Raw genomic sequence first — 57,671 nt, 5'->3', positions numbered from 1 at the left:
ACGATCCGGTTGCTTATTTTATGGAGAGCAAAGCGGTTAAAGGTAATCCTGATTTCAGTTATCCGTATAAAGAAACCACTTGGCTGTTTGCCAGTGCCGCTAACCGCGATGCCTTCAAAGCTAATCCTGACAAGTACATGCCTCAATACGGTGGCTATTGCGCTTACGGCATGTCGCAGGGGCACAAAGCGCCTACCGATCCGGAAGCCTGGACCATCGTCGATAACAAGTTATACCTCAATTATAACCCAAAAGTGAAGACGAAATGGGTGGAGAGCCAGACCGAAAATATTCAGGCTGCCGACCAGAAATGGCCAACCTTAAAAGATAAAAAAGAGTAACTAAACGCTCAGAAATCATGTCATATCAACTCACGAGTGCCCTGTTTATACTGGCCTTTGTCGGTATGAGCTTTGTCAAAACGCCTGCTCCAACCTCGCTCAATAGCAAACGGGAGCCGGTAGCGGTGGTCGAATTATTTACCTCGCAGGGCTGTTCGAGCTGTCCATCCGCCGATCACCTGCTGACCGAAACGCTCGCCGATGCCGCTAAAACGAACCGGAATATTATCGGACTATCGTTTCACGTCGATTACTGGGATCGCTTAGGCTGGAAAGACCCGTTCAGCAATCATGCCTTCACCAAACGGCAGTATGCATACGGAGAGCATTTCAAACTAAAAGGTGTCTACACTCCCCAGGAAATTGTGAATGGGCAACAGGAATTCGTCGGATCGAACCGGGCCAGGCAATCCAGTTTGCTGGAAACCGCACTGAGTCAACCCGCCAGCGCCGGCGTGCAGTTGACAGTAGCCTCTCCCTCAGCCAATACCCGCTCTGTTAGTTATAAACTTGATGGCGATCTGGCCAATGCCGTACTTCATGTAGCCTTAGTCAGCAAGGAAGCGATTACGAACGTGCAGCGGGGCGAAAATGCAGGTCGTAAGTTGGTGCACAACAACGTAGTCAGAAGCTTCCAGACGGTGTCGGCTTCACCGGAAGGCTCCGTTACGTTGACCTTCCCTGATGGATTCGAACCCGCCAATGGTGCCATTGTGGCCTACATACAGGGTCAGCAACGGCTGGATATTCGGGGCGCTTCGCAAATCACATTAAACTAGTTCTACCTTTTTCTCCAACACGATCATGGTTAAATCTGGAATGCCCCGATACGTTCGGGGGTGGGGGATTTTATTGCCCATACTGTTTGTCGTTTGCCTATCAGCCTGCGTCAAAAACGTTGACCTGATACCCGTTGGCACAACAACGACGCCCGGCACAACGACACCCGTCAGTACATCAACTACGTCAAGTACCTCTGCCGCTGATAAAGATCAGAAACTGATTGCCCAGGGTACCTTCGTCAACCGGGTTCACACCGTAAAAGGGACGGTGAGCGTCTACGAAAAAGGGAGTTCGCGAATCTTGACATTCACGAACTTCTCGACCGATAGTGGTCCAGATTTACGGATTTACGTCGCTGAAGATGCTGCGCTAACCAATTTTATCGAGGTGTCGAAGCTATCGAACACAGGCACTTTCTCGGTCGATCTGCCCTACAATTATAGCCCGACCCAACATAAAACCGTGATAATCTGGTGCAAAGCATTCAGCGTGCTGTTTGGCACAGCAGCACTCACACTCAATTAACTCATTTCCCTGTTTTTTCGATTCTTTATGAAAAAATTCTGTTTGCTATTCCTGCTTTTGCCTGCTCTGGGATTTGCCCAGTTGAATTCGGCTACTGCTCAATCCGAGTTTAAGAAAGTTACGGAGGTGCTCGATTTAAGTCTGGCCTCGAATGGCGATTTTGGCACGGTGGCATTGTCGTTCAACCGATTGCATGGGCTGGGAAAATCGCACCGTTTCCGAATTGGGTATGGCCTTCGGTTTACGTCGGCGTTCGGCAGCAACACTGATTACCGGACCGCTCCCGCTCGTCTGACCTCCGGTAGTCAGAGTTTTGCTGCTCTGGTCAGCGAAGATATTATTGCCAATATCGATACGGTTCGGTTTCCAAAAACGCAGATTAACTCATTCAACATCAGTATTAATCTGGAATACGCCCTATCCCGCAAATTTGAGATTGGTATTAATATCGATGCCATTGGTTTTAGTTTCGGCGCTACGCAGACCGGAACATTTATCGCCAATAGCCCGGTTCGGTCGTCGCTGAGTGGATCTGCACAGGAAGCCAAACCAACTGCGTTCAACCTGCTACTTGTCAGTGATAGTGATCTTGGCAGTCTGAACTCTGAAGCCTATGTTCGGTATCGACTCAATCAACGGGTAAGTCTACGGGGAGGACTTGGCTTCCAGTTCAACGAATATACCACCACCCGCAAACTGACTTTTGAGAATGACCGCTTCCGAAGCAAAAATGCCATGCCTATGCTGGCCATTTCTTATCATTTTTAACATGAAAAAGCACAGCATCCTACTCGTTATTGGGCTTCTGATAAGCCTCTCCGTTGTTGCGCAGCCCAACTGGAAAACCACGAAGGCAGCCGTTACCTTTAAAATCAAAAATGCCGGACTGAACGTCGATGGCTCATTCAGCGGCTTCAACGGAACACTAGTGTTCGATCCGGCCATGCCCGACAAAGCCCAGCTTTCGGCCAGTGTCGATGCAGCTACGATTGAAACTGGCGTGAACATGCGGAATAACCACCTGAAAAAAGAGGAATATTTCGACGTAGCGAAATACCCGCGCATTAGCCTAAAATCGACACGGATCGAGAAAAAAGGGGCGAATTCCTATATCGGTACGTTTGCGTTGACGATCAAAGAAACGACCCGCACGGTTATGATTCCCTTCACGGTTACCCAGACCGGTATGATGGCGCAGTTTGCCGGTGAATTAGTGATTAATCGACGCGATTATGACGTAGGTGGACGGAGCCTGTTAATGGGCAGCGAGGTAACGATCAATCTTTCTATTCAGGCGCAATCGACAGGAACCGTAGTCGCCACTAATTAACTGGGCCGCTGATGCGGTCGCTTTTCAACGCTATGCCTTTATCCGGAAGTTTTATCAATGCCTTAGGCGTAGCGGTACCAGACTACGCACATTCGCAACATCAACTGGCTCATTTTATGGTCAACGCGCTCCAGCTCGACGAACCAGCCCGTCGGCGGATGATGGCCCTGTACCGACAAACCAAAATCAGTCGTCGGTATTCGGTATTAGCTGATTATGGTCAGCCAGTTGGTCAGTTCACGTTCTATCCGAACAGCCCCAATCTGGAACCCTTACCATCGGTTGAGCAGCGGATGTCGGTCTACCAACGGGAGGCACTACCGCTTGCGTTACGAGCTGTGCGGGCTTGTCTGGCCGATTATCCATCGTTCTCGGTTCACTCCATTACGCATCTGATCGTGGTGAGTTGCACCGGATTTTACGCGCCGGGGCCTGATATTGAGTTGCTTGAAGCCTTAGGACTACCGGGAACTACGCAGCGATTACTGATTGGGTTCATGGGGTGTTACGGCGCCTTTAACGGGCTCAAAGCCGCCGATGCCATCGTCCGGGCCGATCCGCAAGCGAACGTACTGGTCGTTTGCGTTGAGTTGTGTACGATTCATTTTCAGAAGCCCGAAAATCCATCGAATTGGCTTGCCAACGCGCTGTTCAGCGACGGGGCCGCAGCCGTACTGGTACAAGGAACGGCCCGCCGGGAGCAGTCATTTCAACTTCAGTCATTTCATTGCGATCTACTGCCCGAAGGCCGCGATCAGATGGCCTGGACAATTGGGAATCACGGGTTCGACATGGTACTGACATCGACCATTCCGGACCTGATTCAACATCATATCAGCCTGATGCTTCAGCGGATATTGGAAAAGAAAGACCTGACAGTTGGCGATGTAGACTATTTCGCCCTGCATCCAGGCGGTCGGCGCATTCTGGACCTGATCGAACTGGAACTGGGTATTGACCGCAGCCAAACACAGCACGCCTATACAGTCCTGAATCAGTATGGTAATATGTCGTCGGCAACAGTACTGTTCGTGTTGAAAGCTATTTGGGACGAACTGGCCGAATCCGTATCCAGCGCACCTGAATCCATCCTGTCTGGCTATTCGAAACGTATTGCCGGAGTTGCCTTTGGACCAGGTCTTACGTTGGAGTCGATGCTGCTACTGGTACACGTTAATTCAGTGCAAATGACTGATAATCTGAACGATGGCGTTTCAGCAGAAACGTTAGAATTAATTGAATTGTAAACCATTTCACAAATAACATAATGAACCGAACCACTTTTTTTAAATGCCTGGGAGTACTGGTGATTGCCGGACCGCTCGCTGCTGCAAGCTCTTCTTTTCGTCCAGCTAATGGACTCGTTGACGATACTAAACCACCCCGCCGTGTCGTGAAATCAGAAGCCGAGTGGAAGAAAATCCTGACGCCGGATGAATTCGCCGTTGCCCGGCAACATGGCACTGAACGTGCGTTTACAAGCCCGCTGGCCAAAAATCACGACCGGGGTGAATACCGCTGCGTTTGCTGCCACGAGCCCTTATTTCGGTCGGAAACCAAATTTGAGTCGGGGACGGGTTGGCCTAGTTTTTACGCCCCTATCAGCAAGAACGTTGTAAAAGATTTAAAGGATACCAGCTATGCAATGGTACGTACCGAAGTACAATGTGCCGTTTGTGATGCTCATCTGGGTCACGTTTTCGAAGATGGCCCCGAGCCAACGGGTCTGCGCTACTGTATGAATGGTGTATCGCTTGAGTTTGTCAAAAAGTAAAGTTTAAACAACTAATCAGTATGAAAATGGGTCAATTTATTGCGTTTTGTCTGCTATTGGTGGTAGGCTGCGTTCAGGGCCAAAATCCGGATGCATCTCCGGCGAAACTGCCCGCACTTAAACCGGGTGAAGCCGTCGCTACGTTTGCCGGGGGCTGTTTCTGGGCGCAGGAAGAAGGTTTCGATCAACTGGTTGGTGTTCGGGAAGTAATATCAGGTTATTCCGGTGGACACGTTAAAAACCCAACCTATCAGCAGGTGGGAACCGATGAAACCGGCCACGCTGAATCCGTGCAGGTCTATTACAATCCGTCCGTAATCAGTTATCGGGAGTTATTGACCGCGTTTTTTGCCGGACATGATCCCACCACGCTCAACCGACAAGGACCCGACGTAGGACGCGATTACCGGTCTGTAGCATTCTATCGGACACCGGCCGAAAAGGCCGAAATCGAAGCGGCTATCCGGCAGGTAAACGCCGAAAAGCATTTCGCCAGACCAGTCGTAACGGAAGTTGTTCCGTTCACGGTGTTTTACCCCGCCGAGAATTACCACCAGAATTACTGCAAACTTCATCCCGATCAGCCCTACATTCAGAACGTATCGCGGCCCAAGATCGACAAGTTGCGGAAGGCCATGCATGGTAAACTAAAAACCGACGTTTAATGGAAACGCCCGCAGTGATTCGCCCGAAAATGCCGTCGACTATGAGCCTGCGAGCCATCTGGCTGCACTTGCGGGTACCGTTCTCCTTTTTTCTGATGCCCGTTTTCTGGTTTGCGCTGAGCCAGTCGCCCCATCCAGATCAAGCCCGAACCTGGGTTGTTTTCGCCATCATTCACCTATTGCTGTATCCGGCAAGCCACGCCTATAATAGCTATTACGACAAGGACGAAGAGAGCATTGGACTGCTGGCCTCTCCGCCCCCCGTCGACCGAACGCTGTGGGGGGTTGCCTGGGGGCTCGATGTTCTGGCGTTACTGTTGGGTGCCTGGGTTGGCTGGCCGTTTGTGGCGTATCTGCTCGTATACGGTCTGCTATCCAAAGCCTATAGTTACGACGGAATTCGACTGAAAAAATACCCGGTCCTAAGCTGGCTGATTGTCGGTACGTGCCAAGGGGCGTTAACGTATCTAGCTACGTATCAGGCCATAAATCAGGTTGCTGTCACTACGTTGGTTCAATCCGATTTATGGCTGGCGGCTGGACTTTGTACGTTAAATATTCTGGCTATTTATCCGATCACGCAGGTCTATCAACACGCCGAAGACGGTCGGCGGGGCGATTTAACGATGAGTCGCTGGCTGGGGGTTCGTGGTACGTTCTGGTGTACGGGGGTGATTTTCATGCTGGCTACGGCAGGTTTTTACTTCTTCTTTCGAGGACAAACGCCTTTCTATTGTTTACAGCTTTGTCTGTTTCCAGCCACCCTGTTTTTTGTGATCTGGTACAGTCGGGTTTACCGAAAACCGCACCTGGCCAATTATCAATCGGCCATGCGGATGACGTTGCTGGCTGGTGTCGGGCTCAACCTGTTTTTTATTGTTTACTGGCTGGTGGCAGAAAAGGGTATTTAGTAGAAAAACGTAAGCCACTCATAGACATGAACTTACAAGTCAGATCTACCCAAAAAGAGTTGCTGGATAGTGATGCCATTCCTTTTGCCGACATCAGCCAGAATATGCTGGAACTGAACCGGGTCAATCATCTGCTTGGCGGGCATCGTACCACGCTGAAAGGATTCAAAACGCTGCTAGGCAATCGTAAACGTCTGCATATCTGCGAAATTGGCTCGGGTGGTGGCGATAATTTACTGGTGCTGCTCAGTTGGTGCAAAACGCATTCGATACACGTAACGTTTACCGGGATCGATATCAATCCACACTGCATCGCGTTTGCCCGGACCCGAACACTCCTGGAGTCGACGACTAGCTGGATAACCAGCGATTATCGGACGGTTGTTTTTGATCATCCACCCGATATTATTTTCTCCAGTTTATTCTGTCATCATTTCACTGATGACGAATTAGTGAGCCAATTACGGTGGATGCACCAGACTGCCCGACTGGGGTTTTTCATCAACGACCTGCACCGGCATCCCTTCGCGTATTATGCCATCCGACTGCTTACCCGGCTTTTCTCACGGTCGTACCTGGTTAAAAACGATGCGCCCATCAGCGTAGCACGGGGATTTGTTAAACATGAGTGGCAACAGCTTCTATCCAGCGCGTCCATAACAGGCTATGCGATTCAGCCCCGTTGGGCATTTCGTCACCTAATCACCTATCAGCATGGCTGATTCAGTCAACTACGACTTAGCGATTATCGGAGGTGGATTGGCAGGACTTACCCTTGCTATTCAGTGTGCGCAGGCTGGTGACCGGGTCGTTTTGTTCGAAAAAAAACAGTACCCGTTTCACAAGGTTTGCGGAGAGTATATCAGCAACGAAAGCAAGCCGTTTTTAGAGCGTCTTGGTCTATCTGTCACCGAGTTAAATCTGCCTTCGATCAGTACGTTGCAGGTATCGTCGGTTAACGGACAACGGTATACCTTTCCGTTACCCAAAGGTGGATTTGGCATCAGTCGTTATGAACTCGATCATCGACTGTATCAGCTTGCCCTACAGAAAGGCGTTGTCGTGTATACCGGTACTAAGGTGCAGGACGTACAGTTTCAGAATGATCAATTTGTCATATCTACCCCCTTAGGCGAGTTCGTTTCCCGATTAGCAGTAGGGAGCTATGGCAAACGGAGTAACCTGGATAGTAAGTGGAATCGGTCGTTTCTTCAACGAAATGGCAACGCATCAACAAATTACATTGGCGTAAAATACCATATTAAATTTCCTCATCCGGAGCCGGTAATTGCCCTGCACAATTTTCCAGATGGGTATTGCGGCATTTCCCGAATCGAGGACGGAAAAAGCTGTCTGTGTTATTTGACAACGGCGGCCAACCTGAATAAACACCAGAATGATATTGGGCAAATGGAACGCGAAAGTCTGTGCTGCAATCCCTATCTAAAAGAGTTATTTTCCAACGCTCAGTTTCTGTATAAACAGCCGTTGGTGATCGCCCAGGTGAGTTTCCAGCCGAAAACGCAGGTTGAAAACCACATGCTCATGGTAGGCGATTCGGCAGGACTAATTACACCCCTTTGTGGAAACGGTATGAGTATGGCGATGCATTCAGGCTTGATAGCTTTTCAACACGTTCAGGCTTTTTTAAGGAGCCAATCCACTCGACAACAGATGGAGCAACGCTACGCCCGGCAGTGGCAACGTTCCTTCTCAACCCGATTGATGACCGGCCGAATCGTGCAGCGATTTACGGGCAGTGGTCGATCTACTGATTTATTTCTTAACACGATGAACCAGTTCCCAGCTTTGGCCCAGGCCGTAATACGATCTACCAGCAGTAACTTTTTTTGATAAACACGCCTGTTATGAATCAAAAATCAAATCAATAGCTGGCTGGATAAACTGCCATTGTTATCGGGCCAGTGCCCTTCACTAAGCTTCTAGGGGTAGATTGCGTTTCGTTCTTTGGATTGGGTGCTTACTAGATAAATTTGATTATTTAGCCAATGAGCGGTACTTATCGGGAGCTATGCCGATAGTTCTGGTAAGCCAGATTAGTAGCTTTAGGGAAAGTCTAAAAATGAAGTATTTACTTTGATGTAAGTAGGTTGATTTTATAAATTAGTAATAACTATAATTTCCGTTTGAAACCGTAAATTTTCGCCCATTTGGAAGAAGAACCCTATATATAGCAAATCCAGTGCTATCAAGGCTAATCTGGGGGAAGAAATTAGCACCGTATCGACTCAGGCTGCGACGGTAGTCCATTGGCCACGCTGGCTACAACGTGTACAAAAAAGGCTGAGCAAGCGATTCAGACGCTGAGTCAGGCGCGAGTTTCGAATCGATCTTAACCTGTATAGACGCGAACTTTACAAACTGTATTTTTTGTACTTCCAATCAGAACGGTTTGCGATGGAGTAGTTAACGTAGCGGTATAATGAGTGAAAAGCAGAAGCAGTGGCTTCAGAATGGTTTATTAGTAGTATTTCTCCTCTTTCTTTTCTTCACCGACGCCGGGAAGTCAGTTATGGGCGGTATGCAACAACTGCTACTCAAAACAGGCCTAAAGGATGCACCAACAAAAACGGAGCCGATAAGTCAGACGTCAGGAAGCTATTCGCTTACGCTTCGCACGTTGGAGGGGAAAACCATTCAGTTGAGCGACCTGAAAGGCAAAGTAGTGTTTTTTAATCAGTGGGCAACCTGGTGTCCACCCTGCCGGGCAGAGATGCCTGCTATTGAGAATCTGTATCAGTCAGTGGATAAAAGTAAGGTGGCTTTTGTGATGCTTTCTATTGATAAAGAAGCGCAGAAAGTACCCGACTTTGTGCAGCAAAAAGGCTTTACATTTCCTGTCTACATGCCCGCTGGCCCAATGCCGGCTGCTTTTGCTGCCGAGGTTGTCCCAACAACATTTATTCTGACGCCTGACGGGCAAATTGCCCAGCGGATCGAGGGACTTGCCAACTATGATACGGATGAATTTCGGAATTATTTATACAGCCTGGCCTCGGTAAGGGATTCAGAATAACCTATCTAGCTGGCTTCCTTCTCTGCGGTGAAGGCAACTGATTATAAACCATACAACAACGTATTGCTCCACAAAGTCCTGTAGGGCTGTCTGGACATAGTATGCTCAGTTTACTTTTAGGATTTTTCGACCCAGATCGTTTTTACATTCACGAACTCCCTGATACCTGCTTCGGATAATTCCCGACCGAAGCCCGATGTTTTGATGCCTCCAAAGGGAACCCGGGCGTCTGAACGCATCAGGCCATTCACAAAAACCGATCCTGCCTGAATCTGTCGGGCCAGTTGCTCTGCTTTTTCCGCATCCTGAGTCCATACAGCCGCCCCGAGCCCAAAATCAGACTGGTTCGCTAACCGTATGGCATCGGCTTCGTCTTTGGCATCGATCAGTACGGCCAATGGCCCAAACGTTTCTTCGTCAAAAGCAGCCATACCGGGTTTTACTTTATCCAGCAGGATAGGCTCAACATTACAGCCCGACCGTATTATGGTATTCGTTAATAGCCTGGCTCCCTTGGCAACTGTTTCCCGGCACTGACGCTCAATAGTGTCGGCCAGATCGAGCCGAGCCATCGGACCCATTGTGGTGGCACTATCCATTGGATCACCTTGCCTGATTTTCTGGATGTTATGGAGCACAAGCTCGGTGAACTGATTTTTAGCCGCCTTTTCAACAATGAATCGCTTGGCTGCAATACAGCTCTGGCCTGCATTCTGCATACGTGATTTAACGGCAATAGTGGCGGCTTTTTCCAGATCAGCATCGGCCAGAACAATCAACGCATCGGACCCGCCTAACTCCAGCACCGATTTCTTGATTTGACTACCGGCAATGGCCGCAACTGATGCGCCAGCCCGTCCGCTCCCTGTCAACGTAACGGCTTTCACGCGTCGATCTTTCAGCAGCGTTTCGACCATTGGTACATCGACCAGCAAGGTTTGGAAAACGCCGTCTGGTAATCCCGCTTCCCGAAATACTTCTTCGATTGCCAGGGCACAGCCCGAAACGTTGGGGGCATGTTTCAGTAGGCCGACATTACCGGCAATCAGCCCCGGAATGGCAAAACGCATGGCTTGCCAGAACGGAAAGTTCCACGGCATGATCGCCAATACGGCGCCCAACGGCTGATAGGTAACGTAGCTATGGGCCGCGTCTGATTCGATTGGCTGGTCGGCTAGAAATGCTTCGGCGTGATCGGCATAAAACTGACACGTAGCGGCACATTTTTCTACTTCCGATATCGCTTCGGCCAGCGTTTTACCCATCTCGGCCGTAATCAGTTCGCCGTAGCGTTGCTTGTGAACCTGCAGATACGTACCAACGCTACGTAAGAAATTCGTTCGATCCCGTAACGACAAAGCCGACCAGTCGGCAAAGGCCCGGTCGGCTTGTTTTAACTTCCGCTCAATAGTAGCAAGGCTATCGGTGCGGTATGTTTTTAATTTCCGTTGGTTGTATGGATTGATGGATGAGAAAGTCATGGCTGTTGCTGGTCGCCGTTTTGGTCGATATGCTGCACTAAAACAACCATTGTGTCCAGCATTTGTTCCCATTTCTCCTTTCCTACAACCCCTACAAACTGCTGATGGACATCCTGCATGCACTCATACACGGCTTTTAACAGCTCCATGCCTCGTTCGCTAAGATAAATAACACTAGAGCGCGAATCACTGAGGTTTTTTTCTGTACGGATATAACCCTCACGTTCCAACAGGTTAACTACTTTGCTCATGGCCTGCTTGGTAACGCAGGCACGCCGTGCTAGTTCGTTATTCGTGATACCGTCGGGGGTTAGATTGGCCAGAAACCCCATATAACTCAATTTGAAATCGGTAAAGCCCATCGCATGCAGACGGGGTTCGATAATTGAATCGATATGGCGTTTCAGACGGCCCATTAGCCGACCAAAGGCCCGCTCCCGAAAAGCCGATAACTTTTTATAATCAAATGATTTTTTATCTGTTTCCACGATTATTTACGCTACTTAAAAAAAGCTGAAACGAATCGAGATTAATTTTTGTACAAATATAGTCAACTTGCTTGACTTTATAGTCAACCCGGTTTACTTTTGTTGCGTTAGTCAAAAAAGTTGACTATATTATTATAGTACAAGTTATAGTACCAGGTACAACCATATTATCATGGCAACCATAATGGCAACCGGAGAGGAAACAATTACTGACGAAAAAAACGCAATTAAAACGTATTTGCCGCGAATTATTATAGCAGCCGTCCTACTAGTGGGCGGTTATTTTGGTGTTAAAGCGTATTTGCACGGCCAGGCCTACGAATCGACAGATAACGCACAGATTGAAGGCAATTCTGCCCCCGTTCTGGCTCGGGTGGCTGGCTACGTCCAGTCCGTAAACGTAGACGATTACGCAACCGTAAAACAAGGGCAGCCTTTGGTAACGATTGATCCGCAGGAGTACGACGTAGCACTGGCTCAGGCTGAAGCCGATTACCAGCAATCCCTGGCCGATCTGGAAAATGCCCGCGCCGATTTGCAGAATGCGCAGGCTAATGTCCGTAACGTAGCGCAGAATGCGCGCGTTGCCCAGTCGAACGCGCAGGTACAGGCCGCTCGTCGCGACAAAGCGCAGCAGGATTTACAGCGCGATCAGAACTTATACAAAGAGCAATCGCTGACCCGCAAGCAGCTCGAAGACACACAGAACAATGTTGAGGTACAGAGCCGCCAGTATGCCGCCAATGTGGAGCAGATCAATCTGGCTAAAACGTCGGAAAGCGTAGCGCAGGCTGGTATTGCCAAAGCCAAAGCGAACATTCAGAAAATTGAAGCGCTCATCAAAGTAAAACAGGCCGCTATCGACAATGCGAAGCTGAAAGTTGGTTATGCGCATATGACAGCGCCAATTGCCGGTAAGATTGGCAAGAAAAACGTTATTGCTGGTCAATACGTACAGCCTGGCCAAACGCTGTTTACGATCGTTGCCGATTCAACATTCTGGGTGGTGGCGAACTTCAAAGAAACTCAGCTCGAAAGTATGCAGGTTGGTCAGCCTGTCGATATCAAGATCGATGCCTATCCTGATCTTGACGTGAAAGGTCGCGTAGCCTCGCTGTCAGATGCAACGGGAGCACGTTTCGCCCTTCTTCCCGCCGACAATGCATCGGGGAATTTCGTGAAAATTACGCAGCGCGTACCGGTTAAGATTGAAATTCTTAACCCGGAAAAGTACAAAAACAAATTGCGCGCGGGCCTGAGTGTAGACGCTGACGTGCAGATAAAACAATAGTCATTTCTGGTCATTTACCGTCATTACTTGTCGTTCGTTATGGACCAGGTATTGACTCTATATGACTACGTAATGACCATAAATGACCAAGATTTATGGCACAACAAAGCGCATTTGGCCGCTGGATCGTTGTGATTACGGCGGTATCGGCTGCCATTATGGAGCTGATTGATACGTCTATTGTCAATGTCGGCCTGAACGACATTGCGGGTAATCTGGGCGCCACCATTGAGGACGTATCGTGGGTCGTAACATCCTATGCTATTGCCAACGTCATCGTGATTCCCATGACGAGCTTTCTGCAGCGGTATTTCGGCCGAAAGAATTATTACATCGCTTCCATCATACTCTTTACACTGGCCTCCTACGGCTGTGGATTTGCCAGCGATTTATGGACACTGGTCTTCTTTCGATTCCTGCAGGGAGTGGGCGGAGGGGCCCTGTTGTCGACCTCACAGGGATTGATGTACGACGCGTTCCCGCCATCACAGCGTGCTACGGCATCGGCGCTGTTTGGTATGGGTATCGTGCTGGGTCCAACGCTCGGCCCAACGCTGGGGGGGTATATTATCGATAATTACCACTGGAGCTGGATGTTCTATATTAACGTGCCCATCGGAATTATCGCTGTCCTGCTTAGCCTGACCTTTATCGAAAAGAAACCCGACGAAATCGGTATCAATCGGAAAGCGATTCATATCGATCAGCTCGGAATTCTGTTTCTGGCGCTCGGAATCGGTAGCCTGCAGTACGTATTGGAACGGGGCGAAGCTGACGACTGGTTCGACGATAGCGCCATTCGCTGGTTATCGGCCGTGGCGGCCTTTACTATTCCCGCCTTCCTGTGGTGGGAGCTGCGAGGTACTAAAGAGCCGGTGGTGGATTTGCGCGTCATGAAAAACCGGAATCTGTTAGTGGGTTCGATTCTGGTCGTTATTGTTGGTTATGGTTTGTTTACATCCGTACTCCTGTATCCGCTATTTGCCCAGCGAATTGTGGGTTTAACAGCAACACAAACGGGTAAGTTGTTGATTCCCGGCGGGTTGGTTACGTTACCGATGTTTGCCATTACGGGCCGAATGCTGGCCAAAGGCGTATCGCCCCGATTGATTGTGGCCCTTGGCTACGTTGCTTTCGGGAGCTTTTGCTTCATCATGTCCACCTATAATATGGATGCCTCGAATGGCGATTTCATTTTCGCCTTAATCATTCGGGGTATTGGACTGGCCTTTGTGAACGTACCACTGATTAACCAATCTGTTTCGACGCTGGAACCTCGCCAACTGCCTACTGGTATCGCTATTGTTAACATGATGCGTCAGATTGGTGGAGCGTTTGGTGTAGCCATCACCAACACTTACGTAACGCAGCGGACGGCGGTTCATCGGGGCGATTTGGTTGCTAACCTGCAACCCGGCGATCCAACCCTGGTCGAACGACTGAATATGATGAGCCAGGGACTAGCCGCTAAAGGAATCAATGCGCTGGATGCGGTGTCGGGTGCGTATAAAAATCTGGATTTGATTATCTCCAAACAGGCATTGATGGTGTCCTATCTGGATACGTTCCGACTGGCTGGTTTGTTCTTCGTGGTTTCATTTCCTCTACTGTTCCTACTTAAAAGCAAAAAAATGGATGCCGCTACGGCTAAAGCCGTGGCCGATGCCGCTCACTGATCTGCGTTTATGGTTTTGGGTTCAACGTCGATAGTTAGTTGAGGTAGTCAACAACTCCGCAAGACTAACCATAAACCACGAACTCAAAACGATAAACCATAAGACTTTTCCAGTCATGAATTTGAAATATGTAATACTGAGTCTTTTATCGACAATTACTCTGGCTCAGGCTCAAAACACACCGATTCAACTACCCGACGAGTTGCGGACCCTGCTTCAGCAGGCTAATGCCAATTACCCAGTGTTGAAACAGCAGCAGCAACAGCTCCAGGCGGGTGAGGTCCGCGTCGATATTGCGCGTACCAGCATGCGGCCTAACGTAGCGCTGAATGGTTCCTACAACTACATTACGCCCGTGCCGCAATTTGCGGTTCCGCTCAACGGGCAGGAGGTAGTGGCCAAGCTGGCACCGAACAATAGCATCAACGCGAACGTATCGGTTGGGCAAACTATTTACGATTTTGGCCGTACGGACGCGGCTATCAAACAGGCCACGGATAACGTCCAGATTTTACGTCGGCAATATGAGCTTACGCAGCAGAATCTGGCGTATCAGGTAGCGGCTGCTTATTATGGTGTCGGGTTTTTACAGCAGGGAATTATCGTTCAGGATTCGGTCATCAAAACGGCCGGAGCCAATGTTCGGCTGCTGGCGAGCCGGTTACAGAACGGCGATGCATTACAGTACGACGTATTGTCGCAGGAAGTACGAGTGAAGATAGCCGTGAATCGTAAGATTGAACTACAGAATCAACTGGAGCGTCAGTTGGCGGTACTCACGTATCTGACCGGAAATACACAACCTACTACCGGTCAGGCTATTCAGCAATTCCAGTTAGGGTCTCAGCCAACTCCGGTGCAGTTATTCGATCTTGATGGGCAGTTTCAGAATGCGTCGACCGGCAATAAGGATATTCAGTTAGCCCAGGATCGCGTAAAAGCAGCAGAAACCGACATCCTGGTGAGCCAGCGGGCGGGGCAGCCCTCCATTGGTTTTAGTGGATCGGCAGGCTACAAAAATGGCTATCCATTAAATGTAGAGCAATTACGGCCTAATATGGTTGCGGGGGTTAACATTGTCGCTCCGATCTATTCGGGAAAGCGTTACAAACTGCAAAATCAGGTAGCCCAACTAAATCTGAATGCCAGTCGCTACGCGGTCGATAACGCCAACGCGCAGTTGCGTCAGACCATTGCGCAGTTAAACGCCGACATACGTAGTAATCAGACCCGGCTTGCTAACCTCGAAACGCAGGTGTTACAGGCGCGCAAAGCGCTGGAAATTGCCAATGCCCGTCTCCGAAACGGTGTCATCACGAATGTAGAGTTGCAGAGCGCCGAAACAGGCGTTGAAGAAGCTGAGTTAGGGCGGTTGAATTTTCAGTATCAGCTGCTGCTTAATCAGTTAGAGCTAAAGCGGTTGTTGGGTGAGTCACTTGTAGCAAACCCCTAGTTCATTGGCAACGTAACGTTCGTCGGTAATAGCTGGCGGATGCCGTTGAGTTGTATTCGCTACGTCAGCGTAAAGGCACAAAAATGATCGTATTGTGTATCTGGCTATGTGCGTAGTATGATACCGGATTGTAATCCGAAAGAGAACTTTCCGGAAAAAGTACAACGCTTATGGCGCTGAGCGGGTCAATGGTTAAAAATTGATTAGGAAAACAACAAATGCAATTAACGGACCGTTACCTAGCCAACGGCTATGAACTTCATACCAAATCTATCATGAAAGAGCGTGTTACAGAAATATTGAAAAACTTTGGCGTCTCAGAGAGTGCTGTTACGAACGATGTTCATTTTGTTCGTGATCTGGGTCTGGATAGCCTCGATACAGTTGATTTGATTATGCAGCTGGAACAGGAATTCGGTATTCGAATTCCGGATGAAGATTACGGAAAACTAACCACCATGCAGGGGGTTCTGGATTACCTGCAATACGAACAGCAGGTATCGGTTGCTGCATAATGCAGGTAGTCAACTCGCTGATACGTAGCATAGGCCCAGCGAATTGACTACCTTTCCTTTCTTTATACTGTCATACTCACCAGCGAATTGCCCCGCAGAACAGGAACAACGTCATATAAGTCGTGCTGGAGGCAATAGGGAATGTCTTTCTGAATACCCAGTCGTTGTAAACGCCGAATGTGAGACGAATTGGCGAGATAGCTCGTCAAATTATCTTTCCCCTGTACATACAGTCTCCAGGCCATAATGGCACTATCTTCGGCCATCGCGTAATTGTCTTTCAGACGGTCGACCAGGGCGCCTGCGAAGAGTGTATCTTCCAGATTCACCCGACCTTTCCAGCCAGCACACAAGACCAGTACGTCATAGCGTTCGCTGTGCAGAAAACGCGCAATCGCATCGAGGTTGAGGAACGAGCCCACGAGAACTTTTACGGCCCCCCGTGATTTTGTGATGGCCAGCGTACCATTGGTGGTTGTCATGGCTACGTCAGCTCCGCGTATCTGCTCGTCCATATACGTAAAGGGCGAGTTATCTAACTCAAAGCCTTCTACTTTACGGGCGTTACGTTCGGCGGCTGCCAGATAACCCCGTTCCTGCCACTGGCGGCATTCTTCGACTGTAGCAACCGGTATAATACTGTTTACGCCATACGCGAAAGCCGTGACCATGCACGACGTTGCCCGAAATACGTCGGCCACCACAACAATGGTATTCTCTATTTTGTGTAGCTGAAGTAAATCAGGCGTTAAGCAAACATCAATCTGTTTCATGTTTCTGAACCGGGATTTAGGGGATTAGTGGATTAACCAGATTTTGTCTTTCGCTTCTTCAAAGCGCTTCATGGAAAACAAAATCTGATTAATCCATCAATCCGGTGAATCCCGGTTATTTCTTGACAAAAGGTAGTTTAATGATCTGGGCTTTCAGGAGCCGGTCGCGGACTTTAACGAAAAGTTCAGAGCCGGGCTTGCTGAAAGCGGTAGGAACGTAGCCCAGGCCAATGCCTTTGCCGAGTGTTGGCGATTGTGTACCGGAGGTAACTTCGCCAATGATATTTCCATCTGCATCGGCCAGTTCGTAGTGACCCCGTGGAATACCACGATCAATCATTTCGAAGCCAACCAGTTTTTTGCTGATACCCTGTTCTTTTTGTTGTTTGAGTACCTCCGCGTCAACGAAATCGTGGGTAAATTTGGTAACCCAGCCCAGGCCCGCTTCAATGGGCGAGGTTTCGTCGGTAATGTCGTTGCCGTATAGGTTATAACCCATTTCGAGACGTAGCGTATCACGGGCTCCCAATCCAATTGGCTTGATGTCGTACGGTTTTCCGGCTTCCATGATGGCATTCCATACGCCTTCGGCCTGATCGTTGGCTACGTAGATCTCAAAACCACCCGCTCCTGTGTAGCCAGTTGCCGATACAATTACGTTGGCATATCCCGCAAAATCCGTTTTTTCGAAGGTGTAGTAATCCATCGAATCCAGCTTGGCGGTTGTTAACGATTCCAGCGCTTTAGCCGCTAATGGCCCCTGAACGGCAAACAGACTTATATCGTCCGATACGTTTACGAGTGTTACGTCGTAATCCGGTGCGTATTGATTGATCCAGTTCCAGTCTTTATCAATGTTCGACGCATTAACAACCAGCATATATTCTGTAGCGCTGATCCGATAAACCAGCAGGTCGTCGACAATACCACCCCGGCCGTTGGGCAGGTAGCTGTACTGAACTTTACCGTCGTAAAGGATACTGGCGTCATTGGCCGATACTTTCTGAATAAGGCCAAGCGCACCTTCGCCTTTGAGAATGAACTCGCCCATGTGCGAGACATCGAAAATGCCCACGCCATTGCGAACGGTATTGTGTTCTTCGAGATCAGAAGAATAACGAACGGGCATCTCAAAACCCGCAAATGGCACAATTTTAGCGCCTAACTGCTGATGAATATGATGAAGAGTGACTTGCTTGAGCGACATGTACGCAGGAGTTATCCGGCAAATTTACAACCAGTTTCCGGGTTTTAACCTGTAGCCTTGTTAGTTAACCTCAATTCAATGTGAAATTGATCGGCATATTGTATTTTACCCGAACCTTTTCACCACGTAGTGAACCGGGCTTCCACTTACCGCTCATTTGCTTCACCACACGTAGCGCTTCCTGGTCTAAATCGCGCTGAACGCCCTTCAAGACCTCATAATCGCATAAGGTGCCATCGGTACAAACCACAAAACTAATGTGCACTCGGCCCTGAGCACCGGTTTTTTGCGCCGTCGCTGGGTAACTTAAATTCTGGCTTAAAAAACGCCCTAGCCCTTGCATTCCTCCCGCAAATTCGGGTTGCTGGCTAACGGTAGTATAGCGTATCGTATCGGCTTGACCGCCTTTAGCTTTGCCTTCCTGACAGATGCCTTTGTCGTAGGTTTCTTCGTAAAAGTAGGACCCATCGGCATAATGTCCGGTCCAGATTCCCTGCTTCAGGCCATTAACATACTGGCCCCGTTCTGTCAATAGCGTATAGCGAGTTGTGTCTTTATAGGACGGAATTTCAGTTCGGAAGGTTGCATAGCCGTTACCGTCGATGACTTCCGGATGACCTGTGCTATCCCAATACGCCGTTACTACTTCAGGCTCTTCCGGGCTCAAGGGTTTGGGCTTGCTACTTGTTTTGATCTGCTTAACCTGACCGTTCGAGTGCCAGCTGGTTATCGAAGACTTATCGCCACTCTCTTCATTCTTCTCTGAGACACAGCCATTGGGATAATAGCTTAGTTCTGGTCCGATACGTTTGCTCTGGAAGAAGGTGGACCGCCGAAGAATGGTACCTGCTTCATTGACAAGGAATATTTCGCCATACCACTCGTTGTTTGCGTCCTGAACGCCAACTATATAAGTTGGCTCTCTATACGGAGAGGGACTATTTTTATGGCGTTTCAGAGCTAGCCTGGACGACTCTTTCCAACTTTTATTCCGTCGCTCATAAACGATCATATCGCCTGTGGGTACACCGTTATTATCAATAGGTACAATCTGTTTATAGCGGGTGCGTGCGCTGCTATCCGAGGCTGGACTATTTTCTTCGTCATAATAGCTCACACGCTGGCCGTTCGCGTAAACAAATGGTTTGTTCGGTTGGAATAAAATGGGGAAGGTGATTTTCTGCCGAACTGCCTGACCATTTTTTTGAGCGGGTTTCCAGGCATTAAATAACGAAAAGACTCGTACTGCTTCCCGATCAAGGTCGGGGCTTAGTTTGATCGCTACGTTGACATCGGATACGCTACCATCGGTTTCGACAATGCCGCTTACAATAACACGGCCACCAACGCCCACTGCTTGGGCTGTAATGGGTTTGCGTAGATTGGCCAGAAGAAACGTATTGAAAAAAGGAATTCCCCCACGGGGTTGAGCCGCACTATCGACTTCAAAAACCTGGTAGACTGTTTGTTGAGAAAAGCCAGAAAAGCTTAAAAAAAGCAGGAGAGTAAGCGGTACGTATTTCATTCGGTTGACAGATGTAGAAGTCTCTAAATGTATACGAAAGATAGACTTCTGTCAACTCTATTGGCTTTAAATTTTTGATGTCGGCGCTTCCAGCGACAATCGGTCAATACCCGCTGCGATCAGCGTTTCCATCTCTGCTTCTGTGGCTCCGTCGGCGATAATCTTTACACCAACCGATTTTGATACGTTTTGACGAAAGGCTAAAGCCGATTCCAACGAAAAGTCGGCCTTCAGCGCACCCGTCTGGTTTTTGATGAAATCAGTTCCGGCGTCAGTCGCCAAGTTAATAGTATGCTGAAGTTGCTCCGGCGACAATAGCGCTGATTCCAGAATAACGGTGACGAATTTCTCCTGAGCGTGTGTAAGGGCAATTAGTTTGGCGAGTTCTATTTTTAACCAGACCGAGTTGGGAGAAAAAAGAGCAGATGTGTTCAGGACTACCTCAATTTCGTTGGCTCCGTCACGTAACGCCCACTCAATTTCGAGTTGTTTGGCTTCGGTACGCTGGTAGCCGAACGGATAGCCAATAACCGTTGCCAGAACCGCCGGATGAACGTCGCCCAGTTCCCGCCGAAATTTCTTTACCCAGAATGGCGATACGGTCAGGCCCGCCATACCGAGCTGAGTCACCTCATCCAACGCGTCGTATTGTTCGTTGATCGTTACGTTGGGTCGGAGTAACGTTCGCTCAATGTAGGGGAAGAGGTGATTCATGGATTAAATGGAGAATGAGTGATTGATAGAATGATTGAATTGCTAGAAAAGCCACTTATTCAATCATTCTATCAATCACTCATTCAAAAGTAAACTAGTTGAAGTATTTCAACTTCACCACTTCTTTCGGATCGAGGAAACGCCATTTGCCACGAGGCAGGTCTTTTTTGGTCAGGCCAGCATACGTAGTGCGGTCGAGTTTAGTTACTTCGTAGCCTAAATGTTCGAAAATACGACGCACGATACGGTTCCGACCTGAGTGAATCTCAATACCTACTACGTAGGCGTCGGGCGTTACGATGCTTAAGGCATCGGGTTTGATAGGACCATCTTCGAGCGTAATACCCTGCTGGATGGTTTCAAAATCTTCGTTGGTGATTGGCTTACTTAACTCAACCTGATAGATTTTACGAATGTTGTTCGATGGGTGGGTCAGTTTATCAGCCAATTCGCCATCATTCGTCAGTAGGAGCAGCCCCGTTGTGTTACGGTCAAGACGACCGACTGGATACATCCGGAAATTACCGGCGTCAGCCACCAGTTCCATAACGGTTTTACGTTCTTCCGGGTCCTCGGTTGTGGTGATATAATCCTTCGGTTTATTCAACAGGACGTAGACAAAACGCTCTGGATTAAGGGTTTTAGTACCATATTTTACGGTGTCGCCCTCTTTCACTTTGAAGCCCATTTCCGTAACGACTTTACCGTTCACCGAAATATCGCCCCGCGCAATCAGTTCGTCGGCTTCCCGACGGGAGCAAACGCCCGAATTGGCAATGTAGCGATTCAAACGAGTCAGCCCATCGTCTGTGGTTTTTGTACGTTTTGGCCGGTCGTTCTCGTCCTGTGTCCGGGGAGCACGCGGTTTATCGTAGCGTTCGGTACGGATTTGTTCGAGGTTATAATCCGGTGCTTTGGAATAGCGACCAATCCGGCGATCGCCCGATTCTTTCCGTTGTTCAGGCGAAAAACGGGGGGCTTCATTCTGATCATCACGGTTCCGGAAACTACGACGGTCTCCACTACGTTTCTCATCGCGGTCAAAGCGATTCCGTTCGTCGGCATCCCGCTGGAAACCGCCTACCCGTTTGAATTTAGGCTTGTCAGAATCGGCGTTCCGATCCCGGTCGAAGCGGGGTTTGTCGTCCCGGTTAAAACGGGGCCGCTCGTCATTGCGGTCAAAGCGTGGTTTGTCGTCCCGATTGAAACGGGGCCGCTCGTCATTGCGATCAAAGCGAGGTTTGTCCTCCCGATTGAAGCGTGGCCGCTCATCGTTGCGGTCAAAGCGGGGTTTGTCGTCCCGATTGAAACGGGGCCGATCATTTTCGGAAAAACGATCGGGTTTATCGCCGAAACGGTTGCTGTTACGGTCGGAACGTGGCCGTTCGTCGTTGCGATCATTAAATCGGCGTTCGTTGCCAAAACGGTTATTGCTACGGTCGAAACCTGGTTTATCGTCTCTGTTGAAACGTGGCCGTTCGTCATTACTGTTCCTGCGTGAGTCGTCGGAACGTCCTTCCCGGCGACCACCCCGAGGGTTGTCGTTCCGGTCGCGGTCAAAACGGGGTTTATCGTCCCGATTGAAGCGTGGCCGTTCATCATTCCGGTCGCGATCAAAACGTGGGCGACGATCGCCGAAACTATCAGACCGTTTGTCGTCGCGATTGAAACGCGGGCGGTCATTGTCTGAACGGTCGTTACGATCTTTATTGAATCGGGGTTTATCATCACGGTTCGTGTCGCGAGAGAAGCGAGGTTTGTCGCTATCGAACCGGTCGTTGCTGCGGTTGAAACGTGGTCGGTCGGCATTAGAATCGCGCGACTCGTCGTTACGTTGTCTGTTAAAGCGGGGGCCGTCATCCCGACGACCGAAGGAACGAGACTCACCGTCACGGCGGTCGTTCTGATCTGAATCTTGATTCATGGAAAAATACAGTAAATCGTACTGCTGTGTCTAAAATATGCGCTGATTATCAGCTTTATTGCTGAAGCGTAGTTCAAAAGGGACGCAAAGTTACAGCTTTTCTGTCTAACCCAGCAATCCCGGCTCGTTTCAAAACGCATTTTATGAAAAAAACAATCCATCGAAACTCTCTTTCGTTAGAGAAAAAAGTTTTCCGTTTAACGTTTTCTGTTTTCAGTGGGCAACGCGGCTGAGTGTCGGCCCACTGAAAACAGAAAACTGACCATAAAACCTATGCCTGCTTTGATGCCCTTATATACGCCACCTCGCCGAGTAGCCGACCAGTCGATTCTTAAAAAATACATGGACTGGCTTTTTATAAAAAAAGGACTGTATTTCCGGGATTATGACGATCTGTGGGACTGGTCTGTAACGGATCTGGAAGATTTTTGGGAAAGTATCTGGCAATTTTTCGATGTTCAGGGGCATTCGCCTTATCGTCAGGTTGTTTTTGAAAATAGCCAGCGCGATATGATCGGTACGGAGTGGTTCCCGGGCGCAACACTCAATTACGCGGAGCATATTTTCCGGCATCGGAACTACCAGCGGCCTGCTATCGTGTTTGGATCGGAAAGGCAGACCCGGTTGTATAGCCTACCCTGGGACACGCTGGAGCGCCAAGTGAATGCGGTTGCTACGTATCTGCGGCAGCAGGGCGTTGGTGTTGGCGATCGGGTTGTGTCGGTGTTGCCCAATATTCCTGAAGCCGTTGTCGCTTTTTTAGCTACCAATTCGCTCGGTGCCGTCTGGTCAAGTTGTTCCCCTGATTTTGGGACGCCCAGCATTCTGGATCGTTTCCGGCAGGTTGAACCTAAAGTACTGATTGCTGCTGATGGTTATACCTATAATGGGAAGCAAATCGATAAAACCGAAGCCATTCGGGAGTTACGTATTAGTCTGCCTACGCTGCAGCGGGTTATCTGGATTCCGTATCTGGACCAGGAAAGCCGCCTGGAGCGGGCAACTCTATGGCAGGAGGTTCTGGAAACGCCAACCCCGGAAGAGCTAACGTTCGAGCCGGTGCCTTTTGAGCATCCTATCTGGATACTGTATTCATCTGGAACAACGGGCAAACCCAAAGCGATTACTCACAGCGTAGGTGGTTGCTTGCTGGAACACCTCAAGACGCTGGCCTTACATCAGGATGTTCGGGTTGGTGAGCGATATTTCTGGTACTCGACTACTGGCTGGATGATGTGGAACTTTGCGCTGGGATCGATGCTGGTTGGCGCTACGTTGGTACTGTACGAAGGATCGGCGAGTTATACGGACCTGACTGTTCTCTGGCGATTGGCGGATGAGGCCCGTATCAATCATTTCGGGGGCGGGGCGGCTTATTATATGGCTTGCTTACGGGCCGGGCTGAAACCCATAGAAATGTTTCGACTGGCTAATCTGAGAACTATTGGCTCTACAGGCTCTCCGCTGCCACCAGAGGGTTTCCGATGGGTGTATGAAAACATAAAACCCGATGTCTGGTTAATTTCGTTTAGCGGAGGTACGGACGTTTGCAGTGGTTTTGTAGGTGGAAACCCTCTTTTGCCAGTCTACGAAGGGGAAATTCAGTGTCGGCTGCTAGGGTGCAAAGTAGAAGCCTTCAACGACAACGGGCAACCTGTGCGCGGAGAACTGGGTGAGATGGTTATTCTCAAACCGATGCCGTCAATGCCTATTTATTTCTGGAACGATCCGGGCAACGAGCGCTATCGGAAAAGCTATTTTGATACGTATCCGGGTGTCTGGCGTCATGGCGATTATATCCAGATCACCGAACGAAATGGAGTCATTATTTACGGTCGATCGGATGCTACGTTAAACCGGGATGGCGTACGTATCGGTACAAGCGAAATATACAGCGCCGTTGAGAGCTTACCCGAAATTGCGGATAGTTTGATTGTTGGCCTTGAACAGCCCGGCGGCCGTTATTTTATGCCGTTGTTTGTTGTTTTACGCGATGGATTTGCCTTGTCTGCTGAACTCGTTACCCGAATTAAACAAACGTTGCGGAGCCAGTTTAGCCCGCGTCACGTACCCGATGCCGTCTATGCGATTGGTGAAATACCTTATACCATTAGTGGCAAAAAGCTGGAAACACCTGTGAAGAAGATCTTGTCGGGAACCGACGTATCGTTAGTGGCGGCTAAAGATACGTTACGTAATCCGGCAGCACTGGATCAGTTTACCGAATTTACGATTGAACGATAAATGGAATAGCCCGCTGCCTACCAGCATGCTGGTAGGCAGCGGGCTATTTTTCGTGAATTAACTGACTCCCCCTCTCCCTAATAATTTCTCCGCAAAATGCTCGTCGGCCAGTAGCTTCTTAATAATATCTATATCGCTATCATTCAGTAAATCGCTGATACTGACCTGATATAAGCTAGCCAATTCCTGTAGTTTATTAATTGAAGGTTGAGTCTGGCCACTTTCCCATTTGCAGTAAGCTGGTTGAGTCATGCCGATCGAAAAGGCTATGTATTCCTGTGAATAACCAAACAGCTGACGCAACCGACGCAACTTTTCTGATAAGACTAGCATACATCAAGAGTTTATGAATTACTTGTACTAAAAAAGTATACTATTCCTCATAGATTATGTAGAGTACTGTGGGATTGGTTGGTAGATAAACCATACGGTCGGGCATATGTTTTGGATTGCTTTGGCTAGTTAAATAGGCCAAGATTGAGCCAACGGCCCACCGGAAGAGGTTATGAAATTATAACTAAAAGCTATGAAACTATAAAAGTCGGTTATCAGAACGTAACGCTAAAACCCCCCAACTTTGTCCCATCCAAACGGTAGAACGGTTTAGCTATCTTAACTACCTGCCTTTGTGAAGCGGCTGCCGAAAAGCATATAGAGTAGGCATAACTCAATTTAATCTCGTTATGAAAACGTTCGATTTTTCGACCCTCGGTGTTGAGGAGCTAACTAATCAGGAAATGATCAATAATCAGGGTGGTGGTGATAACACAAGCCTGTTAAATATTGGCTCAATCGCCATTGGCGATCTGGTTGATCTAAGTAACAACAGCCTGCTTAACGGAAATTACGCGCTGTTTAGTGGTAACTCAACCGATGTAAGTCCCAGCACCGGTATCGGCATTAGCATTAGTACGAGCCGGTCATAAGCTCTTACTGCGAGTGTAATCGATTTAGTGAGTTAATTTTTGTTTCATCTAATTATCAACCTCGTTATGAAAACGTTCGATTTTTCGACCCTCGGCGTCGAGGAGCTGACCAATCAGGAAATGATCAACAATCAGGGTGGTGGCGATACAACCAGCATCGGAAATATTGGTGGCATTGCAATAGGTGATTTAGTGGATGTAAGTGGTAATAAAGTGCTGGACGGTAGCAGTTATCTGTTCAGCGGAAATAACTTCAATCTCAGCCCGATTACGGATCTGACCGCCATTACTAACTTCAGTCGGTCATAACGTAAAACGGTTTCAGAAAAACTGACCGATACGTTTATCGACTCAGTATTGTTTCACTTAAACTTTAATCTCGTTATGAAAACGTTCGATTTTGCGACCCTCGGCGTCGAGGAGCTGACCAATCAGGAAATGATCAACAATCAGGGTGGTGGCGACACAACCAGCATTGGCAACATCGGTTCTATACTCGTTGCTGATTTGGTAAATGTCAGCGGTAATAGCGTACTAAATGGCGACAGTGCGCTGTTTAGTGGCAACTCAACCAGCGTGAATCCAATAACGAATCTTTTGTTCGGATTTAGTTCGAACCAATCATAGCCGATTAGGTCAGGCTGAGTAACAGCCTCCCATATTAGTTGTAAGCAGGGATTTAGCCCGGAGACAGGAAATCGTTTTAACGTTTCCGGCTCAGGGGTGAAATCCCTGCTTTTTAGTTATGCGTATATAATGACTTACTCAACGATATCATGAACGAAAATAACCCATCTTATGGGCTAGTCACTTATCTGCCCAGGGTAAGTGTTCGGAGCCAGGTAATCTATTCCACGGTCCTCGGGGTAGTATTGCTGACATTGCTGGCTCTGCCCTTTATTTATGTCGACGTATCGGTCCAGGCCAACGGTATAATCCGGCCGGTTTCAGAGCGTAGCGAGGTTAAGGCAACGGCTGGTGCTGTGATTGAGAAGGTGCTGGTACGTGAGTGGCAGCCGGTCAGACGAGGTGATCCGCTTTTTCAACTGCGTTCCGATGCGCTGGATACCCGTAAACAGTTGATCGATAAACAAATTCAGGAAAAACAATCGTTTATCCGAGATCTAAACCAGCTTACCCAAAAATCCTGGAAAGAGGTTAACGGGCTCTATGCTCCGCTCTATCGGCAGGAATACAATCAGTTTCGGGCGGTTGTTGAGGAGAGCTGGAATTTGCAGGAAAAGCGTAAACGGGAGTTCGAAACAGCTCAGTCGTTATATTCTCAGAAAGTAATTGCCCGCCTGGAGTACGAAGATGCTTTGTATGCTCACAAAGCCGCCATGGCTCGCTACAATACGTTGGTTCAGCAGCAACGTAGCGACTGGCAGGTTGATCTAACGCAGAGTCGGCGCGACCTGGCTAATCTGGAAACAGAAGCCAAACAACTTCGCGAAGAACAGGAACTATACGTATTGAAAGCGCCTGTTGGCGGTACGGCCTCACAATTGTCGGGGCGATACGCAGGCAGCTACGTTCAACCGGGCGATGTACTGGCCATTGTTTCACCCGATTCGACATTGATTGCCGAAACCTACGTTTCCTCCAAAGATATTGGCTTGTTGAAGCAAGGGCAGCCAGTACGTTTGCAGGTCGATGCTTTTAATTACAATCAGTGGGGACTTCTGACCGGACGGGTTATTGATATCGCCAACGACTTTACGACCACCAATGGTGAGCCTGTTTTCAAAGTCCGCTGCCAGTTAGAGCGGCCTTATCTGAGTCTATCCAATGGCTATCAGGGCCGTCTGAAAAAAGGAATGACAGTACAGACTCGCTTTCAGGTAGCCCGACGCTCTATTTTCCAGTTACTCTACGACAAAACCGACGATTGGCTCAATCCGGCCATCAATACTCAGAAAACGGCTACGGCATCTACGCAGAAGGAGGGCGGTAAAACACTATGAGTACTACGCAGGAGCGTCCAAACGGAACAGAGAATGGCATGCTAACACGCGTTCGGGAGTGGTTGGCTGAAAAGAGTATAAGCAGCCGGGTAAAAATCAAGCAGCGCGATATAACGGATTGTGGAGCCGCTTGTCTGGTTTCGGTAGCCGCGTATTACCGCTTATTGTTGCCGGTGGCCCGGATTCGGCAATTAGCCGCTACGGATCAAAAGGGAACAACAGTACTGGGTATGGTTGAAGCGGCCCAGAAGCTGGGCTTTCAGGCGAAAGGCGTTAAAGCTCCTTTTGAAAGTCTCTCGAAAATTCCTCAGCCAACCATTGCCCACGTAACGATTCCGAATAGCCAGCTCCAGCACTACGTTGTCATCTACCGCGTTACGTCGGAACAAATCACCGTCATGGACCCTGCCGATGGCAAACTGCATCCGTTGAGCCCTGACGAGTTTAAAGCCGTCTGGACAGGTTTGCTGGTTCTGCTGGTTCCCGACGAAACGTTTACAGTAGGTAACGAGAAAGTGTCGGTGTTGCAGCGGTTCTGGCAGTTGTTGCAGCCGCATAAGGCGGTGATGTTTCAGGCGTTGTTTGGGGCGCTGATTTATACCATTCTGGGCTTATCGTCAGCTATTTATATTCAAAAGATAGTTGACAACGTACTGGTTAATGGAAATCGAAACTTACTGAACCTGCTCAGTGTAGTCATGATTGGATTGCTGATTCTGCAAATATTCATCGGTTCTACCAAAAGCTTTTTCAACATAAAAACGGGACAACGTATCGATGCTGCGCTGATTCTGGGCTATTACAAGCATCTGATGACATTGCCGCAATCGTTCTTCGATACTATGCGGGTCGGGGAAATTATCTCGCGGGTGAACGATGCCGTCAAAATTCGCACCTTTGTCAACGACATTGCGCTAAGCGTACTCGTTAACGTACTGATTGTCATTTTCTCGTTTGGGCTCATGTTTACCTATTACTGGAAACTGGCCTTGATTCTGATTCTGATTGTGCCTTTCTACGCTGGTATTTATTGGGTTATGAATACATTTAACCAACGCTATCAGCGTAAACTGATGGAGAATTCGGCCGATCTGGAAGCGCAACTGGTTGAGTCGCTGAACGCGATGCCAACCATCAAGCGATTTGGTTTGGAGGAATACGCCAGTCAGAAAACAGAGAATCGCTTTGTGGCGTTGCTGCAAACGATCTTTCAGACGGGGAGCGCCGGTATTTACGCCGGAAATGCGTCGGAGTTTGTGACCCGATTATTTACCATTATCCTGCTTTGGGTTGGAGCCAGCTACGTATTGGAAAACGACTTGACGCCTGGCGAATTGCTTTCCTTTTATGCCCTGATTGGCTATTTCACGGGTCCGGCGGCCAGCCTGATTGGGGCAAACCGGAGTGTTCAGGAAGCCTTGATTGCTGCTGACCGGCTGTTCGAAATCATGGATCTTGACCGCGAATCGAACGAAAATAAAGTGCAGTTACAGCCTGACATGGTTGGCGCTATTCGTTTTCAGAACGTTACGTTCCGATACGGTAATCGGGCTACGATTTTCGATGATCTTGTACTGACCATGCCGAAAGGGAAAATTACGGCGGTAGTAGGCGAGAGCGGCTCGGGTAAATCAACACTGATGTCGCTCGTGCAGGGTTTATATCCGTTGCAAAGTGGGAGCATTCATATTGGCGACTATGATATCAAGCATTTGCATCCCGACAGTTTACGCCGGGTGGTCAGCGTAGTGCCGCAAAAGATTGACCTGTTTGCCGGTAACGTAATCGACAATATTGCCATTGGCGAGGAAGAGCCCGATATGCAGCGGCTCCTGTCGATCTGCGATCAGTTGGGTATTACTGAATTTATTGAACGAATGCCGAGTGGGTTCAAAACGTATCTGGGAGAAAACGGTGCTACGTTGTCGGGTGGGCAGCGTCAGCGGTTAGCCATTGCCCGAGCCTTGTACCGACAGCCCGAAGTGTTGATTCTGGATGAAGCTACGTCGGCACTCGATACGGTGTCGGAGCAGTTCGTACAACGTACTGTACAGCGTCTTCGCAAGGAAGGGAAAACCATTATTATTATCGCTCATCGGCTGAGTACCGTTCGCAAGGCCGATAAAATTATCGTGCTGGAGCAGGGAAAGGTTATTGAAGAAGGTAAACATGTGGATTTGCTGAAAAACGGGAAGGCGTATTCGCACTTCTGGCAACAGCAAACAGAAGTAATGTAACGTACTGATATGGCCTAAACGTAGGGCTGGAACGTTAAAAAATCATAATAAATACCGTTCGCTACTACCTGTAATTCGCTCATAGCGAGACTGTTTTTTGTCGTTCAGTATTTTTTTGACCCGTAAGCGACCTTGTGGCAAACATTTCGCTATATTCGATACGTTTAGGGGTATATACCAATGTGTTAACGAAGGCACGAACGAATGGCGTCAGAAGAGAACTTCAATACTAATCCGGAGGGGGCAAAAGGCTCCCGTACCGAGATTCATAATAGTAAGGCAACGGTTCGGCTACCCATGCTGTTAGGGATAACGCTGGCAGGAGGGATGCTGATAGGCGCTACGTTTTTTGGCGGGACAAAAAGCCTGAATACCATCGGGCGGGGCTATACTAAATACCGGGAAATTTTACAGCTGATCGAAAATAACTATGTCGATACGGTCAATACCGACGAGCTGGTTGATTATTCGATCTCGAAAATGCTCGAGAAGCTGGATCCGCATACGGCTTATATGAATCCACAGGACGCTATTGCGGCTCGTTCGCAACTGGAAGGTGGTTTCGACGGAATCGGGGTTGAATTCAACATCTATAAGGATACGGTGTACGTAGTGACGCCATTAGCGGGTGGCCCGTCCGAAACAGCCGGTATTCAAAGTGGCGATAAAATTATCAAAGTAGATGAAACGCCACTGGCCGGTAAAAAAATCGAGAACAGTGCTGTGTTTAAAGCGTTACGCGGAAAACGGGGCACAGACGTTCGACTGACGATTTTACGTAAAGGTGAAAAAACGCCTAAAGTGTTCACCATCACACGTGATCGCATTCCAACCTACTCGGTCGATGCTGCTTACATGGTGGATAATAAAACGGGGTATATTAAAGTCAACCGTTTCTCGGAGACGACTTACGATGAATTCAAAACTGCGCTTGGTTCGCTGAAGTCGCAGGGAATGACGCAGTTGCTGATGGATTTGCGGAACAACCCCGGCGGTTATATGGACCGGGCAACGAGCATTGCCGATGAATTTATTTCGGGCAACAAATTACTGGTCTATACCGACGGAAAAGATAACCGATATGACCGTCAGACATTCGCCCGGATTTCTGGCCTGTTTGAAGATGGTCCATTGGTCGTGCTAATCGACGAAGGAAGTGCGTCGGCTTCTGAGATTGTGGCTGGTGCCTTGCAGGATCATGATCGGGCACTGATTGCTGGTCGTCGCTCATTTGGTAAAGGACTGGTTCAGATGCCTGTGCAGCTGTCGGATGGGTCGGAACTACGATTGACTATTTCGCGGTATTACACGCCGAGTGGCCGGAGTATCCAGAAACCATACGTACCAGGCCAGGAAGGTGATTATGAGAAGGATCTGGAACAGCGGTCACGTCGGGGGGAATACTACATCGCCGATTCGATCAAGAACGATCCTAAGCTGAAGTTCAAAACGGATGGTGGCCGCGTCGTGTATGGTGGTGGCGGTATTACGCCCGACTACTTTATTCCCCGCGACTCGACCTGGCAAACGAGCTATCTGGTACAGCTCTACAGCAAGAATATCATCCGTGAGTTTGCCATGGAATATGCCAACGAAAATCAGAAGAAGCTGGAAAAGCTGCCTTTCACTGAGTTTGATAAGGCTGTTACGATTGGCGACGAACAGATGAACAAACTAGTGAAACTGGCAACGGCTGGGAGTATTAAGTTCAACGAAAAAGAATTTAACCGGTCGAAAAACTACATTCGGACGCAGGTCAAAGCGCTCGTTGCCCGTTCTGTTTATCAGAAAAACAATAAGGGTGGGCAGAACAACGAATTCTTCCGCGTCATCAGCGAGTCAGACGATACGTATCAGAAAGCACTCAAGCTCTTCGATCAGGCCGACAAACTTGAACACGGTATGTTCACCTACAATAAGCCGGAGAAGAAATAGTTTTCAGTTTTATGAGTTTATAGTTTTCAGTGGGCTTACGCAAAACAGCTTCATACACTGAAAACTATAAACTCATAAAACTGAAAACTATTTCTTACTGAACTGATACGCCAGACCCAGGTAGGTTTGCATAATGCCGTACTTGAAGTCCTTGCGTGAGTAGGGCGATATTTCGAAAGCGGCTCGTAGATTTGGTATAAAAGGCACTTTTGCCCGAACACCAAAATGGAGCGAATACCCTTCTAATACGTCGCGACTGTCGAGTCCATTCAGGAAGTTGACTCGAACTCCCACACCGGTATAGTATTTCACCTGTTCTCGTCGCACTACGTTGATCAATGGGCATAGCGTCGTGCTTAACGATTCAAAAGCGGTATTGGTCTGAAACCGGGCATCAACCCAGAACGCGCGGTCGGCATTCGTACTGACCGACACGACGGAATTAAACGGATAGTAGGCTACAGAAGCCTGGCCAAAGGCAGCAGCGGTAACGCTAAAGAGAAGTGCGGTCAAGATGTGTTTCATGGCCGCAAAACAACAACTTTCTAGTCAGAAATAAAGTCGGCTACCGCGTAAAACGACTGATTGGCACCAAACTATTGACTTATAAAAACGGGCGAAGGCATGGATCTTATCCATACCTTCGCCCGTTTTTATAGTATTCGGCAAGTTATCGCATCATTTTGTTCAGCTTGCCGGATGCCTGCATCGTATTCATTTTTTTCATCATCTTACGCATCTCATCAAACTGTTTCAGCAGGTTATTTACTTGCTGAATATTGGTGCCACTACCTGCTGCAATACGTTTCTTACGGCTACCATCGATGATATCGGGACGTTGACGCTCCTTGGGTGTCATGGAGCTGATAATCGCTTCGATGGGTTTGAATGAGTCGTTGTCGATATCCAGATCCTTGATCATTTTTCCCATTCCCGGAATCATGCCCAACAGATCTTTTACGTTACCCATTTTCTTGATCTGCTGAAGCTGGCTCAGGAAGTCGTCGAAGTCGAACTGGTTTTTACGCATCTTGGCATTGATACGCTTTGCTTCTTCTTCGTCGAATGCCTGCTGAGCCCGTTCTACCAGCGAAATAACGTCGCCCATACCTAGAATCCGGCTAGCCATCCGGTCAGGGTAGAATACGTCGAGGGCTTCCATTTTTTCGCCCGTACTGATGAACTTGATTGGCTTATTAACGACCGTTTTGATTGAAAGAGCCGCACCACCACGGGCGTCACCGTCCAGTTTAGTCAGGACAACACCATCAAAATCAAGCCGATCGTTAAAGGTTTTGGCCGTGTTTACCGCATCCTGCCCGGTCATTGAGTCAACAACGAACAACGTTTCCGTCGGACTGATAGCCCGTTTAACGGCTTCAATCTCCTGCATCATAGCCTCATCCACAGCCAGACGACCAGCCGTATCGACAATCACGATTTTTTTGCCGGTCTTGCGGGCTTGCGAAATAGCGTTCTGCGCGATCTGAACGGCGTTTTTATTCTCTGGCTCTGAGTATACCTCAACACCCACCTGTTCGCCAAGCACTTTTAGCTGATCGATAGCCGCCGGGCGATAGATGTCGGCCGCAACCAGCAGTACGTTACGTCCCTGCTTTTTGAGATAGGAGGCCAGTTTTCCAGAAAAAGTGGTTTTACCAGATCCCTGCAGACCAGCAATCAAAATAACGGCGGGGTCTCCTTTGATGTTGATTCCCTGCGCTTCACCACCCATGAGGTCCGTCAATTCTTCCTGCACGATTTTAACGAACAGCTGACCTGGCTCTACGGAGATCAATACTTTGCGATCAAGGGCCTTGTCCCGGATTCGGTCGGTAATGTCTTTGGCAACTTTATAGTTAACGTCAGCGTCCGTTAAGGCACGGCGCACTTCTTTAATAGTTGAAGCGACGTTAATTTCGGTAATGCGGCCTTGCCCTTTGAGGGTTTTTATGGCCTTATTAAGTTTATCCTGAAGGTTCTCGAACATAGTCTATTACAAACGATAGCACAAAGATAACAGTTTCCAGCGGCCATTAATTGCCAGTACGTAACAAGGGCAGCATCTTAAACGACAGATTTGTTCGTTAAGTATCCCGTTAGAGACTATTCTTTGGGTAAAAATCAGCTGATTTCTTAGTTATTTGGCTGTTGACGAAAAATATGTTTGCTTCAATTGTAGAGATACAATATAATGTTTGGCATTATAGTTGATAGGGAAGAATAGAGCTGAGTTTATTTTGACTTTAATACAAATTTATGAGGTAATTATACTAATCTAGTTGCTATATTTGGTAACGATCATTGTTTCATACAAAGGTCACCAAAAGGCCGCCGGAGTAACTTTGACCAAATAACCTCATGAGAACGAACTTAATCAGGAACGTAAATGGCTATATAGCCTTTGTATTAGTAGTTACTTGCCCATTTTTGGCTGCACCGGCTCATGCCATCTCAACACAGAATGCATCACCGGCGGCTTCTAAACCAGCTGTGTTGATTAGCCGACCAGGAACGGATAAAACAGCTAAATCGCCTGTTTTAGTACGAAATACGTCGACAAAAGAAGAAACGCCACCGGTTGATGCAACAGCTCCTAAGGAGACGAAAACGCACGATAAAAAAACGATTAGTCGTTGCTGGAAACGGCTAATGGACATGGTTCGTGAAGCGAATCATACGCATAAACAAAGCAATAAATAACAAGTTTTCAATACAGCTAAATGCCGCTTAGAAGCTAACTCTAAGCGGCATTTCTATTTTATTTTCAATCATGAAATCTGCTGTAATTTAATGATCCGATAATACTGGCGCTTCTATTTTTGCGATTGTTTACTCTCTGATTTTATCAGCATTTGGTCGATGAATAGGGAGAAACAACACCATTCTTCCTTCAGTAGAGGGTGACTTCTCAAACCAACGAAACAATGCGCTTACTTTTTTCTCTTTTATTCTGTAGTATGTTGACGTTGCAACTCAGTGTGGCTCAGCAATCTAATTCTATCAACGTTGCTACGTATAACCTACGCTACGACACTAAAAATGATGGCATCAACGCCTGGCCGAATCGGAAAGAGAACGTAAAGGATCTGATTCGTTTCCATGAGTTCGATCTATTCGGTACGCAGGAAGCGTTACGTCATCAACTGACCGATATTGCTGAACTAAAGGATTATGCTTTTTTCGGCGCAGGCCGCGACGATGGTAAGGAAGCAGGCGAACATTCGGCAATTTTTTACCGGAAAGATCGATTTAAAATTCTCCAGTCGGGTAATTTCTGGCTGAGCGAAACGCCCGATAAGCCCGGCAAAGGATGGGACGCTACGTGCTGTAATCGAATCTGCTCCTGGGCTAAATTTTCTGACCTAAAGACCAAAAAAGAATTTTTCTTTTTCAGTGTTCACTTCGATCATCAGGGGGTTGAAGCCCGTCGGGAATCGGGGAAATTAATGGTGACTAAGATTAAGGAAATCGCAAAAAATACGCCGGTGATTCTGGTGGGTGATTTGAATTCTACGCCGGAAACGGAACAGGTAAAAACGATTCAGACCCTATTAAACGATTCACATAACGTAACGGCAACACCACCATATGGCCCTGAAGGCACGTTCAATGCCTTCAAATTCGATGCGCCAATGGACAAACGTATCGACTATATTTTTGTTAGCAAGCAGTTCGACGTATTGAAATATGGTGTATTGACAGACGCTAAAGAAAAACGTTACCCATCTGACCATCAGCCGGTTGTTGCAAAAGTGGTTCTGAAGTAGGCAACTACTACGAACGTATTTAAACGGTTGATCTGTCATTCCGACCGGTCCGCCGGTGCGGCAGGAGGAATCTTTTGTAAAAGCAAAGAATCAACTAGCTCCCCAAGATTCCTCCTGCCGCACCGGCGGACCGGTCGGAATGACAGATCAAACCTCTTTTTAGGAAGTTTAATCAATCTGTTACGTATAAAAAAAAGCGACGAGGCTGCCTCATCGCTTTTTTTTATACGTAACAGATTGATTAACGTGACGAAGAAACTTTCGCGGCCGATGATTTCTCTTTATCCAGAATTTTTTTCACGGCCTCACGCTGATCGTCACGGACGGTTGGATATTTGATTCCTAACTGTTCCAGATACGTTTTGTATTTGCCTGGGTCGTAGTAGAATGGCTCCAGCTTTGGTTTGAATTCGGCCATAATCTTCTTGTTCAGATAGATAGCTGGCTGTTCTTTCGGGCTGATGAGTGGTTCGTATTTAATATCTTTCGTTTGCTCGTCTTTATAATACGCCCAGGCGTCTTTAATGAGTTCTGGTTTCATCAGTAAGTCAAGCAGCGTCATGGCTTCGGCTTTCGCGCCATAAACGATTCCTTTGTGCGCAATGGGCGTTGCCATCGAAATGGCGTTGGCCCAGTGGTGGCCTGGCATTCCAGGAATGTTACTTGGATAACGTAGCACGATGGTTGGCAATGACCACGAAATGTCAGCGATGTCGTCGGAACCGCCACCGCCCATCGATGCCATCGGCTGGCCACCCATCATCATGGTTGGTGCTGCCGACGTGGGCATGCTCATCGAATCCAGTTTGGTGGCTAAACCGTCTACTTTAGGCGCCTGTAACTCAATTTGAGAAGCTCTGGCCAATAACTGATCGTCTTCCGACCAGGTTGGCAGCCCTACTTTTTTGATGTTTTCGTAGGCCGCCAGAGCCATCGCTTTGTTGGTATGAACGGGCCAGGCCGATCCCAGAATTTCGTAGGTGAATTTGGTATCGGTCATCATAGCTGCACCTTCCGCAATCTTAACGCCCGTTTCGAACAGTTTCTTTATTTTTGGATACGTCCGTTCGCGGAAGTAGTACCAAACGGCCGCTTTTGACGGTACTACGTTAGGTTGGTCGCCACCGTCGGAAACAACGTAGTGTGAACGCTGGGTAAGTTCGAGGTGTTCACGGCGGAAGTTCCAGCCGATGTTCATCAGTTCAACCGCATCCAGGGCGCTACGTCCGCGCCAGGGCGCACCGGCAGCGTGAGCAGCCTGTCCTTCAAAATTGAATTTTACGGATACCAGACCATTGTTGCCATTATCCCCCCACGAAACGCCCAGGTTGTTCCCCACGTGGGTGAAAATACAGGCGTCAACATTTTTGAAATAACCATCGCGAACGTAGAAGGCTTTCGTGCCAACCAGTTCTTCGGCAACGCCAGGCCAGAGCATTAACGTACCCGGAATCTTTTCCCGTTCCATCAGTTTCTTGACGGCTAGTACGGCAACAATGTTGAGCGCTTGCCCTGAATTATGCCCTTCACCGTGGCCGGGAGCTCCCTCTACGATGGGATCTTTGTAAGCCACCCCCGGTTTTTGACTCGCTTTCGGAATACAGTCGATATCGGAGCCGATTGCGATCAGTGGTTTTCCCGAGCCCCAGGTAGCGATCCAGGCCGTAGGTATGTTGGCAACGCCTTTCTGTACCGTAAATCCTTCTTTTTCAAGCAGACTTGTTAAATAGTTGAATGATTCTTCTTCCTGGAAACCAAGCTCTGCAAAGCTGAATAGTTTGTCGTTGATTTGCTGGGCCAACTCTTTGTTCGCTTCGACGGCGGCTACAGCTTCCTGCTTTAGTTTGTCGAGCTTGTCGTTGGATTTAGCCGTTTTTTTCGCCTGGCCAAAAAGTAGCACAGGTATCAAAAGCAAGGCCGATACTAATTTAGTACAGTTTTTCATTGGGAATGCCAAATTTTATAGGGTATGATTGGGTAGTACATCATAAAAATACGGCAAAAGCTTGCTTTTTAGAAGATTTAATTTGAAAAATTTACTGCTTCACATTCTTTATAAATGGTATATGAACCATTAGTTGCAGAGAACGGGAGGTAGCCGTGCGGGTGACACCGTCCAAAACAAAATGTGGCATAGTGCGACATTCAATATTTATATGTCGTTTTTTCGCAATTGGGATAACTGCGCCTATCCCCGCTAAATAGCCAATGCCAATATTTGTCCTGTTTAAAATGGTAATATCTGCATCCAGGTTTAAGCTACTACCCGAATACTTGCCAGATACATTTGTAGATAGAGTAGGAACAAGACCTGCTTTGAGGTACCATCGTATAGCATGGTCGGCAAATATGTAACGTCCAGTAAGCGGTAAGGCAAAATAAGTTTCGCTAAACGAATAAAGTCGGCTATCTACATTTGATGGATTGAGTGGGTCAGTTAGAGGGATACTACGGCTACCCTTATACCAGCTAGCTAAAATTTCCAGACCGGCTGATAATCTTTTTTGAGGAGCTACCGTGAAAAAGCCTCCTCCTCCCACTGCATATGTTGGACTATAAGAAACGTATGGATTATAATAAACGCTGTTTTGTTTATCCGCAGCACCATATACCCAGCCATTTATAGCGGCTCCTAGTGACAGACCCGCTTCGTAGCGGAATACTTTCTTCGGCTTTTGAATCGATTGGGTTGGGTTTACACAGGTATTATATGCCTTGATGATTTGTTCGAACTTATAACTAGATGGATAAAAGTTGTGGACATTAAACATCTGTTTAAAGGCAGGGCTTTGACACTCTGTCAAATTGTTGCTAAGCATTAATAACGATAAGTTTCCTCGTAGTGGAATAAATCGTTTGTCAGGCAAACGGAGCGCATGCGATAAGTTGCCTTCTGGTTTAAATAAACGATACAAACTAACATAACCCTTTGTCTGCTCCTGCATAAAATAAGCACTAGTACGCCCATCCTCTGTTAGATCGACCGTTAGGTGGTTTATTCCATCTGAATAATAGCCAATAAGCTGGTTTGGTACGTAATCCAGAATTGTTGCTGACTGATTCGGGCGAAAATTGATTAGTTGGACATTTCGTTCACGGATTTCACCCTTAACTGTGTCGCCAGACGCTAAAACGATGTAGCCATTAGTAAAAAATAGCTGTGAGTAAGTGGGATAAGTAGATAGCGTAACTAGAAATATACAGACAATAGCCGGTCGTATAAATGATTTATACATGGTTGTGGTTAAAACTAGAAAGAATATGGTTTACTGTTGCAATAAATATACCAATGTATCGAAAATGTATGCACTACTTGATCGGTAGAGAATAGCCCTAAAAGGAAACTGCTTTCAATTTCACCCGTTGCCCCTAATTCACTACTTTTGCGCCGGGTCGCCGGGCGGCCAAGTTTGTATCGTTTTCAATCGTTTATATACCCAAGTCCAATGGAAAAAATTAAAGTAGCAAATCCGGTTGTCGAACTGGATGGCGACGAAATGACCCGCATCATCTGGAAATTTATCAAAGACAAGCTGATTTTGCCCTACGTTGATGTTGACATTAAATATTATGACCTTGGCATCGAATACCGTGATGAAACCAACGATCAGGTAACGATCGACGCGGCTAATGCCATTAAAGAATATGGTGTTGGTATTAAATGCGCGACCATTACGCCAGATGAAGACCGTGTTAAAGAGTTCAATCTGAAGCAGATGTGGAAATCGCCAAACGGTACCATCCGGAACATTCTGGACGGAACGGTTTTCCGGGAGCCAATCGTAATGAATAACGTACCACGTCTGGTTGTGAACTGGAAAGCGCCGATCATCGTTGGCCGTCACGCTTTCGGCGATCAGTACCGCGCTACGGATTTCATTGTACCTGGTAAAGGTAAACTGACGATGAAGTTCGAAGGCGAAGACGGTACGGTGCAGGAGTACGAAGTATTCAACTTCAAAGGTCCAGGTGTTGCCATGGGCATGTATAACGTAGATGAGTCGATCAAAGGATTCGCGCGTTCGTGCTTCAACGTAGCACTGCAAAAAGGCTGGCCATTATATCTGTCGACGAAAAATACCATCCTGAAGAAATACGACGGACGTTTCAAGGATATCTTCCAGGAAATTTACGAAACCGAGTTCAAAGAAACGGGTGTTCATTACGAGCACCGTCTGATCGACGACATGGTTGCTTCGGCCCTGAAATGGGAAGGTAACTTTGTTTGGGCTTGTAAAAACTACGACGGCGACGTACAGTCTGACACCGTTGCACAAGGCTTCGGTTCGCTGGGTCTGATGACCTCGGTTCTGTTGACGCCAGATGGTAACACGATGGAGGCAGAAGCGGCTCACGGTACCGTAACGCGCCACTACCGCGAATATCAGAAAGGCAACAAAACGTCTACAAACCCAATTGCGTCGATTTACGCCTGGACTCGTGGTCTGGCTTTCCGTGGTAAACTGGATGGTAATCAGGAGCTGATCGACTTCGCTAACGCGCTGGAAGATGTTTGCGTTGAAACCGTAGAGAGCGGTAAAATGACGAAGGATCTGGCCATTTCGGCTTTCCCGGATGTGAAAAATCTGGTAGCTGGTGAGCACTATCTGTATACAGAAGACTTCCTGGAAGCTTTAGATGAGAATCTGAAAGCGAAACTGGCGAAGTAATACCAATTGTCAGAACCGGGATTCGCAGGATTTAAATGATTTGCATGATTTTGCTTTCGCTTCAAAAAAGCGGTATTTCAAAAAATCGTGTAAATCATTTAAATCCTGCGAATCCCGGTTCTGACGTATAGTAGGGTGGCACTTTAATTTTCTTTTGGTGTAAACGGTCATCACTTTATGAAACGCATTCTGACTATCGTGGCTTTGGCCCTTTTGTCTGTCACGACATACGCTCACACGCTTACTGGCGATCCGCCCGCAAAACCAATGAAAAATGTTGTTCAGCACATTGTGCTTTTTAAGTTTAAACCCGAAACGACCCAGGCGAAAGTAAAAGAGATAGTGGCTGCTTTTGAAGCGCTCCCATCGAAAATAAAGGAAATCAAAGGCTTTCAGTGGGGAACGAATAATAGCCCTGAAAACCACGCCCATGGCCTAACTCATGCCTTTATTCTGACGTTCGATTCAGAGAAAGATCGGGATACCTACCTGCCGCATCCGGCTCATAAAGAATTTGGGACGGTTGTTGGTCCCTGGATCGGTGAGCTGACGGTTGTTGACTTTACCAACCAGGCTAAATAATAGTTTAGATAATATCCTGATGTCCCAAACAGCAGGATGCTGTTTGGGACAAATTAAGCCTTTACTGTTTTTTGAACGATACGTTTCGGGCTCGGGGAATTGTTACGTTGAAGCCTTTGACCGATTTTTTATCACGCTGAAACGTAATGACGGCACCACCCAACCCGCGCGAACTGGCAGCGGCCTTAAATGTATCCTGACCAGTAGCGACCAAATCAAGATTCACGCCGGGTGCCTGGTTGAGAATTAATTTTCCCCCGCTTTCTTTAAGTGAAAAAGTGGCCTGAGCCTCTTCGGAATAATACGTGCCAATATAGTCCTGTAATGAGTTTGGTTTTACCGAATTGCTGTTTTTTGCCATTGTAGACGTAGCGCTTTCTGATTTAGATGCAGCGTTTTTATCGGATCGATCAGCGACAAACAGGTTTTCGATCTCTTTCACTACGTTGTTGCTGGTCGCGTCGAACTGCGACGTATTACTTAGCCAGGCAATCGATAGCTTTTCCTGAGGATAACGTATCAGTAGAGCCCGATAACCAGCCGTGGAGCCGGTATGATAAACGTAATCCTGGCCTTTGTTTTTCGTGACGTAAAGCCCGGCGGCATATGGATACGTAGTGCCGTTATTAAACACTTCAATGGTTAGCTGTTTGGGTAGTAAGGAAGGGCTACCAAAATGCCCATTCCAGTAGTATTCATTCCATTTCAGGAGGTCTTCGGTGGTGGTGAGAAGGCCGCCGTTTCCGTAGACATATTCATTGGGCATATCGGTTTCGTAACCAGTTGCGGTTTTCTCATAGGCTATAGCCCGATTGGGGACGATACGTCTGAAGTCATCGCGCCATTGCGTATGCGTCATGCCTGCTGGCTCAAACAAATAGTTCTTCGTGTAATCGGCAAGAGACAGACCACTGACTCGTTCCACTAAAATGGCAAACAGATTGTAGTTCGAATTACTGTACAGAAATTCGTCGCCGGGTTTGTGATTCAGCGCTTTCTGATGGATGATAATGTCCAGCGCATCGTCATTGCTATATGTTTTGGTCGTACGTGGCCAACCAGCAATACCAGCTACACTGCCCCAGTCGCGGAAACCGCTGGCATGGTGCATCATCCGACGTAGCGTAATGGGCGTACCATAATCCGGTATTTCGGGGATGTATTTACGAATATCGTCGTCCAATGATAATTTACCCTGCTGCTCCAGGAGGAGAACGGCGGCTGCCGTGAACTGCTTCGATACCGAACCCGCTTCGGTGATGGATTCGGTCGTGAGCGGAATCGTGTGTTCCAGATCGGCCATACCCCAGGCTTTGGAAAAAATTACACTTCCATTTCTGGAAATAGAAAGCTGGCAGCCAGGATTCTGTGGCAAATAACGATCAAAGATTTTGTCGATTCGAGCGAGCGTATCAGCGCTTAGCTGGGCGAACGAATCAACCGGGCTAATGACGAGAAAGAGGAGTATCAGGATGCGTTTCATAGAAGAAGTGTCAGGATGGGATCACTTCAGTCAAAGAAACGAAAAAAGGAGAAACGACATAGGGATGCTACGTCCTTTCTCCTTTTCGTCTTAAAGACTCGCCTAATAATTTAACACGTCCTGAATGTTGAGGCTAAATCCGACAAGTACATCTTCGCCGGAAAGCGTATCGCTGAATGCTTTGGTTTCGGGCGTTGTCTGGGGACGATAAATGGTTGTTGTCTGGGTTTTGGGATCAACCATCCAGCCTAGCCGGACGCCATTGCTAATCCACTTTTCCATTTTTAGCTGCAACTCCTCTACGTTATCAGATTCGGATCGGACCTCAATGACGAAATCCGGGCATACATGAGCAAACTTTTTTAACTCTTCCGGCATAACGGTCATCAACCGTTCTTTGCTGATCCAGCCAACATCCGGTGCTCGCATTGATCGGTCGGGCAACGTATAACCGCCATTGGATTCTGACGTTCGACCTGCTTTGGTCTGGCGATTCCAGTTACGAACTTCGCCGAAGAGTTCTCCACTTGTAAAGCTACTTTCTAGTCCGGTGGGGGACATAATAATAATATGGCCTGTTTCGTCGCGCTCTATACGTAGTTCGGGATTTGCCAAACAGAACGCATAGAGTTCGTCGTCCGAAAACACATTCAGATTAGGCGGTATCGTTAGCGTAATGGCCTGCATAGCTTTTGACGTTTTATCAAATATACAAAAAAGAAAAGGCTGAAGTTTAGCAAGCCTTTCTTCAGGACCATGTAATAGCAACGAGCACGAAGATAGTCTCCGTGCTCGTTGTTAGGATAAGCTTAGCCTCAGCAGATGATCTACTTCACTTTTACGGGTTCGGCGGGAGCCGTTTCGGGCAGCAGGCCCTTACGACGTAGCATAGCATCCATGAATTTCAGGTCGTGCTCGCTATTGAAAATCGAATAAGGCAGATAAATAAACTGGGCCTTGGCCAAACCTTTCGTTACGGTCTTGGCAAACCAGCTGGCCTGTACATTTTTAAGAGCTTCGGCATTGTTCAGGAACAGAATGTAAGCCTCTTTGTCTTTAATAAGATCGCTGATCTGGTCCCATTTCAGGATACCACCTTCCTTTACGTTGATACGCATCAGAATCTGGCGGCTATCAATTTCATAAATATATTTCTGGAAAAGGGCCTTGCTCTGCTCCATCTGCGCAATACCGGTAATCTGAATGGCCCAGAAGAGCACATAGAGAATAGTGAGCAAAACAATAACGATATAAATCCAGTAGTTGGGATAAACCTTCGTCAGGTTGAGAACAACGTTCAGGATAATAAGTCCCAGTGGTACAAATGCCCATTTCCAGTTATCTCGTATCCACTGCCGCAACGCGATGTTAATGTACGTTTTTTGGTCTAATGCGTATTTTTTAGTTTTAACAATCATAGTACTGGCAACGCCAAACGTCAAAATGAAATACAAAGATACGGCGATTTAGCATCTATGATATAGGATGTTGACGGTATAATGCAGGAATTACCGGTAGTTTATAAAGTAACATCAAAATCGGCCTTTTCGGAAGTGTAAGGCATTTATGACGTATTCCTGGTTCGAAGACTGCCGCATCAGTACATAAACGGCAAAGGTCTGACCTTCCGTTGTATAGGTGCCGGTACTATAACGAAGGCGATTGGAAGCGCCCCGGTATACAAATTGAAAGTTTTGTGGTGGATGCTTACGGAAAAATGAACGAAGAATCAGCTCCGCGTGGGTGGATTGGACGGAAGGAAAATCTACTTTTTCAGTATCGATGATTAGTTCCAGTGTTTTGTCAAAGCGGGCCGATAACTGTCCGGCATTCCCTTTCCGTAAGGAGGTTTGTATGGTTTGAATGAGTTCGGTATCAGAAGCCGACTTAACTGGCATAAACCCTATCGTATACAATACTAAAAAAGTTATCAGGGCATTCATGTATCGTAGAATCTGAATAGTATGCTCCATCTATTGGCGAAAATTATGCCAAAAGCATAGCGAATACCGATGATTAACTAGTGAACATGCATAACTTTCTTTATTGACTTCCCGACTTTTATCATCTTTGCGCCTTCAAGTGTATTTATAGTATCTATGAAAACCGCCCAGCCGACGCTTATTCTGAATTCTGAACAAATACGTCAGAAAATTCGCCGAATTGCTTTTGAGATTTATGAGAATAATTTTGAAGAGAAAGCCATCCTGTTAGCGGGTGTTTCGGGCGAAGGATTTGTGCTGGCTAAATCTCTGGCGCAGGAATTGCAGATCATTGCTCCTTTTACAGTAGAGGTACTATTACTGACGCTGGACAAAGCGCAGCTCTCTCAACCTCTCGTTGAAACAGACCGCCCAGCCAGCGACTTTGTTGATAAAGTTGTTATTGTTGTTGACGATGTTCTGCATACGGGCCGGACGCTGCTTTTCAGTTTGCAGCCGTTTTTGGCCGTTCCCGTGCGAAAACTTCAGGTGGCGGTACTGATTGACCGAAACTATCCGCGTTATCCAGTTGCGGCCGATTATACAGGGTATGAACTTAGCACAACGCTAACGGAGCATGTTGAGGTTGTGCTAAGTGATGATCAGCGAATGGGCGTATATATGAGATAATCTCCCAGATACTGTTCGCTAGGCTTTGGTGCTACGTAGCAGACTTACGCCGGTAAAGAAAAAGATGCCTCCCAGTATTAGGTAAACAAAAGATGCCTGTGCTACGCCCCCTTTGGTGAAGTCGATGCCGCCGTATATGAGCCCAACCAGGCCGACGAGAGTTAAGATGATGCCAAAAATGCTTTTAACGTTCATGCGTTGAGTTTTTTAGGGTGAATGCCAGTTACTTGGGTTACTAACAAATACCAGGCAAGATCTTCCCAAAAAACTCTTTTGTGTCTAAACATCTACTTATTCAAGAAGCACCAGAATGTCTTCTTTGGTAAGCGACTTCATGAAATTTTCTTCCGTAGTGATCAAACTTCCGGCCAGTTGCTGCTTGGCCCGCTGCAACGACAGAATTTTTTCTTCGACGGTGTTCTTGGCAATGAACTTGTACGTAAAAACCGTTTTTTGCTGGCCTATTCGGTGAGCCCGGTCAACGGCCTGCGCTTCGATAGCTGGGTTCCACCACGGATCTAAAATAAAAACGTAATCGGCGGCTGTCAGGTTATGGCCCAGACCGCCCGCTTTGAGTGAAATCAGGAACAGTTTAACCGAATCGTCGGTCTGGAATAGTTCAACCTGGCTTTGCCGGTCCTGCGTTGACCCATCCAGATAAGCGTATTTAATGTTTTTCTCCTTGAGGTATTGCCGAACTACGTTTAAGTGCTTAATAAACTGGCTAAATACCAGTACTTTATGGTGTTCCGTCATAGCGCTTTCGAGACGTAGCAGTACGTCCGATAGCTTTCCGGAATCGCCTTCGTACTCATCATCGACCATGCGCGGGTGGTTCGCAATCTGACGAAGCTTGGTTAGGCCCTGCAACACCACCATCTGCGATTTAGCCATCCCTTCTTCTTCGATACGTTCCAGAATCAGATTGCGGTAGAACGATTTAGCCTCCTCATACTGCTTCTCCTGATCGGGAGTCATTTCGCTAAACAGAACGCTTTCTACTTTTTCGGGGAGGTCCGTTGCTACCTGCGATTTGTTCCGTCGAAGCATGAAGGGCTTTATCAGACTATAGAGCCGGGCCGTTTTTAGCTCATCATGTCGCTTCTCGATGGGTATCAGAAATTCATTGCGGAAGAACGACTGGCTACCCAGCAAACCCGGATTGATGAAGGACATTTGCGACCATAGATCCATCGTGCTATTCTCAAGCGGGGTGCCGGTCAGAATGAGCCGATGGGCCGTGTTGAGTTGCATGACCGCTTTGGTGATGTGCGACGATGGGTTCTTGATTGCCTGCGACTCGTCCAGGATGACGTAGTTGAACCGATAATCACTCAGTAAATCTATATCGATCCGAACAATACCGTACGAGGTCAGAATTAAATCATAGCCGTCAAATTGAGCCGTGTTTTTGTCGCGATACGTACCGGTATAGACCATAACCCGCAGATCGGGCGTAAACTTGCTGGCTTCCAGCTCCCAGTTGTAGAGCAGCGAGGTTGGCATAACCAGGAGCGACGGTTCCAGAGCACCGGCTTCTTTCTGGCCCTGTAGCATGGCCAGCGTCATAACGGTTTTTCCCAAACCCATATCGTCGGCCAAGCAACCGCCAAACCGATACTGGCGCAGAAAATTCATCCAGTCGTAACCAGCTTGCTGGTAGGGACGTAGCGTTCCTTTGAAATTTTTGGGAATTGCAAACGATTCAATCTCCTCAAAGTCGCGCAGGCGTTCGAGTTTTCGGCTCATAACTGTCGTTGCCAGATTGTCGCGCTCCAGCTCCTGTACCAATGCCAGATGGTGCTTCTGCAGAACCAGCCTGTCCGCATCGCGCGGATCGCCACTGTCGGGATGTTCGATAAAACCAAACAGTTCGGAGTACTTGGTGAACCACACTTCCGGGATGACCGCTATTTCGCCGTTGGGAAGTGTAAACTCATGCTTTTTGTTCAGGATGAGTGTCCGGAGTTTAAGAAACGGGATTTCAAATTCGCCAAACCGGACATTGGCGTAAATATCGAACCAGTCGCGCCCTTCCTCAATAGATACGCTGATGCTGGAGTACCCCAGAAAATAGCGCTTGGCATCCTGTGCGTTCTGACGTATTAAAAAGCCTGCCTCCTGGAGTTTGATGTTGTTTTCAGACAGCCAGACGAAGGCTTCTGATTTCGAAATGGCTAACCGGCCATGTCGGAGATCGAGGCCCGATTCACGCAGGAAAGTCAGCTTTTGCCGTTCCAGCCGCTGATCCCGACGAATTTTATGAAAGACATACTCTTCCCCTTTTTTTTCCAGACTGACGTTGGCCGATGGGCCAAAGCTGTCGAATCGAAAGGTAAATTCGCCGTATTGAAAAGACAGGTCAAAAGCGATCCGCTGGCTGGATTCATCATCCGAATCGCTTCCGTCCTGTAGTATTCCTGCCGGTACCGTACGGCTTGACGTAACCATTTCTGAGACCGTCAGAACAGGGGCAGGCTCCATGGTTTCCGAGCGAATTTCGAACCCCTTGGCATATACGTCGTAGGCAGCAATGAGTTGGCTGACAAACCGTTCGTAGTACTGCTGTTCAATGTTTTTCGGAATAACAATATGGTTCTTAGAGAAGAAAGGACGTAGCTTTTTACCATCGACATTCCTGCTGAAATGATAAACACGATTGTTAACCATCATGTAGGCTGGTTCATCGCAAATCATCAACGCACCTTTAAACTGGAACTCCACGCGCTCCGTGTCACCCGTAGTACCTATCGGATAACGAATGATAGGGAAGTAATTTGTTGAATCAGGATTACGGACAAAATGGAAATGGACTCGGGCGGGTTCTGGCATCCATTCGAGGGGAGTCCAGGCCGGATTACCATCATTGCCCATGACGTAAAATGGTTTGCCGGAAAGCAATCCCATAATCTTCCCCTTCATGGTTTCCAGATACCCACAAATGGCTTCCTGAACGACCTTATCGCCTTTGTGTGGGTCATATATTTTCAGGAAAAAATCAACGGCAGGCAGCTTTCTCGTATTAAACTTTTTAACAATGGTGTCCTGTTGGATGCTATCGATGAGCCGAACCAGTTCAAAATCACGTTCGTCAAGTTCCTGAGCAAACTCGCTTACGTTTTGTGTAGACAAGGTCTGGTTTTGCAGCGTTAATTCTCCTCGCCCATTCAACTGAATAACGAAGGCCTCGATGAGGTAGCCTAGAAATTCATGCTCTAGTAGTGAGTAAACGATCTGGAAGGGTTCGGAAGGCGAAACTTTCATGGTACAGCGGCAACAAATTAGTCAGCGTAACTACGAAAATTAGCCAGAAAAGACGGCTAATTGGTCAAAAAAACAGTTCCGGCGGGATAACTAATGAATTACAAAAACAAGCTAAAGAGAGCAATTTAGGCTTGTTTCGGTATGGCTACAGATTTCAAATATACGAACAGAACCAAGAAACCCAACCCCATATGTTGATTGAGAAAAGAAAAGGAGATATGTAGCATTGGTAAGATTATCAAACGGTAGCCAAGAGGCTGGTACGAGCAGTTGTATGCTAAAATCTAAATAATAAAATATCCGGCGGTTGCTTGCAATTGGCACATTATTAGGGAATTCTTTCGCCTAAGTAAGTTTTGGACGTGTTTTGAGCACGAATTGAAATCGGTTTTAATCAAAACGCAATATTTTCTATTCTACCGTAGAAAAATAATAGTCTCTCTGGATGAGCTATAAATGCACTCATTTTTCCAGTTGTTGTCATGGTTTTGTCATTGATATGTATATATAAATGATTGATCATCAGATGTTTATTACATGGTTTTCTTGGCTTCATTATAGATAGGTTATATATATATATTAGTTAAGATTAGTGTAATAAATGATTTATAGTAAGTGTAATATAGTATACTAATTTCCTGTCTTCTACTCTCTTTCAGTATATTATCTATCTATGTTTGGCATTTCATTTGTCATGCCAGCCGGTGTTACTGATACGTCTTTTCAGCAAGTGCTCATTCGATCTGCTTACAGCATTTTTCTATTCTGAAAGGGGGACTATCCACTAGCAAAATGTTACTTATATGCAAAAAAACATTTACGCTCATGTTGGGCTAACTCTCAGTGCTCTATGGGGTTCCAAATACTTGTTTTTTCGGATCGCCGGTATATTCTTACTTGTCATTGTTGCTGGTAATGCGGTTACGGCACAAGTATCGGGAGTAGTTTACAAGGATTTTAACGGGGATGGTGTACGTAGTTATACTGTAGCTACCCCACTGGCTGGCGAAATTGGGGTTGGCGGCATAACCGTGAACCTCTATAGTAGTGCTGGTTTGGTGGCAACCACAACAACCAGTTCGGCGACGGGGACAGCCGCTGGTTCGTATTCATTTACGGCAGGCATAACATCCGGGACTATCTATCGGGTTGAGTTTGTCAATTTGCCGACGGGCTCCTTCGATGGGGCCAAAGGCACCAATAGCGGCACATCGGTCCAGTTCGTAACAGCCCCCAGCACTACTGCCAGCCTGGGTATTAATGATCCGGCGGATTATTGTCAGGCGATTCCCAACTTTTTTATTCCCTGTTATGTGAATGGAAATCCAACGGGGGGCGGCACAGCGGGTCCAGAAGGTGTTTTAGTGACTTTGCCCTATAATGCAACCAGCCCTACTGGTGCTACTACCGGTAATACGCCACAAGAGTCAGCGATAGCACTAAATAATCAGCTCGGTACGGTGTATGGTGTTGCCTATCAGCGGCAAACAAAATATGTTTTTACGTCTGCTTTCGTCAAAAGACACTCGGGGCTTGGGGGCGATGGAGCGGCTGCCAGGGCAGGGACAATCTATATTTCTAAACCGTCGGGAACGACGTATACACACAGTCAGTTCGTTACGTTGCCAACGGCCATCTCTGCCATTTCGGCGGCCTCAATTGGAGGAACGACTGTAGTTGGCTCGAATACGGATCGAGGGCTGCCGAGCGCAGTCACGTCCGCTAACTACGACGTAACAGCATTTGATCAGGTTGGTAAGGCCGGTTTGGGGGATGTTGAAATCTCAGATGATGGGACGGAATTGTACGTAGTGAATCTGGGCGATCGGCGCTTATATCGTATTCCTATCAATAACCCAACCAGTGCTAACCCTACCGCCGGTACACCGGTAAGTTACCCGCTTCCTGATGTGACACAAACAACCGGCAGTGCGTTGCGACCTTTTGGCCTGAAATACTACCGTGATCGTATCTATGTGGGCGGGGTAACCACCAACGAGGCCGTATCGACCACGCTAAGCATGGGAGAGGGAATGGTTGTGAGGGATACGACTGGTATGAAGGCGTTTGTCTTCGAGTTCAATCCGGCAACGGCTATGTTTGCTACTGTATTGACCTTTCCCCTGACGTACCGGAAAGGAGCTACCAATAACGATTTGACGGGTGTTCAACGGGCTGATCGCTGGTTTCCCTGGACCCATGTTCAGGCTGCTACCGGCCGAGTGCCAAACCGCTATGCTCGCCCTTCATCAGGGGCTGGTAGTGCTGCGTATCCACAGCCTATGCTGACGGGAATAGAATTCGATCCGGTAGATGGGGCCATGATTCTGAGTATTCGTGACCGGTTTGGTGACCAGTATGGTAATAATAACTACGGAACGAATACCAGTTCTGGTGATTTATACAGAGCCATTTCGCCGGGCGATATCCTGCGTGCAGGCAAGTGTAATCCAAGCGTCAATCAGTGGACAATTGAGAATAACGCCCGCATTTGTAATGGAGCGCCAACGGCCGGTGCAAACAATGGACAGGGAATAGGCGGGGGAGAATACTACTACGCCGACGCAATAGCGTTACCCAATACGACGAGTCCTTACCACTCGGAAATGAGTACTGGCAGCCTGGTTGTGCTTCCTGGTCGGGGCGAAGTGGCGTCGGCTGTCATGGACCCTACGAATAATATTGATGCCGGCGGGATTCGTCGATTTAAAAATGCAGATGGATCTGGCGCGCCGGCAACCAGCGTTCAGATTTATGAGAGTAACAACGTAGCAACGTATGGTAAGGCCAACGGCCTGGGCGACCTTGAAATAGGTTGTGATCTGGCGCCTGTTCAGATTGGTAACCGGGTCTGGCGGGATACCAACAATAATGGCATACAGGATCCGGGCGAACCTTCATTAGCTGGCGTTCAGGTTACGTTACGTTCGGGTTCGACAGTGATTGCTACCGCCACTACCGATGCCAATGGCGAATATTTTTTCTCGACCGCCACGGCGACTACTACGTCTAGTTCGGTTTATAATCTGACCTTAACAACTGGCGGAAGTTATACGCTGAGCTTTCCTACCAGCGTCAGTGCATTTAGTGTCAGTACGTTCCCCAATTCGGCAACCGGCGCCAATGCCGATGCCATTGATTCCGATGCCGATGCAGCAGGGTTGATCACATTTACGTTAGGACAGAGTGGCGAAAATAACTTTACATTCGATGTGGGCTATGCCTGCACACCCCTGGCGTTAACGCTAACCTCGGCAACGATCTGTGCGGGTCAAACTGCCAGCTTAACGGCCACATCAGGTTTCAGTAGTTATACGTTCTCATCCGGATTAACGCAGGTTGGATCAACGAACGTAGCGACTGGTACGGCAACTGGTACGTATTCGGTAACGGCGGTCAATTCGGCGGGTTGCTCGGGTACAGCTGTGGGGTCCATTACGGTTAATTCGTTGCCCATAGTGTCCTTGTCGTCGGCAACGATCTGTGCAGGCCAGTCAGCAACGCTAACGGCCACCCCTGGTTTTGCCAATTACACATTCCCGGCTGGGCTGACCCGAATCGGTTCGACCAATCAGGCGGTTGGTTCTGCAGCAGGGACATACAGCGTAACGGCGGTCAGCGCTGCAGGCTGTATCGGAACGGGCTCGGGTAGTATTACGGTCAATGCGCTGCCAACTGTTACGCTAACCTCGGCAACCATTTGCACCGGCCAGCCTGCTGCCTTAACGGCAACAGCCGGTCTAGCATCCTATACGCTGATTGCGTCGACAGGCAGCGTTTTGACAAATGCAACGGGGGTTTTCTCGGTAACGCCAGCTAGTGCTACGTCCTATACGGTTACCGGGCAAAACAGTAGTGGTTGTTCGGCAACAGCTGTAGGTAGTGTTACAGTGACCCCTGTACCAGTTGCCACAGCGACCAGCACGACTATTACGTGTAATAGCCCGGCTACCGTAACCGGTAGCTCCAGCCTGACTGGTTCTACATATGCCTGGACGGGCCCTGGCGGTTTTTCGTCATCCCAGCAAAGCTTCACGACCAGCATTGTCGGAACGTATACATTAATTGTATCCAGCAATGGTTGCAGCAGCACGGCTGTTACCACAACTGTTCAATCCAATACTACAGCACCGACAGTATCAGTCAATAGTCTGACGCTAACCTGTGCGCAAGCAAGCGGTACCTTGACAGCTACGACTAGCAACTCGGCCACCTCGACCTATCGATGGAGCACGGGCGAAACCTCGGCCAGCATCCCTGTCATCAGCGCGGGGCTTTACTCGGTGACCGTAACCGGTGGTAATGGCTGCACGGCTTCGACCTCGACCACGGTTCAGTCCAACACTACGGCCCCATCTGTATCGGTCAATAGTCTGACACTGACCTGTGGCCAGCCCAGTGGTACGCTGACGGCCACGGTAAGCGCTACAGCCAATCCAACCTACCGATGGAACACGGGAGCAACGACAGCCTCCATCAACGTAACCAGTGCGGGTCCTTATTCGGTGACCGTGACCGGCGGCAATGGTTGTGTGACCACCGCTACCACCACCGTTCAGTCCAACACGGCTGTGCCGACGGTATCAGTCAACAGTTTGACCTTGAGTTGTGGTCAGCCGACTGGTACGCTGACGGCCACGACCAGTAACTCGGCCAGCTCGACCTATCGGTGGAGCACGGGGGAGACCTCGGCCAGCATCCCCGTCATCAGTGGGGGTCTTTACTCGGTAACGGTAACGGGTGCCAACGGTTGTACGGCATCTACATCAACGACGGTCCAGTCCAACACGGCAGTGCCGACGGTATCGATCAATAGTTTGACCTTGAGCTGTGGTCAACCCAGCGGTACGCTGACGGCGACGGTGAGTGCGACGGCCAGTCCGATTTATCGGTGGAGCACGGGCGAAACCACGGCCTCGATCAGTGTCAGTGTTGCGGGACCGTATTCGGTAACCGTAACGGCTGGCAATGGCTGCGTGACTGGAGCCGTTACGCTTGTTCAGTCCGATACATCAGTCCCAACTGTAACGATCAATAGCCTGACGTTGACCTGTGGTCAGTTGGCCGGTAATTTGACTGCTACCGTGAGTAATGCCGTTAACCCGACGTATCGCTGGAGTACGGGCGAAACCACAGCCTCGATTAACGTAGCCATTGCCGGACCCTATTCGGTGACGGTGACGGATGCTAACGGTTGTATATCGACGGCAACATCAACCGTCATATCCAACACACTTGCACCTGCTGTGAGTGTCAATAGTTTGACCTTGACCTGCGCACAACCGAGTGGTAGCTTAATAGCAACAGTGAGTAATGCGGTCAATCCAACGTATCGATGGAGCACAGGCGAAACCACCGCATCGATTAGCGTGAGCGTTGCGGGTGCCTATTCGGTAACCGTAACCGAAGCTAATGGCTGTGCGGCTACAGTTGCTACCATAGTTCAGTCTGATACGGCTCTGCCGACAATAGGGATTAATAGTCTGACCCTAACTTGTGCCCAGACCAGCGGTACGTTAAGCGCTACGGTTAGCAACGCTCTCAATCCCGCCTATCTGTGGAGTACAGGGGAGACCACTGCCGCCATTACGGCCGCTAGTCCAGGACCCTATTCGGTGACGGTGACGGGCGCGAATGGTTGTGTGGCATCGGCTACAGCCACGGTTCGGTCGGATGGTAATGTACCCGCCGTTTCCGTGAACAGCCTGACGCTGACCTGTGGGCAGCCTGTTGGCGCTTTGACGGCTACGGTGAGTGATGCCGTCAATCCGACGTATTTGTGGAGTACGGGCGAGACCACAGCCTCGATTAGCGCTACGGCTGCGGGCGCTTATTCGGTAACCGTAACGGGTGGCAATGGTTGTATGGCAATGGCCACAACAACTGTTCAGTCCGATACCGCTATACCGACTGTAACGGTCAATAGCCTGACCTTGACCTGTGGACAACCTAGTGGAACGCTAACGGCTCAGTCCGGCAATGCGACCAACCCAACGTACTTGTGGAGTACGGGCGAGACTAGCCAGACGATTACAGTAGCAGCCGCTGGACCCTACTCGGTGACCGTAACGGGGGCCAATGGCTGTGAAGCCGCAGCTAGCAGTACTGTTCAGTCGGACGGAACGGTGCCAACCGTGTCGGTCAATAACGTAGTGCTGACCTGTGCGCAGACCAGCGGTACCTTATCGGCTACGGTGGGTAGTGCCGTTAACCCGGTTTATCGGTGGAGTACGGGCGAAACCACGGCCTCGATCAGTGTCAGTGCTGCAGGACCGTATTCGGTAACCGTGACATCGTCGAATGGATGTTTCGCCACCATTACAACAACGGTTCAATCCGATACGGATGCCCCCGCTGTCACCATTGCTGGAAACACAACGCTTTGTCAGGGAGAAGTTACTTCGTTGACTGCAACTGGTGGAGACGCTTATGTGTGGAGTACGGGGGACGTAACGAACCCCATATTTGTGGCTACGTCGGGAACCTACTCGGTAACGGCAACGAACGCCAACGGCTGTACGAGTACTACAGCCGTGACGGTACAAGTTAACCCAATCCCGGTTCTGGCGCTTTCCTCTGTACCGGTCTGCGAGGGTCAATTAGCCTCGCTGACAGCCAGTACTGGTTTTGCTAGCTATGTATTTTCAGTAGGTCTTACTCAGATTGGTACTACCAACGTAGCAACAGCAACAGCGAGCGGTACGTATTCAGTAACGGGTATTACGAGTGCCGGATGTTCGGCGACGGCTACGGGCACGGCTACGGTCAATCCGGTGCCGGTAGCCACTATTTCGGTGAGTAGTGCCACAATTTGTAAGGGTACCAGCGCGACCCTGACCGCTGGAGGTGGTGCTACGTATGCCTGGTCGACGGGCCAATCGACACCAGCCATCGAGGTGGTCGACAGTGGTGTGTATTCCGTAACCGTTACGAGTGTAGATGGATGCTCTGACGTAGCGAGTACAACCATTACCGTTGCTGAACCGCTCGCTCTGACCATTAATTCGGCAACTGTTTGTTCAGGACAATCAGCGACGCTAACGGTTGGTGGTTGCCAGGGTGGGACTATTGCCTGGTCAACGGGCGAATCAACCGCTTCTATCGTTGTAACGCCAACCTTATCAACAACGTACTCCGTGAACTGTACGTCGCCATCCGGGTGCCTATCGACAACGTCGACCGTCGTTACAGTCAATGAAGTACCAACGATTACGGCTGCACCGCAGGCGATCACGGCTACGTGTACAGGAGCGTCTGCCAATAACGATGCCCGTATCGATCTGACGGGTTTGGTGAATGCGGAACGAGCGGATATAGTCTTAGGAAGCAGCTATGGCAACGGACCTGCTTATGGGGCTCCTACCAACCTCACCGTAGTAGCGGGCGCCGTTAGCTTTACGAACCTGCCAAATCCTGGATCAAGCCAACCCTATACCATTCGACTCTACAGCTCAAATGGTACGTGCTACGCAGACGTAACGGTGATTCTGGAACCTGCTTACTGTAATTGCCCTCCGCCAAAATGTATACCGTTTGTGATTCAACAAACCAGAGGGCCTAAACGATAACATATAGAGAGAATATGTCGAATAGAAACCCCGGCGATAGCATTTCGCCGGGGTTTTTTGTGCGGTATGCTTGATTGTGCGAAGAGCGAAACGTAGAAAGAACGTTACAATTCACAAAGAAAAGTGGAGTTGTCTGGCTTTGGTGGCGTCTGCCTGCCTATGGACTTTTACCTACTGGTTTGTTGTAATCCCACGCTGAATGTTAAGAACAAAATCAACGCTGACACCACTATCTTCAGCTATTTCTTCAATGGTGAGTTTGCCACGTTTTAGTGCTCTTGTGACTGTTTCTATTTCTTTTTGCTCTACCGCTTCTCGGATTTTTTGCTTTTCTGCTTTTACTGCTTCTGCATTAGCCGCTGTTACACGAGCAAAATAGGCTCGCTCCTCAGGTGTCATCTTCCGTGTATCCAACTCGTCAATAGCCCGTTTCAACCATTCCTCGTTCCAGAAAGCAGGATACTGAGTTGGATCAGTTGTATGAAGCGTCTTCATGGTATAAACCAGTTTTTCTAAATCGGACTTTATATCAGCTACTTGTTTGTTAAATTTAGCCAATTCTACCGTAATAAACGTCATTTGAGTATCAATGATTTCACCTGCTTCGCTCCGTAGATTGGCAATCGTATGGAAATGAGTAGTTGGTAAAATGCTCTTAGCTAAAATAGCGATGGTATAGATTTTGGGTAGATTAGCATAGTCAAACTCACCACGTTCAACTACTGTGTTAAACTTATGTAGAGCATAGAACTTCATCCGTTGCACAAAATGCGGAGCTAAGCCCAACTGCATTTCGACGATGAATTGACTTCCATTTTCATCCGTGCAGGCTAAGTCAAAAATGCCACTCCGACTGTCAATGGTCAGCGCTTCAAAGGCATTCTTATCGAAATGCACTTCCCGAATAGGCGTGTCCGACTTGATCAGCGCCTGTAACGCTGTACGAAGGAATAAACTGTCGGTTTCGTTGCCGAAGGTAGCTTTAAACCCATAATCAGAAATAATAGGAATGTAAACGCCGGTTTCCATAATGCGAAAGTACGGTAAACCCTGGAAACACTCTCGCTGGTATCTACGAGATATAGCTTCATTCTGAATCTACCTTACTATTAGGAAGTTCTCCAATTATTCTGAAAGCGCTTGCTGGCAAGCCAACAGCTTCGACAATTAGACGTGTTAATCGTTGAAAACTATCAGGGCTTTGATGGGTTCCGAGATATAGTTTTGTTAATGGAATTTTGTGAGGTCGGCTAACCTTTGATTCATCAAACGTAAAAAATGTCGCTCGGTTGTTGTTTAGGTTCAACAGTATGTCTGGGTCTTTAAATCGTTTTTGTTCACCAAAGATTCCTAACACTTTAGTGAGCATATCTCGCCAATGCTCAACAGTATGAACAGTACCCTGTAATTCAAACTGTTTCAAAGTACGCTTTGATTTCGATTGCTTAACTCCGTTTTTGCGTAGACTGGCAATCTCCTTCTTTAATTCATCTTTTTCTTGGGTAAGAGCAGATATTTGGCTAATTAGTGGCTTTATATCAATCACTTCATTCCCTCTAACCCAGCCTTCTAAGTTATAGCGGCTATCAATTTCAATCATTGACTGAAAAATAGCCAATTTGATACCGTCTAAACTATCAAAGAATTTGACAATTTTTGACTGCACTAACTTTTTAAATTTCCTATACTTATCGACGTTATCTTGCTCAAAAACTGCCCTGCCAATTCGAGCTATTTTCGCATCCAGAAAAGCATCTGACATAACTACTGCGAAAACAGGCTTTTTCTTTTCGAGAGCATATCTATATTCAACTTCGGTATATGCCAGCTTAGTTTTTGGATCTAAAGATCCATATCTCCCGCCTAACAGAAGCATATAGACATCAGAGCTATCAATCCACCTTTTAATTGTTTCAAGCTGGGTCTCGCTTCCCGCAGCAAACAGTTCCATCCCTGCTGGTATGTGGCCTGCTTGAAGAATTGTCTCGACACAAGCTTGACGT

49 protein-coding genes (1 of these 49 running past the window's edge) are annotated in these 57,671 nt (G+C 48.0%); 29 read left to right on the top strand and 20 right to left on the bottom strand.

Features of this window, described 5'->3' with window-relative positions; genetic code table 11:
- The 12 genes from GK108_RS27990 to GK108_RS27935 all read left to right on the top strand — a co-directional run.
- A protein-coding gene (locus GK108_RS27990; protein ID WP_163954899.1) for a YHS domain-containing (seleno)protein crosses the window boundary here: on the top strand, positions 1-341 show its 3' portion. It extends 109 nt beyond the left edge of the window; the window shows 341 of its 450 coding nt (coding positions 110-450); the start codon falls outside the window, past its left edge; it ends in the stop codon at positions 339-341.
- A 17-nt stretch (positions 342-358) separates the two neighbouring features.
- Positions 359-1,120, top strand: coding sequence for a DUF1223 domain-containing protein (locus GK108_RS27985; RefSeq protein ID WP_163954898.1), 762 nt, complete (start codon positions 359-361; stop codon positions 1,118-1,120).
- Positions 1,121-1,145: 25 nt separating this feature from the next.
- Positions 1,146-1,649 (top strand): DM13 domain-containing protein, encoded by a 504-nt coding sequence (locus GK108_RS27980; protein ID WP_163954897.1) that lies wholly within the window; start codon positions 1,146-1,148, stop codon positions 1,647-1,649.
- Positions 1,650-1,676: 27 nt separating this feature from the next.
- Positions 1,677-2,417: a hypothetical protein gene (locus GK108_RS27975; RefSeq protein ID WP_163954896.1), complete on the top strand. Its 741-nt coding sequence runs from the start codon at positions 1,677-1,679 to the stop codon at positions 2,415-2,417.
- A 1-nt stretch (position 2,418) separates the two neighbouring features.
- Positions 2,419-2,979 (top strand): YceI family protein, encoded by a 561-nt coding sequence (locus GK108_RS27970; RefSeq protein ID WP_163954895.1) that lies wholly within the window; start codon positions 2,419-2,421, stop codon positions 2,977-2,979.
- Between the two features lie 32 nt (positions 2,980-3,011).
- A complete protein-coding gene (locus GK108_RS27965) occupies positions 3,012-4,226 on the top strand; it encodes a type III polyketide synthase (protein WP_163954894.1) in 1,215 nt (404 codons plus the stop codon).
- A gap of 20 nt (positions 4,227-4,246) precedes the next feature.
- Positions 4,247-4,753, top strand: coding sequence for a peptide-methionine (R)-S-oxide reductase MsrB (gene msrB / locus GK108_RS27960; protein ID WP_163954893.1), 507 nt, complete (start codon positions 4,247-4,249; stop codon positions 4,751-4,753).
- Positions 4,754-4,773: 20 nt separating this feature from the next.
- The gene (gene msrA, locus GK108_RS27955; RefSeq protein ID WP_163954892.1) at positions 4,774-5,418 is read left to right on the top strand and encodes a peptide-methionine (S)-S-oxide reductase MsrA; all 645 of its coding nucleotides are present in this window, start codon (positions 4,774-4,776) and stop codon (positions 5,416-5,418) included.
- Positions 5,418-6,329, top strand: a complete 912-nt coding sequence (locus tag GK108_RS27950; protein ID WP_246225224.1) for a UbiA family prenyltransferase — start codon at positions 5,418-5,420, stop codon at positions 6,327-6,329. Before msrA ends, GK108_RS27950 begins: the two co-directional genes overlap by 1 nt.
- 26 nt (positions 6,330-6,355) lie before the next feature.
- Positions 6,356-7,051 (top strand): methyltransferase domain-containing protein, encoded by a 696-nt coding sequence (locus GK108_RS27945; protein ID WP_163954891.1) that lies wholly within the window; start codon positions 6,356-6,358, stop codon positions 7,049-7,051.
- Positions 7,044-8,183, top strand: coding sequence for an NAD(P)/FAD-dependent oxidoreductase (locus GK108_RS27940; protein ID WP_163954890.1), 1,140 nt, complete (start codon positions 7,044-7,046; stop codon positions 8,181-8,183). The genes GK108_RS27945 and GK108_RS27940 overlap by 8 nt, the downstream gene beginning before the upstream one ends.
- A gap of 589 nt (positions 8,184-8,772) precedes the next feature.
- Positions 8,773-9,366, top strand: coding sequence for a TlpA family protein disulfide reductase (locus tag GK108_RS27935; RefSeq protein ID WP_163954889.1), 594 nt, complete (start codon positions 8,773-8,775; stop codon positions 9,364-9,366).
- 116 nt (positions 9,367-9,482) lie between these two features.
- On the opposite strand, the gene GK108_RS27930 is transcribed toward GK108_RS27935, so the two are convergent.
- Positions 9,483-10,847 (bottom strand): NAD-dependent succinate-semialdehyde dehydrogenase, encoded by a 1,365-nt coding sequence (locus GK108_RS27930; protein WP_163954888.1) that lies wholly within the window; start codon positions 10,845-10,847, stop codon positions 9,483-9,485.
- Positions 10,844-11,335, bottom strand: a complete 492-nt coding sequence (locus GK108_RS27925; RefSeq protein ID WP_317166588.1) for a MarR family winged helix-turn-helix transcriptional regulator — start codon at positions 11,333-11,335, stop codon at positions 10,844-10,846. Before GK108_RS27925 ends, GK108_RS27930 begins: the two co-directional genes overlap by 4 nt.
- Before the next feature lie 172 nt (positions 11,336-11,507).
- Between GK108_RS27925 and GK108_RS27920 the strand changes: the two genes are divergently transcribed.
- From GK108_RS27920 to acpP, 4 genes are all read left to right on the top strand, one after another.
- Positions 11,508-12,626, top strand: a complete 1,119-nt coding sequence (locus GK108_RS27920; protein ID WP_163954887.1) for an HlyD family secretion protein — start codon at positions 11,508-11,510, stop codon at positions 12,624-12,626.
- A gap of 95 nt (positions 12,627-12,721) precedes the next feature.
- Positions 12,722-14,302, top strand: coding sequence for a DHA2 family efflux MFS transporter permease subunit (locus GK108_RS27915; protein WP_163954886.1), 1,581 nt, complete (start codon positions 12,722-12,724; stop codon positions 14,300-14,302).
- Positions 14,303-14,417: 115 nt separating this feature from the next.
- On the top strand, positions 14,418-15,755 hold the full coding sequence (locus tag GK108_RS27910) for a TolC family protein (protein WP_163954885.1): 1,338 nt from the start codon (positions 14,418-14,420) through the stop codon (positions 15,753-15,755).
- 275 nt (positions 15,756-16,030) lie between these two features.
- Positions 16,031-16,270 carry an acyl carrier protein gene (gene acpP / locus GK108_RS27905; RefSeq protein WP_163954963.1) on the top strand — a complete coding sequence of 80 codons (240 nt, stop codon included), beginning with the start codon at positions 16,031-16,033 and terminating at the stop codon, positions 16,268-16,270.
- 62 nt (positions 16,271-16,332) lie between these two features.
- On the opposite strand, the gene GK108_RS27900 is transcribed toward acpP, so the two are convergent.
- The 5 genes from GK108_RS27900 to GK108_RS27880 form a co-directional block, all read right to left on the bottom strand.
- Positions 16,333-17,043, bottom strand: a complete 711-nt coding sequence (locus tag GK108_RS27900) for a 2-phosphosulfolactate phosphatase (RefSeq protein ID WP_163954884.1) — start codon at positions 17,041-17,043, stop codon at positions 16,333-16,335.
- Positions 17,044-17,158: 115 nt separating this feature from the next.
- Positions 17,159-18,250, bottom strand: coding sequence for a glycine cleavage system aminomethyltransferase GcvT (gene gcvT, locus GK108_RS27895; protein ID WP_163954883.1), 1,092 nt, complete (start codon positions 18,248-18,250; stop codon positions 17,159-17,161).
- Between the two features lie 70 nt (positions 18,251-18,320).
- Positions 18,321-19,775 carry an energy transducer TonB gene (locus tag GK108_RS27890; protein WP_163954882.1) on the bottom strand — a complete coding sequence of 485 codons (1,455 nt, stop codon included), beginning with the start codon at positions 19,773-19,775 and terminating at the stop codon, positions 18,321-18,323.
- A 66-nt stretch (positions 19,776-19,841) separates the two neighbouring features.
- Complete coding sequence (locus tag GK108_RS27885) at positions 19,842-20,489, bottom strand: deoxyribose-phosphate aldolase (RefSeq protein ID WP_163954881.1); 648 nt, start codon at positions 20,487-20,489, stop codon at positions 19,842-19,844.
- A gap of 94 nt (positions 20,490-20,583) precedes the next feature.
- Entirely contained in the window at positions 20,584-22,413 is a 1,830-nt protein-coding gene (locus tag GK108_RS27880; RefSeq protein WP_163954880.1) for a pseudouridine synthase, read from the bottom strand.
- A gap of 273 nt (positions 22,414-22,686) precedes the next feature.
- Between GK108_RS27880 and GK108_RS27875 the strand changes: the two genes are divergently transcribed.
- Entirely contained in the window at positions 22,687-24,657 is a 1,971-nt protein-coding gene (locus tag GK108_RS27875; protein WP_163954879.1) for an acetoacetate--CoA ligase, read from the top strand.
- A 57-nt stretch (positions 24,658-24,714) separates the two neighbouring features.
- Here the strand turns inward: GK108_RS27875 and GK108_RS27870 are convergent, their stop codons facing one another.
- Entirely contained in the window at positions 24,715-24,990 is a 276-nt protein-coding gene (locus tag GK108_RS27870; RefSeq protein WP_163954878.1) for a helix-turn-helix domain-containing protein, read from the bottom strand.
- A gap of 350 nt (positions 24,991-25,340) precedes the next feature.
- Between GK108_RS27870 and GK108_RS27865 the strand changes: the two genes are divergently transcribed.
- From GK108_RS27865 to GK108_RS27840, 6 genes are all read left to right on the top strand, one after another.
- Complete coding sequence (locus GK108_RS27865) at positions 25,341-25,583, top strand: hypothetical protein (protein ID WP_163954877.1); 243 nt, start codon at positions 25,341-25,343, stop codon at positions 25,581-25,583.
- Positions 25,584-25,649: 66 nt separating this feature from the next.
- Positions 25,650-25,892: a hypothetical protein gene (locus GK108_RS27860; RefSeq protein WP_163954876.1), complete on the top strand. Its 243-nt coding sequence runs from the start codon at positions 25,650-25,652 to the stop codon at positions 25,890-25,892.
- Positions 25,893-25,967: 75 nt separating this feature from the next.
- Complete coding sequence (locus GK108_RS27855; RefSeq protein WP_163954875.1) at positions 25,968-26,210, top strand: hypothetical protein; 243 nt, start codon at positions 25,968-25,970, stop codon at positions 26,208-26,210.
- Positions 26,211-26,359: 149 nt separating this feature from the next.
- Complete coding sequence (locus GK108_RS27850) at positions 26,360-27,547, top strand: HlyD family secretion protein (protein WP_163954874.1); 1,188 nt, start codon at positions 26,360-26,362, stop codon at positions 27,545-27,547.
- A gap of 38 nt (positions 27,548-27,585) precedes the next feature.
- Positions 27,586-29,784 (top strand): peptidase domain-containing ABC transporter, encoded by a 2,199-nt coding sequence (locus GK108_RS27845; protein WP_163954962.1) that lies wholly within the window; start codon positions 27,586-27,588, stop codon positions 29,782-29,784.
- Between the two features lie 204 nt (positions 29,785-29,988).
- Positions 29,989-31,719, top strand: a complete 1,731-nt coding sequence (locus GK108_RS27840; protein ID WP_163954873.1) for a S41 family peptidase — start codon at positions 29,989-29,991, stop codon at positions 31,717-31,719.
- An 87-nt stretch (positions 31,720-31,806) separates the two neighbouring features.
- Here GK108_RS27840 and GK108_RS27835 read toward each other — a convergent pair whose 3' ends face one another.
- Positions 31,807-32,244: a hypothetical protein gene (locus tag GK108_RS27835; protein ID WP_163954872.1), complete on the bottom strand. Its 438-nt coding sequence runs from the start codon at positions 32,242-32,244 to the stop codon at positions 31,807-31,809.
- A gap of 145 nt (positions 32,245-32,389) precedes the next feature.
- Positions 32,390-33,709: a signal recognition particle protein gene (gene ffh, locus GK108_RS27830; RefSeq protein ID WP_163954871.1), complete on the bottom strand. Its 1,320-nt coding sequence runs from the start codon at positions 33,707-33,709 to the stop codon at positions 32,390-32,392.
- A 371-nt stretch (positions 33,710-34,080) separates the two neighbouring features.
- Between ffh and GK108_RS27825 the strand changes: the two genes are divergently transcribed.
- Together GK108_RS27825 and GK108_RS27820 are read left to right on the top strand one after the other, a co-directional pair.
- Entirely contained in the window at positions 34,081-34,422 is a 342-nt protein-coding gene (locus tag GK108_RS27825) for a hypothetical protein (protein ID WP_163954870.1), read from the top strand.
- A 224-nt stretch (positions 34,423-34,646) separates the two neighbouring features.
- Entirely contained in the window at positions 34,647-35,489 is an 843-nt protein-coding gene (locus tag GK108_RS27820; protein ID WP_163954869.1) for an endonuclease/exonuclease/phosphatase family protein, read from the top strand.
- 241 nt (positions 35,490-35,730) lie between these two features.
- Here the strand turns inward: GK108_RS27820 and GK108_RS27815 are convergent, their stop codons facing one another.
- Entirely contained in the window at positions 35,731-37,434 is a 1,704-nt protein-coding gene (locus GK108_RS27815; protein WP_163954868.1) for an amidohydrolase, read from the bottom strand.
- 91 nt (positions 37,435-37,525) lie between these two features.
- Complete coding sequence (locus GK108_RS27810) at positions 37,526-38,725, bottom strand: PorT family protein (protein WP_163954867.1); 1,200 nt, start codon at positions 38,723-38,725, stop codon at positions 37,526-37,528.
- Positions 38,726-38,935: 210 nt separating this feature from the next.
- On the opposite strand from GK108_RS27810, the gene GK108_RS27805 reads away from it, so the two are divergent.
- Positions 38,936-40,159, top strand: a complete 1,224-nt coding sequence (locus tag GK108_RS27805; RefSeq protein ID WP_163954866.1) for an NADP-dependent isocitrate dehydrogenase — start codon at positions 38,936-38,938, stop codon at positions 40,157-40,159.
- Positions 40,160-40,336: 177 nt separating this feature from the next.
- Complete coding sequence (locus tag GK108_RS27800; RefSeq protein ID WP_163954865.1) at positions 40,337-40,741, top strand: Dabb family protein; 405 nt, start codon at positions 40,337-40,339, stop codon at positions 40,739-40,741.
- Positions 40,742-40,802: 61 nt separating this feature from the next.
- Here GK108_RS27800 and GK108_RS27795 read toward each other — a convergent pair whose 3' ends face one another.
- The 4 genes from GK108_RS27795 to GK108_RS27780 form a co-directional block, all read right to left on the bottom strand.
- Positions 40,803-42,224 carry a serine hydrolase domain-containing protein gene (locus tag GK108_RS27795; RefSeq protein WP_163954864.1) on the bottom strand — a complete coding sequence of 474 codons (1,422 nt, stop codon included), beginning with the start codon at positions 42,222-42,224 and terminating at the stop codon, positions 40,803-40,805.
- 102 nt (positions 42,225-42,326) lie between these two features.
- Positions 42,327-42,911, bottom strand: coding sequence for a Uma2 family endonuclease (locus GK108_RS27790; protein ID WP_163954863.1), 585 nt, complete (start codon positions 42,909-42,911; stop codon positions 42,327-42,329).
- A gap of 140 nt (positions 42,912-43,051) precedes the next feature.
- On the bottom strand, positions 43,052-43,642 hold the full coding sequence (locus tag GK108_RS27785) for a YcxB family protein (RefSeq protein ID WP_163954862.1): 591 nt from the start codon (positions 43,640-43,642) through the stop codon (positions 43,052-43,054).
- 114 nt (positions 43,643-43,756) lie between these two features.
- On the bottom strand, positions 43,757-44,122 hold the full coding sequence (locus GK108_RS27780) for a DUF4783 domain-containing protein (protein WP_246225222.1): 366 nt from the start codon (positions 44,120-44,122) through the stop codon (positions 43,757-43,759).
- Between the two features lie 201 nt (positions 44,123-44,323).
- Here GK108_RS27780 and GK108_RS27775 point away from each other — a divergent pair, with 201 nt between their 5' ends.
- The gene (locus GK108_RS27775) at positions 44,324-44,836 is read left to right on the top strand and encodes a phosphoribosyltransferase family protein (protein WP_163954860.1); all 513 of its coding nucleotides are present in this window, start codon (positions 44,324-44,326) and stop codon (positions 44,834-44,836) included.
- Positions 44,837-44,854: 18 nt separating this feature from the next.
- Here the strand turns inward: GK108_RS27775 and GK108_RS31120 are convergent, their stop codons facing one another.
- Together GK108_RS31120 and GK108_RS27770 are read right to left on the bottom strand one after the other, a co-directional pair.
- Positions 44,855-45,031, bottom strand: coding sequence for a hypothetical protein (locus GK108_RS31120; protein ID WP_170305423.1), 177 nt, complete (start codon positions 45,029-45,031; stop codon positions 44,855-44,857).
- A gap of 96 nt (positions 45,032-45,127) precedes the next feature.
- The gene (locus tag GK108_RS27770) at positions 45,128-48,100 is read right to left on the bottom strand and encodes a DEAD/DEAH box helicase (RefSeq protein WP_163954859.1); all 2,973 of its coding nucleotides are present in this window, start codon (positions 48,098-48,100) and stop codon (positions 45,128-45,130) included.
- Positions 48,101-48,903: 803 nt separating this feature from the next.
- Between GK108_RS27770 and GK108_RS27765 the strand changes: the two genes are divergently transcribed.
- Positions 48,904-55,668, top strand: coding sequence for a beta strand repeat-containing protein (locus tag GK108_RS27765; RefSeq protein ID WP_163954858.1), 6,765 nt, complete (start codon positions 48,904-48,906; stop codon positions 55,666-55,668).
- A 171-nt stretch (positions 55,669-55,839) separates the two neighbouring features.
- Here the strand turns inward: GK108_RS27765 and GK108_RS27760 are convergent, their stop codons facing one another.
- Both GK108_RS27760 and GK108_RS27755 read right to left on the bottom strand, forming a co-directional pair.
- A complete protein-coding gene (locus GK108_RS27760; protein WP_163954857.1) occupies positions 55,840-56,697 on the bottom strand; it encodes an Rpn family recombination-promoting nuclease/putative transposase in 858 nt (285 codons plus the stop codon).
- Between the two features lie 58 nt (positions 56,698-56,755).
- On the bottom strand, positions 56,756-57,671 hold a 916-nt coding region (locus GK108_RS27755), incomplete at its 5' end, for a DUF4062 domain-containing protein (RefSeq protein ID WP_163954856.1).

The organism is Spirosoma terrae, from assembly GCF_010435915.1.
Classification (GTDB): Bacteria; Bacteroidota; Bacteroidia; order Cytophagales; family Spirosomataceae; genus Spirosoma; species Spirosoma terrae.
This window is presented reverse-complemented; position numbering and strand designations above follow the sequence as displayed.

Excerpts from the sequence above, each read along its gene's own strand:
- GK108_RS27985 (WP_163954898.1), top strand. The coding sequence starts at position 359 with ATGTCATATCAACTCACGAGTGCCCTGTTTATACTGGCCTTTGTCGGT.
- GK108_RS27980 (WP_163954897.1), top strand. The coding sequence starts at position 1,146 with ATGGTTAAATCTGGAATGCCCCGATACGTTCGGGGGTGGGGGATTTTA.
- GK108_RS27975 (WP_163954896.1), top strand. The coding sequence starts at position 1,677 with ATGAAAAAATTCTGTTTGCTATTCCTGCTTTTGCCTGCTCTGGGATTT.
- GK108_RS27970 (WP_163954895.1), top strand. The coding sequence starts at position 2,419 with ATGAAAAAGCACAGCATCCTACTCGTTATTGGGCTTCTGATAAGCCTC.
- GK108_RS27965 (WP_163954894.1), top strand. The coding sequence starts at position 3,012 with ATGCCTTTATCCGGAAGTTTTATCAATGCCTTAGGCGTAGCGGTACCA.
- msrB (WP_163954893.1), top strand. The coding sequence starts at position 4,247 with ATGAACCGAACCACTTTTTTTAAATGCCTGGGAGTACTGGTGATTGCC.
- msrA (WP_163954892.1), top strand. The coding sequence starts at position 4,774 with ATGAAAATGGGTCAATTTATTGCGTTTTGTCTGCTATTGGTGGTAGGC.
- GK108_RS27950 (WP_246225224.1), top strand. The coding sequence starts at position 5,418 with ATGGAAACGCCCGCAGTGATTCGCCCGAAAATGCCGTCGACTATGAGC.
- GK108_RS27945 (WP_163954891.1), top strand. The coding sequence starts at position 6,356 with ATGAACTTACAAGTCAGATCTACCCAAAAAGAGTTGCTGGATAGTGAT.
- GK108_RS27940 (WP_163954890.1), top strand. The coding sequence starts at position 7,044 with ATGGCTGATTCAGTCAACTACGACTTAGCGATTATCGGAGGTGGATTG.
- GK108_RS27935 (WP_163954889.1), top strand. The coding sequence starts at position 8,773 with ATGAGTGAAAAGCAGAAGCAGTGGCTTCAGAATGGTTTATTAGTAGTA.
- GK108_RS27930 (WP_163954888.1), bottom strand. The coding sequence starts at position 10,847 with ATGACTTTCTCATCCATCAATCCATACAACCAACGGAAATTAAAAACA.
- GK108_RS27920 (WP_163954887.1), top strand. The coding sequence starts at position 11,508 with ATGGCAACCATAATGGCAACCGGAGAGGAAACAATTACTGACGAAAAA.
- GK108_RS27915 (WP_163954886.1), top strand. The coding sequence starts at position 12,722 with ATGGCACAACAAAGCGCATTTGGCCGCTGGATCGTTGTGATTACGGCG.
- GK108_RS27910 (WP_163954885.1), top strand. The coding sequence starts at position 14,418 with ATGAATTTGAAATATGTAATACTGAGTCTTTTATCGACAATTACTCTG.
- acpP (WP_163954963.1), top strand. The coding sequence starts at position 16,031 with ATGAAAGAGCGTGTTACAGAAATATTGAAAAACTTTGGCGTCTCAGAG.
- GK108_RS27900 (WP_163954884.1), bottom strand. The coding sequence starts at position 17,043 with ATGAAACAGATTGATGTTTGCTTAACGCCTGATTTACTTCAGCTACAC.
- gcvT (WP_163954883.1), bottom strand. The coding sequence starts at position 18,250 with ATGTCGCTCAAGCAAGTCACTCTTCATCATATTCATCAGCAGTTAGGC.
- GK108_RS27890 (WP_163954882.1), bottom strand. The coding sequence starts at position 19,775 with ATGAAATACGTACCGCTTACTCTCCTGCTTTTTTTAAGCTTTTCTGGC.
- GK108_RS27885 (WP_163954881.1), bottom strand. The coding sequence starts at position 20,489 with ATGAATCACCTCTTCCCCTACATTGAGCGAACGTTACTCCGACCCAAC.
- GK108_RS27880 (WP_163954880.1), bottom strand. The coding sequence starts at position 22,413 with ATGAATCAAGATTCAGATCAGAACGACCGCCGTGACGGTGAGTCTCGT.
- GK108_RS27875 (WP_163954879.1), top strand. The coding sequence starts at position 22,687 with ATGCCTGCTTTGATGCCCTTATATACGCCACCTCGCCGAGTAGCCGAC.
- GK108_RS27870 (WP_163954878.1), bottom strand. The coding sequence starts at position 24,990 with ATGCTAGTCTTATCAGAAAAGTTGCGTCGGTTGCGTCAGCTGTTTGGT.
- GK108_RS27865 (WP_163954877.1), top strand. The coding sequence starts at position 25,341 with ATGAAAACGTTCGATTTTTCGACCCTCGGTGTTGAGGAGCTAACTAAT.
- GK108_RS27860 (WP_163954876.1), top strand. The coding sequence starts at position 25,650 with ATGAAAACGTTCGATTTTTCGACCCTCGGCGTCGAGGAGCTGACCAAT.
- GK108_RS27855 (WP_163954875.1), top strand. The coding sequence starts at position 25,968 with ATGAAAACGTTCGATTTTGCGACCCTCGGCGTCGAGGAGCTGACCAAT.
- GK108_RS27850 (WP_163954874.1), top strand. The coding sequence starts at position 26,360 with ATGAACGAAAATAACCCATCTTATGGGCTAGTCACTTATCTGCCCAGG.
- GK108_RS27845 (WP_163954962.1), top strand. The coding sequence starts at position 27,586 with ATGCTAACACGCGTTCGGGAGTGGTTGGCTGAAAAGAGTATAAGCAGC.
- GK108_RS27840 (WP_163954873.1), top strand. The coding sequence starts at position 29,989 with ATGGCGTCAGAAGAGAACTTCAATACTAATCCGGAGGGGGCAAAAGGC.
- GK108_RS27835 (WP_163954872.1), bottom strand. The coding sequence starts at position 32,244 with ATGAAACACATCTTGACCGCACTTCTCTTTAGCGTTACCGCTGCTGCC.
- ffh (WP_163954871.1), bottom strand. The coding sequence starts at position 33,709 with ATGTTCGAGAACCTTCAGGATAAACTTAATAAGGCCATAAAAACCCTC.
- GK108_RS27825 (WP_163954870.1), top strand. The coding sequence starts at position 34,081 with ATGAGAACGAACTTAATCAGGAACGTAAATGGCTATATAGCCTTTGTA.
- GK108_RS27820 (WP_163954869.1), top strand. The coding sequence starts at position 34,647 with ATGCGCTTACTTTTTTCTCTTTTATTCTGTAGTATGTTGACGTTGCAA.
- GK108_RS27815 (WP_163954868.1), bottom strand. The coding sequence starts at position 37,434 with ATGAAAAACTGTACTAAATTAGTATCGGCCTTGCTTTTGATACCTGTG.
- GK108_RS27810 (WP_163954867.1), bottom strand. The coding sequence starts at position 38,725 with ATGTATAAATCATTTATACGACCGGCTATTGTCTGTATATTTCTAGTT.
- GK108_RS27805 (WP_163954866.1), top strand. The coding sequence starts at position 38,936 with ATGGAAAAAATTAAAGTAGCAAATCCGGTTGTCGAACTGGATGGCGAC.
- GK108_RS27800 (WP_163954865.1), top strand. The coding sequence starts at position 40,337 with ATGAAACGCATTCTGACTATCGTGGCTTTGGCCCTTTTGTCTGTCACG.
- GK108_RS27795 (WP_163954864.1), bottom strand. The coding sequence starts at position 42,224 with ATGAAACGCATCCTGATACTCCTCTTTCTCGTCATTAGCCCGGTTGAT.
- GK108_RS27790 (WP_163954863.1), bottom strand. The coding sequence starts at position 42,911 with ATGCAGGCCATTACGCTAACGATACCGCCTAATCTGAATGTGTTTTCG.
- GK108_RS27785 (WP_163954862.1), bottom strand. The coding sequence starts at position 43,642 with ATGATTGTTAAAACTAAAAAATACGCATTAGACCAAAAAACGTACATT.
- GK108_RS27780 (WP_246225222.1), bottom strand. The coding sequence starts at position 44,122 with ATGCCAGTTAAGTCGGCTTCTGATACCGAACTCATTCAAACCATACAA.
- GK108_RS27775 (WP_163954860.1), top strand. The coding sequence starts at position 44,324 with ATGAAAACCGCCCAGCCGACGCTTATTCTGAATTCTGAACAAATACGT.
- GK108_RS31120 (WP_170305423.1), bottom strand. The coding sequence starts at position 45,031 with ATGAACGTTAAAAGCATTTTTGGCATCATCTTAACTCTCGTCGGCCTG.
- GK108_RS27770 (WP_163954859.1), bottom strand. The coding sequence starts at position 48,100 with ATGAAAGTTTCGCCTTCCGAACCCTTCCAGATCGTTTACTCACTACTA.
- GK108_RS27765 (WP_163954858.1), top strand. The coding sequence starts at position 48,904 with ATGCAAAAAAACATTTACGCTCATGTTGGGCTAACTCTCAGTGCTCTA.
- GK108_RS27760 (WP_163954857.1), bottom strand. The coding sequence starts at position 56,697 with ATGGAAACCGGCGTTTACATTCCTATTATTTCTGATTATGGGTTTAAA.